This window comes from Pseudomonas sp. GM49, assembly GCF_000282355.1.
Lineage (GTDB): Bacteria > Pseudomonadota > Gammaproteobacteria > Pseudomonadales > Pseudomonadaceae > Aquipseudomonas.
This window is the reverse complement of sequence record NZ_AKJL01000156.1, coordinates 1-57671: the sequence shown is the minus strand read 5'-3', so window position 1 is coordinate 57671 and position 57671 is coordinate 1. Positions and strand designations below refer to the sequence as shown.

49 protein-coding genes, 1 other RNA gene, 3 pseudogenes and 1 riboswitch (1 of these 54 running past the window's edge) are annotated in these 57671 nt (G+C 59.8%); of the genes and pseudogenes, 16 read left to right on the top strand and 37 right to left on the bottom strand.

Annotated elements, in window-relative coordinates; genetic code table 11:
* The 17 genes from ftsZ to rsmI form a co-directional block, all read right to left on the bottom strand.
* On the bottom strand, positions 1-1163 hold the 5' portion of the coding sequence (gene ftsZ / locus PMI29_RS14515) for a cell division protein FtsZ (RefSeq protein ID WP_007989903.1). 31 nt of this gene lie to the left of the window's left edge; the window shows 1163 of its 1194 coding nt (coding positions 1-1163); its start codon is at positions 1161-1163; its stop codon lies off the left edge, out of view.
* A gap of 73 nt (positions 1164-1236) precedes the next feature.
* Positions 1237-2496, bottom strand: a complete 1260-nt coding sequence (gene ftsA, locus PMI29_RS14520; protein ID WP_007989901.1) for a cell division protein FtsA — start codon at positions 2494-2496, stop codon at positions 1237-1239.
* Positions 2497-2511: 15 nt separating this feature from the next.
* Positions 2512-3378 carry a cell division protein FtsQ/DivIB gene (locus tag PMI29_RS14525; RefSeq protein WP_007998276.1) on the bottom strand — a complete coding sequence of 289 codons (867 nt, stop codon included), beginning with the start codon at positions 3376-3378 and terminating at the stop codon, positions 2512-2514.
* Positions 3379-3382: 4 nt separating this feature from the next.
* Positions 3383-4366, bottom strand: a complete 984-nt coding sequence (locus PMI29_RS14530; protein ID WP_007998274.1) for a D-alanine--D-alanine ligase — start codon at positions 4364-4366, stop codon at positions 3383-3385.
* Positions 4363-5823, bottom strand: coding sequence for a UDP-N-acetylmuramate--L-alanine ligase (murC, locus tag PMI29_RS14535; protein ID WP_007998272.1), 1461 nt, complete (start codon positions 5821-5823; stop codon positions 4363-4365). Before murC ends, PMI29_RS14530 begins: the two co-directional genes overlap by 4 nt.
* A complete protein-coding gene (murG, locus tag PMI29_RS14540) occupies positions 5816-6886 on the bottom strand; it encodes an undecaprenyldiphospho-muramoylpentapeptide beta-N-acetylglucosaminyltransferase (protein ID WP_007998270.1) in 1071 nt (356 codons plus the stop codon). The genes murC and murG overlap by 8 nt, the downstream gene beginning before the upstream one ends.
* Positions 6876-8093: a putative lipid II flippase FtsW gene (ftsW, locus tag PMI29_RS14545; RefSeq protein ID WP_007998267.1), complete on the bottom strand. Its 1218-nt coding sequence runs from the start codon at positions 8091-8093 to the stop codon at positions 6876-6878. The genes murG and ftsW overlap by 11 nt, the downstream gene beginning before the upstream one ends.
* Positions 8090-9436 carry a UDP-N-acetylmuramoyl-L-alanine--D-glutamate ligase gene (murD, locus tag PMI29_RS14550; protein WP_007998265.1) on the bottom strand — a complete coding sequence of 449 codons (1347 nt, stop codon included), beginning with the start codon at positions 9434-9436 and terminating at the stop codon, positions 8090-8092. Before murD ends, ftsW begins: the two co-directional genes overlap by 4 nt.
* Positions 9437-9442: 6 nt before the next feature.
* Positions 9443-10525, bottom strand: coding sequence for a phospho-N-acetylmuramoyl-pentapeptide-transferase (gene mraY, locus PMI29_RS14555; protein WP_007998264.1), 1083 nt, complete (start codon positions 10523-10525; stop codon positions 9443-9445).
* On the bottom strand, positions 10525-11892 hold the full coding sequence (locus tag PMI29_RS14560) for a UDP-N-acetylmuramoyl-tripeptide--D-alanyl-D-alanine ligase (RefSeq protein ID WP_007998262.1): 1368 nt from the start codon (positions 11890-11892) through the stop codon (positions 10525-10527). Before PMI29_RS14560 ends, mraY begins: the two co-directional genes overlap by 1 nt.
* Complete coding sequence (locus PMI29_RS14565) at positions 11885-13348, bottom strand: UDP-N-acetylmuramoyl-L-alanyl-D-glutamate--2,6-diaminopimelate ligase (RefSeq protein WP_007998259.1); 1464 nt, start codon at positions 13346-13348, stop codon at positions 11885-11887. The genes PMI29_RS14560 and PMI29_RS14565 overlap by 8 nt, the downstream gene beginning before the upstream one ends.
* Positions 13348-15087 carry a peptidoglycan D,D-transpeptidase FtsI family protein gene (locus PMI29_RS14570; RefSeq protein WP_177318981.1) on the bottom strand — a complete coding sequence of 580 codons (1740 nt, stop codon included), beginning with the start codon at positions 15085-15087 and terminating at the stop codon, positions 13348-13350. The genes PMI29_RS14565 and PMI29_RS14570 overlap by 1 nt, the downstream gene beginning before the upstream one ends.
* Entirely contained in the window at positions 15087-15380 is a 294-nt protein-coding gene (gene ftsL / locus PMI29_RS14575) for a cell division protein FtsL (protein ID WP_007998257.1), read from the bottom strand. The genes PMI29_RS14570 and ftsL overlap by 1 nt, the downstream gene beginning before the upstream one ends.
* Positions 15377-16324 (bottom strand): 16S rRNA (cytosine(1402)-N(4))-methyltransferase RsmH, encoded by a 948-nt coding sequence (gene rsmH, locus PMI29_RS14580; RefSeq protein WP_007989877.1) that lies wholly within the window; start codon positions 16322-16324, stop codon positions 15377-15379. Before rsmH ends, ftsL begins: the two co-directional genes overlap by 4 nt.
* The gene (gene mraZ / locus PMI29_RS14585; protein WP_007989875.1) at positions 16321-16776 is read right to left on the bottom strand and encodes a division/cell wall cluster transcriptional repressor MraZ; all 456 of its coding nucleotides are present in this window, start codon (positions 16774-16776) and stop codon (positions 16321-16323) included. Before mraZ ends, rsmH begins: the two co-directional genes overlap by 4 nt.
* Positions 16777-17131: 355 nt before the next feature.
* Positions 17132-17485: RNase P RNA component class A (rnpB, locus tag PMI29_RS30605), an RNA gene on the bottom strand.
* 75 nt (positions 17486-17560) lie between these two features.
* Complete coding sequence (rsmI, locus tag PMI29_RS14590) at positions 17561-18466, bottom strand: 16S rRNA (cytidine(1402)-2'-O)-methyltransferase (protein ID WP_162130677.1); 906 nt, start codon at positions 18464-18466, stop codon at positions 17561-17563.
* Positions 18467-18643: 177 nt separating this feature from the next.
* Between rsmI and PMI29_RS14595 the strand changes: the two genes are divergently transcribed.
* From PMI29_RS14595 to PMI29_RS14610, 4 genes are all read left to right on the top strand, one after another.
* Positions 18644-20455 (top strand): penicillin-binding protein activator, encoded by a 1812-nt coding sequence (locus PMI29_RS14595; protein ID WP_007998252.1) that lies wholly within the window; start codon positions 18644-18646, stop codon positions 20453-20455.
* Entirely contained in the window at positions 20455-20817 is a 363-nt protein-coding gene (locus PMI29_RS14600; RefSeq protein ID WP_007998249.1) for a YraN family protein, read from the top strand. The genes PMI29_RS14595 and PMI29_RS14600 overlap by 1 nt, the downstream gene beginning before the upstream one ends.
* A gap of 104 nt (positions 20818-20921) precedes the next feature.
* Complete coding sequence (locus PMI29_RS14605) at positions 20922-21515, top strand: phosphoheptose isomerase (RefSeq protein WP_007972584.1); 594 nt, start codon at positions 20922-20924, stop codon at positions 21513-21515.
* The gene (locus tag PMI29_RS14610) at positions 21512-22090 is read left to right on the top strand and encodes a BON domain-containing protein (RefSeq protein WP_007989868.1); all 579 of its coding nucleotides are present in this window, start codon (positions 21512-21514) and stop codon (positions 22088-22090) included. The genes PMI29_RS14605 and PMI29_RS14610 overlap by 4 nt, the downstream gene beginning before the upstream one ends.
* 149 nt (positions 22091-22239) lie before the next feature.
* Here PMI29_RS14610 and PMI29_RS14615 read toward each other — a convergent pair whose 3' ends face one another.
* The 7 genes from PMI29_RS14615 to rplM all read right to left on the bottom strand — a co-directional run bounded on the left by PMI29_RS14615 (position 22240) and on the right by rplM (position 27128).
* Entirely contained in the window at positions 22240-22653 is a 414-nt protein-coding gene (locus tag PMI29_RS14615; RefSeq protein ID WP_007998247.1) for a ClpXP protease specificity-enhancing factor, read from the bottom strand.
* Between the two features lie 16 nt (positions 22654-22669).
* Positions 22670-23287, bottom strand: a complete 618-nt coding sequence (locus tag PMI29_RS14620) for a glutathione S-transferase N-terminal domain-containing protein (RefSeq protein ID WP_007972581.1) — start codon at positions 23285-23287, stop codon at positions 22670-22672.
* Between the two features lie 150 nt (positions 23288-23437).
* On the bottom strand, positions 23438-24220 hold the full coding sequence (locus PMI29_RS14625) for a cytochrome c1 (RefSeq protein WP_007989862.1): 783 nt from the start codon (positions 24218-24220) through the stop codon (positions 23438-23440).
* Positions 24220-25431 (bottom strand): cytochrome b, encoded by a 1212-nt coding sequence (locus PMI29_RS14630; RefSeq protein ID WP_007998244.1) that lies wholly within the window; start codon positions 25429-25431, stop codon positions 24220-24222. Before PMI29_RS14630 ends, PMI29_RS14625 begins: the two co-directional genes overlap by 1 nt.
* Positions 25431-26024 (bottom strand): ubiquinol-cytochrome c reductase iron-sulfur subunit, encoded by a 594-nt coding sequence (petA, locus tag PMI29_RS14635; protein ID WP_007998242.1) that lies wholly within the window; start codon positions 26022-26024, stop codon positions 25431-25433. Before petA ends, PMI29_RS14630 begins: the two co-directional genes overlap by 1 nt.
* Positions 26025-26292: 268 nt before the next feature.
* Positions 26293-26685, bottom strand: coding sequence for a 30S ribosomal protein S9 (gene rpsI, locus PMI29_RS14640; protein WP_003228056.1), 393 nt, complete (start codon positions 26683-26685; stop codon positions 26293-26295).
* A gap of 14 nt (positions 26686-26699) precedes the next feature.
* A complete protein-coding gene (gene rplM / locus PMI29_RS14645) occupies positions 26700-27128 on the bottom strand; it encodes a 50S ribosomal protein L13 (protein ID WP_003228062.1) in 429 nt (142 codons plus the stop codon).
* 245 nt (positions 27129-27373) lie between these two features.
* Here rplM and PMI29_RS14650 point away from each other — a divergent pair, with 245 nt between their 5' ends.
* The gene (locus PMI29_RS14650; RefSeq protein WP_007998240.1) at positions 27374-28414 is read left to right on the top strand and encodes an NADP(H)-dependent aldo-keto reductase; all 1041 of its coding nucleotides are present in this window, start codon (positions 27374-27376) and stop codon (positions 28412-28414) included.
* A 104-nt stretch (positions 28415-28518) separates the two neighbouring features.
* Here PMI29_RS14650 and PMI29_RS14655 read toward each other — a convergent pair whose 3' ends face one another.
* Positions 28519-29655, bottom strand: a complete 1137-nt coding sequence (locus tag PMI29_RS14655; RefSeq protein WP_007998237.1) for an acyl-CoA dehydrogenase family protein — start codon at positions 29653-29655, stop codon at positions 28519-28521.
* Between the two features lie 146 nt (positions 29656-29801).
* Here PMI29_RS14655 and PMI29_RS14660 point away from each other — a divergent pair, with 146 nt between their 5' ends.
* From PMI29_RS14660 to PMI29_RS0130130, 5 genes and pseudogenes are all read left to right on the top strand, one after another.
* Positions 29802-30797, top strand: coding sequence for a GlxA family transcriptional regulator (locus PMI29_RS14660; RefSeq protein ID WP_007989851.1), 996 nt, complete (start codon positions 29802-29804; stop codon positions 30795-30797).
* A 205-nt stretch (positions 30798-31002) separates the two neighbouring features.
* Positions 31003-32949, top strand: a complete 1947-nt coding sequence (locus PMI29_RS14665) for a flavin monoamine oxidase family protein (protein ID WP_007998235.1) — start codon at positions 31003-31005, stop codon at positions 32947-32949.
* 207 nt (positions 32950-33156) lie between these two features.
* The gene (locus PMI29_RS14670; RefSeq protein ID WP_007998233.1) at positions 33157-34044 is read left to right on the top strand and encodes a nitrilase family protein; all 888 of its coding nucleotides are present in this window, start codon (positions 33157-33159) and stop codon (positions 34042-34044) included.
* Between the two features lie 16 nt (positions 34045-34060).
* Positions 34061-35254, top strand: a complete 1194-nt coding sequence (locus tag PMI29_RS14675) for a hypothetical protein (RefSeq protein WP_007998231.1) — start codon at positions 34061-34063, stop codon at positions 35252-35254.
* 77 nt (positions 35255-35331) lie between these two features.
* A pseudogene (locus PMI29_RS0130130) lies at positions 35332-36315 on the top strand (asparaginase).
* Between the two features lie 90 nt (positions 36316-36405).
* Here the strand turns inward: PMI29_RS0130130 and zapE are convergent.
* From zapE to PMI29_RS14690, 3 genes are all read right to left on the bottom strand, one after another.
* Positions 36406-37500: a cell division protein ZapE gene (zapE, locus tag PMI29_RS14680; RefSeq protein WP_007998226.1), complete on the bottom strand. Its 1095-nt coding sequence runs from the start codon at positions 37498-37500 to the stop codon at positions 36406-36408.
* 91 nt (positions 37501-37591) lie between these two features.
* Positions 37592-38947, bottom strand: a complete 1356-nt coding sequence (locus PMI29_RS14685) for a tryptophan--tRNA ligase (RefSeq protein ID WP_007998224.1) — start codon at positions 38945-38947, stop codon at positions 37592-37594.
* A 24-nt stretch (positions 38948-38971) separates the two neighbouring features.
* Complete coding sequence (locus PMI29_RS14690) at positions 38972-39616, bottom strand: alpha/beta hydrolase (protein WP_033052395.1); 645 nt, start codon at positions 39614-39616, stop codon at positions 38972-38974.
* A 144-nt stretch (positions 39617-39760) separates the two neighbouring features.
* On the opposite strand from PMI29_RS14690, the gene PMI29_RS14695 reads away from it, so the two are divergent.
* The gene (locus tag PMI29_RS14695) at positions 39761-40195 is read left to right on the top strand and encodes a YhcB family protein (RefSeq protein ID WP_007998221.1); all 435 of its coding nucleotides are present in this window, start codon (positions 39761-39763) and stop codon (positions 40193-40195) included.
* A gap of 251 nt (positions 40196-40446) precedes the next feature.
* On the opposite strand, the gene PMI29_RS14700 is transcribed toward PMI29_RS14695, so the two are convergent.
* The 7 genes from PMI29_RS14700 to PMI29_RS14730 all read right to left on the bottom strand — a co-directional run bounded on the left by PMI29_RS14700 (position 40447) and on the right by PMI29_RS14730 (position 51145).
* A complete protein-coding gene (locus tag PMI29_RS14700; protein ID WP_007998219.1) occupies positions 40447-41187 on the bottom strand; it encodes an OmpA family lipoprotein in 741 nt (246 codons plus the stop codon).
* Between the two features lie 104 nt (positions 41188-41291).
* Positions 41292-41933: an MBL fold metallo-hydrolase gene (locus PMI29_RS14705; protein ID WP_007998217.1), complete on the bottom strand. Its 642-nt coding sequence runs from the start codon at positions 41931-41933 to the stop codon at positions 41292-41294.
* Positions 41934-42019: 86 nt separating this feature from the next.
* Positions 42020-44758, bottom strand: a complete 2739-nt coding sequence (locus PMI29_RS14710; protein WP_007998216.1) for a LuxR C-terminal-related transcriptional regulator — start codon at positions 44756-44758, stop codon at positions 42020-42022.
* 176 nt (positions 44759-44934) lie between these two features.
* Positions 44935-46299 carry a DUF1329 domain-containing protein gene (locus tag PMI29_RS14715; protein ID WP_007998213.1) on the bottom strand — a complete coding sequence of 455 codons (1365 nt, stop codon included), beginning with the start codon at positions 46297-46299 and terminating at the stop codon, positions 44935-44937.
* A 28-nt stretch (positions 46300-46327) separates the two neighbouring features.
* Positions 46328-48220, bottom strand: a complete 1893-nt coding sequence (locus PMI29_RS14720; protein WP_007998211.1) for a DUF1302 domain-containing protein — start codon at positions 48218-48220, stop codon at positions 46328-46330.
* A 338-nt stretch (positions 48221-48558) separates the two neighbouring features.
* Positions 48559-50241, bottom strand: coding sequence for a fatty acid--CoA ligase (locus PMI29_RS14725; protein WP_007998209.1), 1683 nt, complete (start codon positions 50239-50241; stop codon positions 48559-48561).
* Positions 50242-50515: 274 nt separating this feature from the next.
* Entirely contained in the window at positions 50516-51145 is a 630-nt protein-coding gene (locus PMI29_RS14730) for a LysE family translocator (RefSeq protein WP_007998207.1), read from the bottom strand.
* Between the two features lie 91 nt (positions 51146-51236).
* On the opposite strand from PMI29_RS14730, the gene PMI29_RS14735 reads away from it, so the two are divergent.
* The 3 genes from PMI29_RS14735 (at position 51237) to PMI29_RS14745 (ending at position 54083) form a co-directional block, all read left to right on the top strand.
* Positions 51237-52202 (top strand): 2-hydroxyacid dehydrogenase, encoded by a 966-nt coding sequence (locus PMI29_RS14735; RefSeq protein ID WP_007998206.1) that lies wholly within the window; start codon positions 51237-51239, stop codon positions 52200-52202.
* Positions 52203-52235: 33 nt separating this feature from the next.
* Positions 52236-53234, top strand: a complete 999-nt coding sequence (locus tag PMI29_RS14740) for a class I SAM-dependent methyltransferase (protein WP_007998203.1) — start codon at positions 52236-52238, stop codon at positions 53232-53234.
* Between the two features lie 50 nt (positions 53235-53284).
* Positions 53285-53409, top strand: a riboswitch (yybP-ykoY riboswitch).
* Positions 53410-53498: 89 nt separating this feature from the next.
* Complete coding sequence (locus PMI29_RS14745; RefSeq protein WP_007998200.1) at positions 53499-54083, top strand: TMEM165/GDT1 family protein; 585 nt, start codon at positions 53499-53501, stop codon at positions 54081-54083.
* A gap of 132 nt (positions 54084-54215) precedes the next feature.
* Here PMI29_RS14745 and PMI29_RS14750 read toward each other — a convergent pair whose 3' ends face one another.
* Positions 54216-55034, bottom strand: coding sequence for a M48 family metallopeptidase (locus PMI29_RS14750; RefSeq protein ID WP_033052398.1), 819 nt, complete (start codon positions 55032-55034; stop codon positions 54216-54218).
* A gap of 272 nt (positions 55035-55306) precedes the next feature.
* On the opposite strand from PMI29_RS14750, the pseudogene PMI29_RS33125 reads away from it, so the two are divergent.
* Together PMI29_RS33125 and PMI29_RS33120 are read left to right on the top strand one after the other, a co-directional pair.
* Positions 55307-56593, top strand: a pseudogene (locus tag PMI29_RS33125) (HAMP domain-containing protein); the annotation flags it as partial.
* A gap of 12 nt (positions 56594-56605) precedes the next feature.
* The gene (locus PMI29_RS33120) at positions 56606-57448 is read left to right on the top strand and encodes a methyl-accepting chemotaxis protein (RefSeq protein WP_405046320.1); all 843 of its coding nucleotides are present in this window, start codon (positions 56606-56608) and stop codon (positions 57446-57448) included.
* A 36-nt stretch (positions 57449-57484) separates the two neighbouring features.
* Here PMI29_RS33120 and PMI29_RS14760 read toward each other — a convergent pair.
* Positions 57485-57671 (bottom strand): annotated as a pseudogene (locus PMI29_RS14760) (SOS response-associated peptidase); the annotation flags it as partial.

Here is a 57671-nt window from a genome sequence, read left to right as displayed (position 1 = left end):
ATGTCCAGGTAGTCCAGGTCATCTTGCGGATTCATCTTCGCGGCAGTCGCAGCACCGGCCTGGGCCTGGTTGCGCATGACGGTCGGACGATCCAGGTCACGGTAGTTCACCGCTGGAGCTTCCTGACGAACAGGGGCCTGTTGTTGTGGCTGCGAAGCCATAGAAGTGTGGACGGTGTTGTCGATGACCTTCACAGGCTTCTCGATTTTTGCGCCCAGACCGGTAGCGACGACAGTCACGTGCAGCTCGTCGCGCATGTCCGGATCGATAACGGTACCGACCTTGACCATCGCGTGCTCGGAAGCGAATGCCTCGATGATGCTACCCACGTCGGAGTATTCACCCAGGGACAGATCCGGACCGGCGGTAATGTTCACCAGGATGCCGCGAGCGCCTTGCAGGTTCACGTCTTCCAGCAACGGGTTGCGAATGGCCGCTTCGGTGGCTTCGCGTGCACGGTTCGGACCGCTGGCGCAGCCAGTGCCCATCATCGCCATGCCCATTTCGCTCATCACGGTACGCACGTCGGCGAAGTCGACGTTGATCATGCCCGGACGCTTGATGATGTCGGAGATACCGCGAACGGCACCGGCCAGTACATCGTCAGCCTTGGCGAAAGCCGACAGCAGGCTTGCGTCTTTACCGAGGATGGTCAGCAACTTCTCGTTGGGAATGGTGATCAGCGAGTCGACGCTTTCGGAGAGCATGCGGATGCCTTCGTCGGCGATCTGCATACGCTTGCGGCCTTCGAACGGGAACGGACGGGTCACCACCGCAACGGTGAGGATGCCCATTTCCTTGGCCACTTCGGCGATGATCGGCGCAGCACCGGTACCGGTACCACCGCCCATGCCAGTGGTGATGAACACCATGTTGGTGCCGGCCAGCACTTCGGCAATGCGCTCACGGTCTTCCAGAGCGGCTTGACGGCCGACTTCAGGGTTAGCGCCAGCGCCCAGGCCCTTGGTCACGCCGGTGCCCAGTTGCAGGATGGTGCGCGCGCCGATGTTTTTCAGCGCTTGAGCATCGGTGTTGGCGCAGATGAATTCGACGCCTTCGATGTTGCTCTTGACCATGTGGTTGACAGCGTTGCCGCCGCCACCGCCGACACCGATAACTTTGATTACCGGGCTTGCGGGGATGTTGTCTACGAGTTCGAACATTTTCCCTCTCCTTTACATTCTCTAGTTTTTTCGCCTACTGCGTGCTTCGGTGTAACGGTGTTGCGGTAAATCTTCAGAAATTGCCCTGGACCCACTTCTTCAGTCGGTCCAGCAGCGGAGCCTGTGGCTCTTCGTTGCTGTAGCTGTCGCGGCTGCCGATGCCCGAGAACGAGATGCCGTCGGACTGCTTCTGCAGGCCGTACATCAACAGGCCGACGCCGGTGGAATAGATCGGGTTGCGTACCACGTCATCCAGACCTTTCACGCCATGCGGCACGCCCAGGCGCACCGGCATGTGGAAGATTTCCTCGGCCAGTTCTGTCGCGCCTTCCATCTTCGACGTACCGCCGGTCAGCACGATGCCGGCCGGGATCAGGTCTTCGTAGCCGCTGCGGCGCAGTTCGGCCTGGATCAGCGTGAACAGCTCGTCGTAACGCGGCTCGACCACTTCGGCCAGGGCCTGGCGGGACAGCTCGCGCGGTGGACGGTCGCCAACGCTTGGCACCTTGATGGTTTCACCGGCACCGGCCAGTTTGGCCAGGGCGCAGGCGTAGCGAATCTTGATTTCTTCGGCGTACTGGGTCGGGGTGCGCAACGCCATGGCGATGTCGTTGGTCACCTGGTCGCCGGCAATCGGGATGACGGCGGTGTGACGGATCGCGCCTTCGGTGAAGATCGCGATGTCGGTGGTACCGCCACCGATGTCCACCAGGCACACGCCCAGCTCTTTCTCGTCATCGGTCAGTACCGAATAAGCGGAAGCCAGCTGTTCGAGAATGATGTCGTCGATTTCCAGGCCGCAGCGACGCACGCATTTTTCAATGTTCTGTGCGGCGTTGACGGCGCAGGTGACCACGTGGACCTTGGCTTCCAGACGCACGCCGGACATGCCCAGCGGCTCGCGGACGCCTTCCTGGTTATCGATCACGTAATCCTGTGGCAGGGTGTGCAGCACGCGCTGGTCAGCTGGGATTGCCACGGCCTGGGCGGCGTCGAGCACACGCTCAAGGTCGGCCGAGCTGACTTCGCGATCACGAATCGCCACGATGCCGTGGGAGTTCAGGCTGCGGATGTGATTGCCGGCCACACCGACGAACGCCGAGTGAATGCGGCAACCGGCCATCAACTGCGCTTCTTCGATGGCGCGCTGGATCGACTGCACGGTGGATTCGATATTCACCACCACGCCTTTTTTCAGGCCACGGGACGGATGGGTACCGATCCCGACGATTTCCAGCGTGCCGTCGTCCGCGACCTCGCCTACCAGCGCCACCACCTTGGAGGTGCCGATATCGAGACCGACGATCATTTTGCCGCTTTGCACGTTTGCCATGGGTCCTGCCTCTTCTTAATTCTTCGCGACAGCGGGTTGGGCTGCCGTGGGCGCTACAGGTTCCCGCCAGCCAACAGCGAGGCCGTTGGCGTAGCGCAGATCGATGCGCGCAATGTTCGTAATCTGTTCTTTGAGCGTCTTGTCATAGATGGCGATGAAACGGCGCATCTTTTCCACCTGGTTGCCGCGTCCCAGCAGCAGTTCGATCCCGGGACCCGCACTGCCGGGGCCGGTGGTCAGGAACCAGCTGCCGCGATCACGCAGTTCGAGGCGTGCAATCGAGAAGCCCAGAGGCCGGAGCATCTGACTCAACACCTGGTACTGCTGCATCACCTGCTGCTGGGCCCGCTGCGGGCCGAACAGCTGAGGCAGGTGTTCGTAGTTCGCCAGCTCACGCGGAGTGAAGGCCTGGCCCTGGTTGTTCAACAGCGACTCGTCGCCCCAACGGGCTACCGGCAGTTGTTCTTCCAGACGGATCACCACTTGATCCGGCCACACCCTGCGCACTTCGGCGTGGGCAATCCATGGCATCGTTTCCAGCTCGGTGCGCATGCTCGCCAGGTCGATGGTGAAGAAGCTCGACGCCACGTACGGGGCGATCCGCTGCTGCACCGCTTGCTGGCTGATGTAACTCAGGTCGCCCTGCACGTTGATTTTGGTGATCGGCCTGTCGGCATACGGCAACAACCGTGTCGCGCCCTCGTAAGTACCGAACCCCAAAGCCACCAGCAGCACCGGCCAGAACAATGCTTTGAGAAAACCGAAGTTGGCTTTCGGCAGGCGCACGGACATCGGCTCTTTGGCCACCATTCGGCTGGCACCCCGTGGCACCGGCTTGCGGCCGGGTGCGGGAGGCTGATGTCTGAGCTGAGCGCCTTGCATGGCCTTAACCTCTCGTCGACTCTTGGTTACCGGCAGTGTTGCCGGCAACGCTCTCGGCCAGAATGGCCAGAACCAGTTGCTGGAAATCCAGACCGGCGGCACGGGCCGCCATCGGCACCAGGCTGTGATCGGTCATGCCCGGTGCTGTGTTGACTTCCAGGAACCAGAACTGCCCTTCGGCGTCCTGCATCACGTCTGCCCTGCCCCAACCGGCGATACCCAGCGCTTCACAGGCTTTCGCCGTGAGGTCCATGAGTTCCTTTTCCTTGGCGCTGTCCAGACCGCACGGAATGCGGTACTGGGTATCGTTGGCAATGTACTTGGCGTCGTAGTCGTAGAAGCTGTGCGTCGTGCCCAGGGCAATCGGAGGCAACACCTGGTCACGCAGGGTGGCGATGGTGAACTCCGGACCTTGAATCCATTGCTCGACCAACACTTGCGAATCGTAGGTACTGGCCGCTTTCCAGGCGTCGATCAATTCAGACGCGGAACTCACTTTGGCCATCCCGATACTTGAACCTTCATGGGCCGGTTTGACGATCAAAGGGAAGCCCAGTTCCGTCGATGCCGAAATACAATCGGCCTCGCTGCTCAGTACCGCGTGACGTGGCGTTGGAATACCCAGGCTGTGCCAGACCTGCTTGGTGCGCAGTTTGTCCATGGCCAGTGCCGAAGCCAGGATGCCGCTGCCGGTGTACGGAATGCCCAGGCATTCGAGCAGGCCCTGCATGCTGCCGTCTTCACCGCCACGACCGTGGAGAATGATGAAGGCACGGTCGATCTTTTCATTGAGCAGACGCTGCAGAAGGTCATCGCCCACGTCGAGACCGAACGCATCCACACCGGCGCTTTGCAGCGCATCGAGAACGGCGTTGCCTGACTTTAGCGACACTTCGCGCTCGGCACTCTTGCCGCCGAACAGCACGGCGACGCGGCCGAAGTCTTTCGGCGCGATCGTGGAGACCAGGTTGGCGTAGGCAGCAGTCATTTCAACGTCCTCTTCTCCGGCGCGGCAACGGCACCGGCGAACAACTCACTTTTCAACAGTTTTGGTGCGAGACCGCCGATATCACCGGCGCCCTGGCACAGCAGGATGTCGCCAGCGCGCAGCAGCGGCTTGACCACCGGCGCGAGGTCGACACCACGTTCGATGTAGATCGGGTCGAGCTGGCCACGCTGACGGATGCTGTTGCACAGCTTGCGGCTGTCGGCGCCCGGAATCGGCTCTTCGCCAGCCGGATAGACTTCCATCAGCAGCAGTACGTTGGCGTCGGCCAGCACATTGACGAAATCGTCGTACAGGTCGCGGGTGCGACTGTAGCGGTGCGGCTGGTAGACCATCACCAGACGGCGCTCCGGCCAGCCACCGCGTACGGCCTTGATCACCGCCGCGACTTCAGTCGGGTGGTGACCGTAGTCATCGACCAGCATCACGTTACCGCCGTCCACCGGCAGTTCGCCGTAGACCTGGAAGCGTCGACCGACACCCTGGAACCCGGACAGGCCCTGGACGATCGCCTCATCGCTGACGCCTTCGTCGGTGGCGATGCAGATGGTCGCCAGCGCGTTCAATACGTTGTGGTTGCCCGGCATGTTCACCGAAACATCCAGCGGCTCGCGGTCAGGACGCAGCACGGTGAAGAAGGTCTGCATGCCTTGCTGGCGCACGTTGATGGCGCGCACGTCGCAGTCTTCGCCGAAGCCATAGGTGACCGTCGGGCGCTTGACCTGCGGGAGGATTTCACGCACCACCGGATCGTCCAGGCACACCACCGCCAGACCGTAGAACGGCAGGTTGTGCAGGAACTCGACGAAGGTTTTCTTCAGTTTGTTGAAGTCGCCGTCATAGGTCGCCATGTGATCGGCGTCGATGTTGGTGACCACGGCCACCAGCGGCTGCAGGTGCAGGAAGCTGGCATCGCTTTCGTCGGCTTCGGCGATCAGGTAGCGGCTGGTGCCGAGCTGGGCATTGGTGCCCGCGGCATTCAGGCGGCCACCGATCACGAACGTCGGGTCCAGGCCACCGGCGGCGAACACCGAAGCGATCAGGCTGGTGGTGGTGGTTTTGCCGTGGGTACCGGCAACGGCGATGCCGTGGCGATAGCGCATCAGCTCAGCCAGCATTTCGGCACGCGGCACCACCGGGATACGGCGTTCCAGCGCGGTAGCGACTTCCGGGTTGGACGTGTTCACCGCGCTCGACACCACCAGCACGTCGGCGGCAGCGGCGTTCTCGGCGCGGTGGCCGATAAAGATCTGCGCCCCGAAGGATTCCAGGCGCTCGGTGACCGGGGACGCTTTCAGGTCGGAGCCGGACACGGCATAACCCAGGTTCAGCAGCACTTCGGCAATCCCGCACATGCCCACACCGCCGATACCGACGAAGTGGATGCGACGGATGCGGCGCATTTCCGGTTGTGGCATGGCTTTCTGACTCTCAACCATGGGCCACCTCCAGGCAGCTATCGACAACGTTACGGGTGGCATCGGGTTTGGCCAGGCGGCGTGCCGCGGTAGCCATTTCGTTGAGTCGTTGTGGTTGCATCAGGACCTCTGTCAGGCGAGCGGCAAGATCCGCTGCGCCAGTCGTTCTTTGCGGCATCAGGAAGGCTGCGCCTTCACGGGCCAAATATTCGGCGTTGCGGGTCTGGTGATCGTCGATGGCGTGAGGCAAAGGCACCAGCATCGAGGGCAGTCCGGCAGCGGCCAGTTCACTGATGGTCAGCGCGCCTGCGCGACATACCACCAGGTCGGCCCAGCTGTAGGCTTGGGCCATGTCTTTGATGAAGGGCTGCACCTGCGCCTCGACGCCAGCCGCGCGATAGCGCTCTGCAGTCACTTCATCGTGGTTTTTGCCGGCCTGATGGAACACTTCCGGACGCAAGTCGGCAGCGACTTGCGACAGGGCTTCAGGCAGCAACTTGTTCAACGGTTCTGCGCCCAGGCTTCCGCCCAGGATCAGCAAACGTGCCTTGCGACCGGCCAGGGCAGGTCGCGATGTCTCGAGGAACAGCTCGGTGCGCACCGGATTACCGGTGGTCCGGCGGCTGTCCGACAGGGTAAAGGTGTCGGGGAACGCTTCACAGACTCGGGCGGCCAACGGCACCAGCAACCGATTGGCGGTACCGGCCACGGCGTTCTGCTCGTGAACGATCACCGGCACGCCGGCCAGTTTGGCCGCGACACCTCCAGGACCGGTCACAAAACCACCAAATCCCACGACGCAGACCGGTCGCAGACGGCGAATGATCGCCCGCGCCTGCCAGACCGACTTGAACAACATGAACGGTGCCTTGAGCAGGGACAATTTGCCCTTGCCGCGCAGACCGCTGGCGTTGATCCGATGCAGCTCGATACCGGCCGCCGGCACCAGATCGTTTTCGATGCCACGCGGGGTACCGAGCCAGTGCACGGTATAGCCGCGCGCCTGGAATTCGCGAGCACAGGCCAGCGCCGGGAACACGTGGCCACCGGTGCCGCCAGCCATGATCATGACGTTAGCGCCCATTGTGCGGCTCCTCGGCGAAGTCGCTCTCATGGAACTCAATCTCTTCACTGCCCAGGTGGGTTCGACTTTCCCACTCGATACGCAGCAACAAACCGAGACAGGCACAGCAGATCACCAACGAACTACCGCCATAACTGAGGAACGGCAGGGGCAGCCCCTTGGTTGGCAGCAGACCGACGTTTACACCAATGTTGATCAGGAACTGGCCGATCCACAGGAACGACAGCCCGTATGCCACGTAAGCTGCAAAAAACTGCTTGGCTTTTTCTGCCCACAAACCGATGTACATGCCACGGATACACACAAAGACGAACAGTGCCACGGTGCACAACGAACCCACCGCACCCAGCTCTTCGGCCAGGACCGAGAACACGAAGTCAGTGTGGGCTTCCGGCAGGTAGAACTGTTTCTGCACGCTGTTGCCCAGGCCAACGCCCAGCCATTCGCCGCGACCGAAAGCGATCAATGCCTGGGACAATTGATAACCGGCACCAAACTGGTCGGCCCACGGGTCGGCAAAGTTGGTCAGACGCGCCATTCGATAGGGCTGCATTTGAATCAACAGCACCACCGCGCCGACAGCCAGGACCACCATCAGGGAAAAACGGAACAGCCCGACGCCGCCAAGGAACAGCATCGCCGCCGCCGCCCCCATCATCACGACGGTGGCACCGAAGTCCGGCTCCATCAGCAGCAGGCCCGCCATCGGCAGCAGCACGATGAACGGCTTGAAAAAGCCCATCCAGCTTTCGCGCACTTCTTTCTGGCGACGCACCAGATAACCGGCGAGGTAGATCACCACGAACACCTTGGCGATCTCGGAAGGCTGGACGTTGAAGAAACTGAAGCCGATCCAGCGCATCGAGCCGTTAACCTCACGGCCGATCCCCGGAATGATCACCATCACCAGCAAGCCGAATGCACCCAGCAGCATCAGCCAGCCCAGGCGTTGCCAGGTGGCGATAGGGATCATCATGGTGACGATGCAGGCCCCCAGGCCCAGCACCACATAAATAAGGTGGCGAATCATGTAGTACAGGGCGCTGCCCGACTGCACGGCCGCCACTTCGGTCGATGCCGAGGCAATCATGATCAGCCCCAGGCCGAGCAGCGTCAGGCAACCGGCGAGCATCGGGAAATCAAGGTCGATACCGCGCCCGGTGATGAGCGGCGATGGATACGGCTTGATGATGCCTCTCAGGCTCATGCCAGATCCTCCACGGCTTGGACGAACTGGTGACCACGGTCTTCGTAGTTCTTGAACATGTCGAAACTGGCGCAGGCAGGCGACAGCAGCACCACGTCGCCCGGCTGGGCTGCTGCGCGGCATTGCTCGACAGCTTCGACCAGGGAGCCGGCGCGGATCAGCGGTACGGCATCGCCGATGGCCTCGCCGATCTTGTCGGAGTCGCGGCCCATCAGGATCACGGCGCGGCAGTTGGCCGCCACCGGGTCACGCAGGTCCTTGAACTCGGCACCTTTGCCGTCGCCGCCGGCGATCAGCACGACCTTGCCGTCGATGTCCGCGCCCAGGCCTTCGATGGCCGCCAGTGCAGCACCGACGTTGGTGGCCTTGGAGTCGTTGTAGTAGCCCACGCCGTCGAGGTCACGGACCCATTGGCAGCGATGCTCGAGACCGGCGAAGGTGCGCAGGCTCGACAGCATGGCATCGAACGGCAGGCCGACCGCATGGCCCAGGGCCAGGGCCGCCAGGGCGTTGGACTGGTTATGGGCACCGCGAATCTTCAATTCGCGCACCGGCATCAGGTTCTGGAATTCGAAGGCCAGGTACTTCTCGCCATTCTCTTCGCGCAGACCGAATGCCTTGAAATCAGGCTTGTTCAGACCGAAGGTCCAGCACGGCTGGCCCTCGCCCATCAACGGGCGGCTCAGGGCATCCTGACGATTGACCACGAACTGTTTGGCACCACGGAAAATCCGGTGCTTGGCCAGGTGATAGGCCGGCAGACCGCTGTAACGGTCCATGTGGTCTTCGCTGACGTTGAGCACGGTCGCCACTTCGGCGTTGAGTTGATCGGTGGTTTCCAGCTGGAAACTCGACAACTCCATCACGTACAACTCGACGTCGTCGCGCAGCAGATCCAGCGCCGGGGTACCGAGGTTGCCGCCGACGGCAACACGCTTGCCAGCCGCCGCCGCCATTTCGCCGACCAGCGTGGTCACGGTGCTTTTCGCGTTGGAACCGCTGATGGCCACGATCGGCGCCTTCGCGTTACGCGCGAACAGCTCGATGTCGCCGGACAGTTTCACGCCACGGGCAGCGGCAGCCTGCAGGGCCGGGGTCGCCAGCGCGAGGCCGGGGCTGACGTAGAGTTCGTCGGCACGGCACAGGAACTCGACGTCCAGCTCGCCACAACGCACTTCCACGTGCGGATAGTCACGCTTGAGCGTGGCCAGTTCCGGTGGATTTTCCCGCGTATCGGCCACGGCAAACGCCACGCCCCGGTTCGCCAGGAAGCGAACCAGGGACATGCCGCTCTTGCCGAGGCCGACAACGATGCGGAAGTGGTCAGAAGCGATCAGAGACACGAGTTTCTACCTCAGCTTCAGGGTGGCAAGGCCAATCAGCACGAGAATCACGGTGATGATCCAGAAACGGACGATCACACGTGGCTCGGGCCAGCCCTTGAGTTCAAAGTGGTGGTGAATGGGCGCCATGCGGAACACGCGGCGACCGGTCAGTTTAAAAGAGGCGACCTGAATGACGACTGACAGGGTTTCCATCACGAACACGCCGCCCATGATGAACAGGACGATTTCCTGGCGGACGATCACCGCGATGGTGCCCAGGGCTGCGCCCAGCGCCAGTGCGCCGACGTCACCCATGAAGACTTGTGCCGGATAGGTGTTGAACCAGAGGAAACCCAGTCCGGCTCCGATCAGTGCGCCACAGAACACGATCAGTTCACCAGCGCCCGGCACATAAGGAATCAGCAGGTATTCGGCGAACTTCACGTTACCCGACAGGTAGCAGAAGATGCCCAGGCCGCCGCCAACCATCACCGTCGGCATGATCGCCAGGCCGTCGAGGCCGTCGGTCAGGTTGACCGCGTTGCTCGAGCCGACAATCACGAAATAGGTCAGGACAATGAAGCCTGCGCCCAGCGGAATGCTGTAGTCCTTGAGCATCGGCAGGATCAGCGTGGTCTCCACCGGAGTGGCGGCTGTCACATACAGAAAGATCGCCGCGCCCAGGCCAAATACCGACTGCCAGAAATACTTCCAGCGGCTTGGCAGGCCACGGGAGTTCTTCTCGATCACCTTGCGGTAGTCGTCGACCCAGCCGATGGCGCCGAACAGCAAGGTCACCAGCAGTACGACCCAGACGTAACGGTTGCTCAGGTCAGCCCAAAGCAGGGTGCTGACACCGATGGACGACAGAATCAGCGCGCCGCCCATGGTGGGCGTACCCGACTTTGACAGGTGCGACTGCGGGCCGTCATTGCGAACGGATTGACCGATCTGACGGTTCTGCAACGTGCGGATCATCCATGGGCCATAGCACAGCGACAAAACCAGCGCGGTCAGTACACCGAGAATCCCGCGCAGGGTCAGGTACTGGAAGACCGCGAAGCCTTTGTAGAACTGTTGCAGATACTCCGCTAGCAGCAGCAGCATTAATGTTTCTCCAAACTGGACCCGCACAAAGCGGCGACGACGTTTTCCATCGCAGCGCTGCGCGACCCCTTGATCAAAATGGTGGTGTTTGTGTCTTGCTCGGCGCCCAGGGCCTTGATCAGCTCAGCCTGCGTGCTGAAATGAAAAGCCTGTGGACCGAACGCGTTCACGGCATGAGCCATCATTGGCCCGACGGCGTACAGCGCAGAAACCTTGCCACGGGCGTACTCGCCCACGTCGCGGTGCCCCTGCTCCGCCCACTCGCCCAACTCGCCGATATCCCCGAGCACCAGGACGGTGCGGCCGGAAAAGCCGGCCAGTATATCAACGGCGGCGCACATGGAGGTGGGGTTCGCGTTGTAAGTGTCATCGATCACGCGCATGCCATTGCTGGCCAGTTGCGCGACGGTGCGCCCCTTGACCGGTTGCACCGCGCCAAGGCCGGTGGCGATACCAAACAGCGACACACCCAGGGCATGGGCGGCAGCGGCGGCGGCCATGGCATTGGCGACGTTATGGGTGCCGAGCAGGTTCAGTTGAACGCGCTCCACACCTTCAGGGCTGTGCAGGTTGAACGCCGGGCAGCCGCGGGCATCAGTGGCCAGGTCACTGGCGTAGAAGTCGGCGCTGGTGTTGCTCAACGCAAACGTCAGCACTTTGCGATCACCGGCACGAGCCTTCCAGATGCCGAATGCCTTGTCGTCGAGATTGAGAACGGCGACACCATCGGCATCCAGCCCTTCGATAATCTCGCCCTTGGCCTCGACGATCTTTTCCGGGCCGCCGAACTCGCCGACGTGGGCTGTCCCGGCGTTATTGAGAATGGCCACGTGCGGCTTGGTCAGGCCGACGGTGTAGGCAATTTCGCCCAGGCGCGAGGCGCCCAGTTCGATCACGGCCGCAGTGTGTTCCGGCGCCAGCTCGATCAATGTCAGCGGTGCGCCGAGGTCGTTGTTCAGGTTGCCACGGGTCGCCAGCACTGCGCCGCGCGTGCGCAGGATGCTCGCCAGCATTTCCTTGACCGTAGTCTTGCCGCTGGAACCGGTGATGGCTGCAACGGGTTGGATGAACGCGGCACGATTCAACGCACCCAGTTGTCCCAGTGCCTGACGGGTGTCCTTGACCAGCAGTTGCGGCAGCGTACTGTCGGCGACTTCACGTTCGACCAGCGCTGCGACGGCGCCTTTGGCCGCCACGTCATTCAGATAATCATGACCATCGAAACGTGGCCCGGTCAGGGCAATAAACAGCTGACCCGGCTTGATCGCACGACTGTCGATGCTGACACCGTCGAAACTGGCATCGACGGATACCAGGCGAGCATTCAGCGCGCCGGTCAGTTCGCTCAGCTTCAAGGCCTTAAGCATGGGCCACCTCCCACGCGGTCAAGGCATGATCTGCCTCGACCAGATCGGAGAAGGCATGACGCTCGCCGTTGATTTCCTGATAGTCCTCGTGACCTTTGCCGGCCAGGACAATCACGTCGTCCACCGAAGCGCTGGCGATCAAACGGGCAATCGCCTGACCACGACCGGCAACGAACTCCACTTTATCCACAGCCGCGAAACCGGCACGGATGTCATCGAAAATCACTGACGGATCTTCCGTACGCGGGTTGTCATCGGTCACCAGCACGCCATCGGCCAGGCGCTCGACCACTTCGGCCATCAACGGACGCTTGCCGCGATCGCGGTCACCGCCACAGCCAAACAGGCACAGCAACCGGCCCTTGGCGTGTGGACGCAGGGCCAGCAGTACTTTCTCCAGCGCATCCGGGGTATGGGCGTAATCGACCACCACCAATGGTTGCGAGCCACCGCCCAGACGCTGCATGCGCCCGGCAGGGCCTTCGAGCTTCGGCAGCACCTTGAGGATTTCATCCAAGGCGTAATCCAGACCGAGCAACGCGCCGACCGCCGCCAGGACATTGCTCAGGTTGAAGCGACCGAGCAAGGTGCTGCGCAAGTGATGCTCACCCTGTGGCGTGACCAGCGTGGCGCGCACGCCTTCGTCGTCGAATTGCGCCTGGCGGCAATACAGGTAGGCGCTGGAGTCTTCCAGGCTATAGGTGATCAGCCGCGACTCGCACTTGTCGGCGGCCAGTTGCCGACCGAACTCGTCGTCGAGGTTGACCACGCGGCATTTCAAATCATTCCAGGCAAACAGCCGGGCCTTGGCTTCGCCGTAAGCCTGCATGGTGCCGTGGTAATCCAGGTGATCGCGGGACAGGTTAGTCATCACCGCCACATCGAAGGCCAAGGCGGTCACGCGGCCCTGGTCCAGGCCATGGGAAGAAACCTCCATCGCCACGGCTTTGGCCCCGGCCTTTTTCAGGTCCGCCAGGGTCGCTTGCACGGCAATCGGGTTCGGCGTGGTGTGCAGGCCGCTTTCCAGCGCGCCGTAAAAACCGGAACCGAGGGTGCCGACCAGGCCGCAGTGCTGGCCGAGCAGGTCCAGTGCCTGGGCGACCAATTGCGTCACGCTGGTCTTGCCGTTGGTGCCGGTCACGCCCACCAGGTTCAGGTGATGACTCGGCTCGCCATAAAAACGCCCGGCGATGTCCGACAGCTGCGCGGCCAGACCTTTGACCGGAATCAACGGCACTTCAGTGATCGGCAGGACCGTGGCGCCTTCTACTTCATAGGCCACCGCAGCAGCGCCGCGTTGCAAGGCGTCGGCAATATGCGCGCGCCCATCGAATTTCCCGCCCGGCACGGCGAGGAACAGATCGCCCGCGCGCACATTGCGGCTGTCCAGGGCGAGTTCGCGAATCAGCAGATCGTGACCGGCGTGAGGGAATATTTTGTTCAGGCTCAGAGACATCAGCCGCGCCCTCCATTAGCTTTCAGCGGAACGACCGGTGTTGCGTTCGCTTGTTGAGTGGGTGGCAGGTTGTCCGGCGTAATGTTCATCAGGCGCAGGGTGCCCGACATCACTCGGCTGAACACCGGCGCGGAAACCAGGCCGCCGAAGTAACCGGCCTTGGTCGGCTCATCGATTACGACCACTATGGCGTAGCGCGGATCACTCATCGGGCCGAAACCGGCGAACAACGAGCGGTACGAGTTCTCGGCGTAACCCTTGGTGCCGACCGACGTTTTACGTGCAGTACCCGACTTGCCGCCCACGTGATACGCCGGCACTTGCGCACGGAACACACCGCGCGGGGCCTCGATCACTTGTTGCAGCATGCCTTGCATGGTTTTCGCGACCGCCTCCGGCAACACCTGGGTGGTTTGCGGCGCCTTGTCGGTCTTGATCAGGGTCAGCGGCGCGAGGCGGCCGTTGTTGGCCAGGGCCGAGAATGCGTGGACCAACTGGATCGCAGTCACGGAAATACCGTAGCCGTAGGACAGCGTGGCGGTTTCTGCCTTGCGCCATTCGCGGTAGTTCGGCAGGTTGCCGACGCGCTCGCCCGGGAAGCCCAGGCCAGTGTCCTGACCGAGGCCGACCTTCTGTGCCAGACGGAAAATGGTTTCACCGCCGATGTCGAATGCGACCTTACTCATCCCGACGTTACTGGAGTTGATCAGAATGCCGGTCAGGTCGAGCACCGGGCCTTCGGTCTTGGATACGTCCTTGATGGTGTATTTACCAATCTGCAAGCTGCCCGGGTACACCTCGACGGTATCGCTCGGCTTCCAGCGCCCGGTTTCAATCGCGGCGCTCATGGAAATCGCTTTCATGGTCGAACCCGGTTCGAACACGTCGATCATCGCGCGGTTACGCATCATCGCCGGTTGCAGATTGCGACGGTTGTTCGGGTTGTAGGTCGGCTGGTTGACCATTGCGAGAATCTCGCCGGTCTTCACGTCCATGATCACCAGGCTGCCTGCCTTGGCGCCGTTCTCGATGATCGCGTTGCGCAATTCGCGGTTGGCCAGGTATTGCAGGCGCAGGTCAATGGACAACGCCAAGGGCTTGCCGGCCTTGGCGTTTTTGGTGACCTGGACATCCTTGATCAACCGGCCGCGCCGGTCCTTGATCACCTGACGCTTGCCGGGGACCCCGGCCAGCCATTCGTCGTAGGCCAGTTCGACGCCTTCACGACCGTGATCGTCGATGTCGGTAAACCCGACCATATGGGCGGTGACTTCGCCGGCAGGATAAAAGCGCCGGAACTCTTCGATGCCGTAGACACCCGGTACTTTCAGGTCGAGCACGGCCTGACCCTGCTCCGGGGTCAGCCCGCGCACCAGGTAAATGAATTCTTTGTTGGCCTGGGCTTCAAGACGCTCGGTCAGGGCTTTGGGATCTTGCCCCAGCGCGGCGGCCAGTGCTGGCCACTTGTCTTTTTCCAGCTGCATTTCCTTGGCGTTGGCCCACAGCGTAGTCACCGGGGTACTGACGGCCAAAGGCTCGCCGTTACGGTCGGTAATCAGACCACGGTGAGCCGGAATCGGAATATGACGGACGCTGCGCGCATCGCCCTGACCTTTGAGGAAGTCACGATCAACCACCTGCAGGTCGATGATGCGCCAGGCAATCGCGGCGACCATGATGCCGAGCAACCCCAGCACCACGCGGAACCGCCAAGGAAAGAGTGCGCCTTCGAGTTTCATCATGGCGCCACCATCTTCACGTCAGCGGCACCGGGAATGTGCATTTTCAATTGTTCGGTAGCCAGCACTTCGATACGGCTATGGGCCGTCCAGGTGCTCTGCTCCAGAATCAACCGGCCCCACTCGGCCTGGGCCTTGTCGCGCACGCTCAACTCGTTGTACAGCGAGTTCAGCAACTGGCGATTCCAGTGCGCGCTGTAAGACACGCCGATAGCCGACACGAGCACGCCAACAAACAGCAGCAGCATGAAGAAGCTTCCGCCGGGCAGTGGCTTGGCGAAAAGCTTACTCACCGCAACTTCTCCGCCACACGCATGACAGCGCTACGGGAACGTGGGTTGGCTTTGAGTTCGGCGTCAGAGGCCGTCTGCGCTTTGCCATGGACTTTGATTTTCGGTTCGAAGGCGACATGCCGAACCGGCAGGTTGCGCGGCAGGTTATCGGCTTCGCCTTTCACCAGCTTGCGCATGAACAGTTTGACGATACGGTCTTCCAGCGAGTGGAAGCTGATCACCACCAGGCGACCGCCCACTTCCAGGCAATCCAGCGCGGCTTCGAGGCCGGTTTCCAGATCACCCAGTTCGTTGTTGACGTGAATACGCAATCCCTGGAATGCACGGGTTGCTGGGTTCTTGCCCTTTTCCCATGCCGGGTTGGCGACTTTCAGGACTTCGGCCAGGTCACCGGTGCGCTCGAATGGCTTGATGTCGCGGCGCTCGACCACGGCACGGGCCATGCGACCGGAAAAACGCTCTTCGCCGTATTCCTTGAACACCCGGGCGATTTCTTCCACGGGAGCGGTGTTGACGAATTCGGCAGCGCTGATTCCGCGGGACGGATCCATGCGCATGTCCAGCGGACCATCGTTGAGGAAACTGAAGCCGCGCTCAGGATCGTCAAGTTGCGGCGAAGACACGCCCAGATCGAGCAACACACCGCTGACCTTGCCGTTCATGCCACGCTCGGCCACTTCGGCACCGAGTTCGGCAAAGCTGCGCTGCACAACGACAAAGCGGCCGTCTTCGGCCGCTAGCGTCTGCCCGGTGGCAATCGCTTGTGGATCTTTATCGAATCCGAGCAACCGGCCATCGGGACCGAGCTGACTGAGGATCAACCGGCTGTGCCCGCCGCGCCCGAACGTGCCGTCCAGATAGCAGCCATCAGGACGTACGGCGAGAGCCTCGACGGCTTCGTCAAGCAGTACGGTGATGTGGTTAAAGCCGCTATCAATAGTCACAGGATTAAATCACGCAGTTCATCAGGCATCGCGCCCGGTTGTTGAATGGCAGCCAGGTCAGCGGCAGAAACCGCGTTCCAGGCATCCTCGTCCCACAATTGGAACTTGTTCAGTTGGCCTACCAACATCGCGTGCTTATCCAACTTGGCATATTCACGAAGACGCGGCGGAACCAGAAAACGACCACTGCCATCGAGCTCGAGGTCGACGGCATTACCAATCAGTAAACGTTGCAGGCGGCGGTTCTCTTCACGAAGCGAAGGCAGTGCGCGCAGTTTGGTTTCAATAATTTCCCACTCATCGAGCGGGTAAACACACAAACATGGATCAACGGCATCAATCGTGACGATCAACTGACCGGAGCTACGCGAAACGAGCTCGTCACGGTACCGGCTCGGCATGGCGAGACGGCCCTTTGCATCGAGACTGATAGCGTTGGCTCCGCGAAACACGTCAGCGTTTCTCCAAATTCTAGCGTTTTGAGTTCAAAAAACCCACTTCATGCCACTTTTCGCCACTTGTGCACACTATAGGAATGCGCCCACCACACCGTCAAGGCGCGGGTTAAAGGAAAACCCTTACAGAACTGAGATTTAGGAGCATTGAAGGAGGAGCAACGAGAATCCGGCAGATGAAACTGTCCGATAACTTGAATCAGCACAGAAGGCTGCGTTCGGAAGTTAAAGTAATTTATTAAGAGTAAGATTTTTTTGGTATTACAAAAGAGGTTCTGCGGATGAATGTGCAAGGAGGGAAATTGCTATCACCATCCCCCCTTGCTCAATGAATTAAGCAGAGGGAAAAAAGGTGGAGAGTCGATCTGTAAGCCGGGTTCTGTCTTGAACAGTCATTCGTCTACGATGGCCATCACTGGACATCTTTAGCAACCTACCCGGTCCCAGCGCGGGCCACGCCTTGGGACCCTATTTGGTCTTGCTCCAAGTGGGGTTTACCTAGCCACGAACTGTTGCCAGACGTGCGGTGCGCTCTTACCGCACCTTTTCACCCTTACCGGCGCCGAAGCGCTTAGGCGGTTATTTTCTGTGGCACTTTCCGTAGGCTCACGCCTCCCAGGCATTACCTGGCACTTCGCCCTATGGAGCCCGGACTTTCCTCCCCCCCCTAATTTTCATAGAGGGCAGCGACTGTCCGATCGACTCTCCGCTGCGAAGGTTACCGGCAGAGCGCCCGAAGAACAAGCGCTAAGCGCCTTTGAGCACGTCTGTGCGTCGGGTTTTACTCGCCCTTCTGCTGATCCAGCGCGATCTGGTACAGCACATTCTTTCTCTCGCCGGTGATTTGCGCCGCCAACGCCGCCGCACGCTTGAGCGGCATTTCTTCGAGCAACAGGTTGAGGATGCGCATTGCCTCACTGCTGACGGCACCTCCCTCCTCGGGAGCGGACCAGCCCGCCACCAACACCACGCACTCGCCGCGCTGCTGATTGCTGTCCGACTCGACAAACTCGCGCAACTCCGCCAGCGGCAGCCCCTTGAGGGTTTCAAACGTCTTGGTCAGCTCACGGGCAAGTAGTGCCGGGCGCTCGGGGCCGAACACCAGCTCCATGTCTTGCAGGCATTCAAGGATGCGATGCGGAGCCTCATAGAAGATCAATGTGCGAGGTTCTTCCTTTACCTGCTCGAGACGCGCTCGCCGGCCCACAGCCTTGGCCGGCAGAAAACCTTCGAAAATGAAACGGTCGGAAGGCAGCCCCGCCGCCGATAACGCCGCAATCAACGCGCAGGCACCCGGAACCGGCACCACATTGATCCCCGCAGCCCGGGCCTGCCGCACCAGGTGATACCCCGGATCGGAAATCAGCGGCGTCCCGGCATCGGAGATCAACGCCACGCTGTCACCGGCAAGCAGACGAGTGATAAAGCGACTGCCTTCATCCCGCTCGTTGTGTTCATGGCAGGCCGCCAATGGCGTCGCAATGCCGAAGTGTTGCATCAAGCGCTGGGAATGGCGGGTGTCTTCCGCGGCGATCAAGGCCACTTCCCGCAGAATCTTCAGCGCCCGCGCACTGATGTCATCCAGGTTGCCGATGGGCGTCGCCACCACATAAAGCGAGCCAGCAGCGGAATTCAAAGCACCTGGAGCAGTCAAAGCGCACACCTCATGATCGGTAAAAGTCGCCATTGTAGCGCGTAGCGAGGCTCGCGATACGCGCAAGCAAACGCGGCATCGGCGACCGATTGTGCGCTGGCGCAACATTTACACCAGCTAAATTGACCGATTCACGCCAGTAACATCGCGCCCCGGCCAGTGCTTGGGTACAATTCCACGCTAATTTGATCGAGTATCAGGAACGCTTACATGATCGCTTGCCTGCGGCTGTTATCTGCCCTCTGCCTCGCTGCCTTGCTGGCGGCTTGCGCCAGCTCGCCCTCCTCCAGCCTTGGCGAACTTCCACGGACACCGGACGCCAGTATCGAGCAGTTGCTTGAGAAGGCTGCCCAAAGCAAGTCACCGGAAGATGCGGCCCTGCTGCGCTTGAGCGCCGCCGACCTGGCCTATCACCAGGGCAATGCCGGCCAGTCCGCGCAAATCCTGCAACAGGTCCCCATCGAGCAACTCAAGCCGGGCCAACAGATTTTCGCCAGCACCCTGGCGGCTGAATTGGCCATGACCCGCAACCAGCCCAAGGCCGCGCTGACCGCCTTGAGCCATCCGAGCATGCAACGCTTGAGCGAACTGCCCGCCGAACAACAGGTCCGCACCGGCACCGTTCACGCCCGGGCTCTCGAGGCCGATGGCCAGACCCTTGCCGCTGCTCGGGAGCGCATTTTCATCGCCCCGATGCTGAAAGGTGAAGCTGCGAGCAAAAACCACGAAGCCATCTGGACCCTGATCGCTTCGCTGCCGACCGAGCAGTTGCAGCCAAACACCACCGACGATCTCGGCGGCTGGATGGCCTTGGCGCTGGCAGTGAAATCCGCCGGCACCCTGGAGCAGCAACAAGCCGCCATCGACAACTGGCGCGCGAAGAATCCGAAACACCCGGCAGCCATTCAATTGCCGCAGCCACTGACCCAGCTCAAGGAACTGGCCAGCCAGCCCCTGAACAAGATCGCCCTGCTGCTGCCTCAGGACGGCCAGTTGGCCTCGGTCGGCAAAGCGCTGCGCGACGGCTTCATGGCCGCTCACTATCAGGCACAGCAGGCCGGGCAGAAACCACCTGCCATCGAGTTTTATGACAGCTCGCGCCTGACCTCCATGGACGAGTTCTACCGCAAGGCCCAGGCCGATGGTGTGCAACTGGTCGTCGGCCCGCTGGAGAAGCCACTGGTGAAACAGCTGAGCTCTCGCCCGCAATTGCCGATCACCACCCTGGCGCTGAACTACAGCGAGGGCGATCAAGGCCCGGCGCAGCTGTTCCAGTTCGGTCTTGCCGCTGAAGACGAAGCCCGCGAAGTCTCGCGCCGCGCTCGCGCCGACGGCCTGCATCGCGCAGCCATCATGGTGCCGAAAGGTGAATGGGGCGACCGCGTGCTCAAGGCGTTCAGCCAGGATTGGCAAGCCAATGGCGGCACCATCGTCGCCACCGAACGCGTCGATCAACCGGTCCAGTTGGCCCAGCAGATTGCCGACATGTTCCAGCTGCGTCAGAGCGAAGGTCGCGCCAAGAGCCTGCAAAGCACGGTTGGTTCTCAAGTAGCCGCCCAGCCATCGCGCCGCCAGGACATCGAGTTCATTTTCCTCGCTGCAACGCCGCAACAGGCCCAGCAGATCAAACCGACCCTGAACTTCCAGTACGCAGGCGATGTACCGGTCTACGCCACCTCTCACGTGTTCAGCGCCAGCGGTGACGTCAACCAGTACAACGACATGAATGGCATTCGCTTCTGCGAGACGCCATGGTTGCTGGACGCCAATGATCCACTGCGCCGCCAGGTCACCGCCCAATGGCCTCAAGCCGCCGGCAGCCTGGGGCGCCTGTATGCCATGGGCGTGGACGCCTATCGACTGGCGCCGCGCCTGGGCCAGCTCAAGTCTCTGCCAGACAGCCGCATCGACGGTGAATCGGGCAGCCTTGGCATGTCTCAGAGCCAGCGGGTCGTGCGCCAGTTGCCATGGGCCGAGTTCGCCAATGGCCAGGTTCAGCGCCTGCCAGACACCGCTCGCTGATGCCTGACAGGTCACGCCAGCAAAGCGGCAAGGATGCCGAGCGCCATGCGCTCGAGCATCTTCAACAACAGGGTCTGCGCCTGCTGGCGCAGAACTGGTTGTGTAAACGCGGCGAGCTTGATCTGGTCATGCTAGATGGCGATACAGTAGTATTCGTTGAAGTCCGCTACAGAAAAAACACTCAATGGGGTGGCGCGCTCGACAGCATCGATGTGCGCAAACGGCAAAAACTGATTTTCGCCGCGCAGTATTTTCTTCAGTGCGAGTCGCGCTGGGCCAATTCCCCTTGCCGCTTCGACGTGATTGCCATCGACAGCAACCTCGATCAGTTGAACTGGCTACAGAATGCCTTCGACGGCTGATCGCCGGCATTGCGAGCCGGACACTATCACCCAACACTTTTGCTCTTTGCTTTGCGGGCTGCACATTCATGTGCCGAACAGCCGCGCTAATTAAGGTCACACAGATGGACATGCAATCCCGAATTCGCCAGCTTTTTCAGGCCAGTATCGACACCAAGCAACAGGCGATGGAAGTACTTGCACCGCACATCGAGCAAGCCAGCCAGGTCATGGTCAACGCCCTGCTCAACGAGGGCAAAATGCTTTCCTGTGGCAACGGCGGCTCTGCCGGTGATGCCCAGCACTTCTCGTCCGAGCTGCTCAATCGCTTTGAGCGCGAGCGCCCGAGCCTGCCGGCCATCGCCCTGACGACCGACAGCTCGACGATCACCTCGATCGCCAACGACTACAGCTACAACGAAATCTTCTCCAAACAGATCCGCGCACTCGGCCAACCGGGCGATGTGTTGCTGGCAATCTCCACCAGCGGCAACTCGGCCAACATAATTCAAGCGATCCAGGCCGCACATGATCGCGAAATGATTGTCGTAGCATTGACGGGGCGCGATGGCGGCGGCATGGCGTCGCTGCTGTTACCCGAGGACGTCGAGATTCGCGTTCCGGCCAACGTCACCGCTCGTATTCAAGAAGTCCACCTGCTGGCGATCCATTGCCTTTGCGACTTGATCGACAGCCAATTGTTCGGGAGTGAAGAATGACCCCTAATCGCCTTGGCCTACTGGCCTTGACCCTGTGCCTCGGCATCAGCGGCTGCACCTCGGTAGTGACTGCCAGCCGTGAGGCACCGATTGAAGATGACCGCGGTACTCGCACGCTGGGCAGCAAGATCGACGACTCCCTGATCGACACCAAGGTTGGCGTGAACGTCGCCAAGGCCGACCCGGCCCTGGATAAAGACTCACACATCGTTGTCACCAGCTTCAACGGCGTCGTGCTGCTCGCCGGGCAAACGCCACGCGCAGACCTCAAGGCCAAGGCCGAACAGGCCGCCGCCGCTGTTCAGCGCGTGAAGCAGGTGCACAACGAACTGCAAATCCTGCCACCCTCCTCGTTGCTGGCACGCCAAAACGACACTTGGCTGACCACCAAAATCAAGACCCAGATGCTTGCCGATGCGAACATCCCCGGCTCGCGCATCAAGGTCGTCACTGAAAACGGCATCGTCTACATGCTGGGCCTGCTGACCAAACAGGAAGCTGCGCAGGCGACCAACCTGGTGCAAGGCGTTTCCGGCGTGCAGAAGATCGTGAAGTTGTTCGAGTACATCGACTGATCCACATCTTGTAGGAGTGAGCTTGCTCGCGATGGACGTGAACGATGACGCGGCAATCCTGACAACCCGCAGGGCTTTCAGGTTTTTCGCGAGCAGGCTCGCTCCTACACAGTAATAAAAAAGGCGATCCTTGCGGATCGCCTTTTTTATTACTTGACCACTTTCAGACTGGGTCGACCGCTCGGACGCGGTGGCTCACTGTCGGGTGGTGGAAGATCGTCATCCGGTTCGATCTCGTCGTCCTCGCCCATCGGCGATTCCAGATCAAACACCATGCCCTGGCCATTCTCCCGGGCGTAGATGCCCAGGATCGATGCAATAGGCACGTACAAGGTGTGCGGCACGCCACCAAAGCGCCCCTCGAAACTGACCGCCTCGTTGTCCATGTGCAAGTGGCGCACGGCCTGTGGCGATACGTTCAGGACGATCTGTCCGTCACTGGCAAAACCCTGAGGCACCTGCACCGACGGATACTCGGAATTGACCAGCATGTGCGGGGTGCAATCGTTGTCCACAATCCACTCATAGAGCGCGCGGACCAGATAAGGTCGACTGGAGTTCATAGCGGCTCCTTAAGCCTTAGCGCATGTCGCGTTCGACACCAGACAGACTCGCCTGGAAAGCCTCACGCGCAAACTGGCGCTCCATATAATCAAGCAGCGGCTTGGCCGGCCGCGGCAGTTCTATACCCAGGATCGGCAATCTCCAGAGTATTGGTAGTAGGCAGCAGTCCACCAGACTTTGTTCCTCACTGAGGAAAAACGGCTTGTCGGCAAACAGTGGCGACACACCCGTCAGGCTTTCGCGCAACTCTTTGCGAGCCACCGCACGGGCCGCTTCCTTGGTCCGCGAATCCAGAATCAGGTCCACCAGACCACACCAGTCTCGCTGAATGCGGTGTATCAGCAGGCGACTATTGGCACGCGCCACGGGATAAACCGGCAGTAGCGGCGGGTGCGGGTAACGCTCATCCAGATATTCCATCACCACAGTCGACTCCCACAACGCCAGGTCGCGATCGACCAGGGTGGGCAAGCTGCCGTAAGGGTTCACTTCAATCAGTTTAGGTGGCTGGCGACCAGCCTCCACGTAAATGATCTCGGCGCTGACACCCTTCTCTGCCAGTACGATGCGCACTCGGTGGGAATAGTGGTCGGCGGGGTCGGAGTAACAGGCCAACCGATTGGTCACGCCCATGGCGATCCTCCTCGCTTGTAGAAATTATCGAAAGCTCAAAAACGAGCGCGCCCAGAGGGCGCCTCCCGTAACGACTGGTTCACCAGGTTCGCTACATCTTCAGAGGCGCCCTTGGGCGCGCGCGATTAACAGCAATAGCTTGTAGCTTTATCAGTGCACGTCTTTCCAGTATTCGCGCTTGAGCAGGTAAGCGAAGACGAAGAAGAACGCCAGGTACAACAATACGTACGTACCAATGCGCTGATGTTGCAGCTTAACCGGGTTAGCCGAGTAAGCCAGGAAGGTTACCAGATTCTTGACCTTCTCATCGAACTGCTCTTCAGTCAGGGCACCGCTTTTCGGCACGATGGTCAGTTGATCACACGCTTCATGAGTCAGCTTCGCACCGGTCAACGGATCGTATTGCTTCTTGCCGTCTTCGACGATCTGAACCTGTTTGCAACCGACGACCTGGCGACCTTGCAGGCCGGCCAGGACGTTAGGCATGCCCACGTTCGGGAAGACCTTGTTGTTCACACCCCATGGGCGCGAAGGATCTTCGTAGAACGATCTCAGGTAGCCATAGAGCCAGTCGGTGCCGCGAACACGGGCAACCAGGGTCAGATCCGGTGGCGCCGCACCGAACCAGGCCTTGGCGTCCGCCGGCTGCATGCCGATGCTCATGTGGTCGCCAATCTTGGCACCCGTGAACACCAGCTTTTCCAGCATCAACTCATGGGGAATACCCAGGTCGTCGGCAACACGCTCATAGCGCTGGAACTTGGCACTGTGGCAACCCATGCAGTAGTTGGCGAACGTACGCGCGCCGTCCTGCATGGCTGCTTTATCGGAAACGTCGATGTCGACTTTTTCCAGCTCAGGACCACCGTGTTCAGCTGCGAAAGCGAACACTGGCAGCGCAGCAAGCATCAATACAGCAAATAGTTTTTTCATCAGCCAGTCACCCTTTCCGGAACCGGTTTGGTCTTCTCGAGCCGGGTGTAGAACGGCATCAGAATGAAGTAGGCGAAGTACAGGAAGGTACATACCTGCGACAGCAACGTACGCTCAGGGGTTGGGGCCAATACACCCAGCACACCCAGGATCACGAACGCGATGCAGAACACCCAGAGCCAGATCTTGCTCAGCCAGCCTTTGTAGCGCATCGACTTGACCGGACTGCGATCCAGCCATGGCAGGACGAACAGCACAGCAATGGCCGCGCCCATGGCGATCACACCGAAGAGCTTGTCCGGAACCGCGCGCAAGATGGCGTAGAACGGGGTGAAGTACCAGACCGGAGCGATGTGCTCTGGAGTCTTGAAGGCGTTCGCCACTTCAAAGTTCGGCTTTTCGAGGAAGTAACCGCCCATTTCCGGGAAGAAGAACACGATCGAGCAGAAGATGAACAGGAACACCACCACGCCGACGATATCTTTCACGGTGTAGTACGGGTGGAAGGCAATGCCGTCCAGCGGTATGCCGTTTTCGTCCTTGTGTTTCTTGATGTCCACGCCGTCCGGGTTGTTCGAACCAACTTCGTGCAACGCCAGGATGTGTAGCACCACCAGACCCAGGATAACGATCGGCAGGGCAACCACGTGCAAGGCGAAGAAGCGGTTCAGGGTAATACCGGAAATCAGGTAGTCACCACGAATCCACTGGGTCAGGTCGTTGCCGATGACCGGAATCGCACCAAACAGCGAAATGATTACCTGGGCACCCCAGTAGGACATCTGACCCCACGGCAGCAGGTAACCCATGAAGGCTTCGGCCATCAGCGCCAGATAGATCAGCATGCCGAAGACCCACACCAGTTCACGCGGCTTCTGGTACGAACCGTAGAGCAGGCCACGGAACATGTGCAGATAGACCACGATGAAGAACGCCGAAGCGCCGGTGGAGTGCAGCAGACGCAGGATCGAGCCGTACTCGACGTCGCGCATGATGTATTCGACGGAGGCAAACGCCTCTTCCGCCGACGGGTTATAGCTCATGGTCAGCCAGACACCAGTAACGATCTGGTTGACCAGGACGAGCAGCGCCAGGGAGCCAAAGAAATAGAAGAAGTTGAAGTTCTTCGGAGCGTAATACTTGCTGAGATGGTCTTCCCACATCTTGGTTGCGGGAAAGCGCGCGTCAACCCAATCCATGAACTTGCTCATCACGCTTTCTCCGTATCGACGCCAATGACAATGATGTCGTCGGTCTCATAGGAATGCGGGGGAACTGGCAGGTTCAAAGGCGCAGGTTGCGACTTGTAGACGCGGCCAGCCAGATCGTAGTGGGAACCGTGGCAAGGGCAGAAATAACCGCCTACCCAGTCTTTACCCAGATCCGCAGGTGCCACTTCGGGACGGAAGGTCGGCGAGCAACCCAAGTGCGTGCAGATACCAATCAGCAGCAGAACCTCAGGCTTGATCGAACGGGTTTCCGGATCAACGTAAGTCGGTTGTGTCGAGTTCTTGGAGGTCGGGTCAACGAGCTGGCCCTCGATCTTCTTCAGATTCCCCAGGATTTCCGGTGTACGGCGGACGATGAACACCGGCTGACCGCGCCACTCAGCAATCATCTGCTGGCCTGGCTCGATTTTGCTGACATTCACTTTCACCGGTGCACCTGCGGCTTTCGCCTTGGCACTGGGAAACCATGACCCCACGAACGGGACCGCAGCCCCCACCGCTCCTGCAGCACCCACCACGGATGTGGCTGCTACCAAGAAGCGACGCCGGCCTGCATTCACGCCGTCATTGCTCATTCAGTCCTCTCCCATCAGCTTTGTGGCCTGTTAAATCAGGCATCTACTAAGTAAATCTGTGTACTTATAAAAATTTTGCCGAATGGTAATGAAAAGCCCCAATTCTGACAAGGTAATTACCGGAACCCATCACCCCCAAGCCTTGTAGTATAGGGCGTCTACGGATGTGGCAAGTTGTCACAGCGCAATTCTTTGATAAATCGCAGGCACAAAAAAACGCCCAGCTCCGTGAGGAAACTGGGCGTTCTTTTTTGAACGTGAAAGCGAATTAACGCTTCGAGTACTGCGGACGCTTACGCGCTTTACGCAGACCGACTTTCTTACGTTCAACTTCACGAGCATCGCGGGTTACGAAGCCGGCTTTACGCAGGGCGCTGCGCAGAGTCTCGTCGTAGTCCATCAGAGCGCGAGTGATGCCGTGGCGGATTGCGCCAGCCTGACCACTTACACCACCGCCGATCACGGTGACGTAGATGTCGAACTTCTCGACAGTCTCAGTCAATTCCAGCGGCTGACGAACTACCATGCGGGCAGTTTCGCGGCCGAAGAAATTATCCAGCGAACGGTTGTTGATGGAGATGTTACCAGTACCCGGACGCAGGAAAACGCGTGCGGTTGCGGTCTTGCGACGGCCAGTGCCGTAATTTTGAGTCGCCGACATAATGAACTATTCCGTTAAATCTTCAGTTCTTGGGGCTGCTGAGCAGTATGAGGGTGTGCAGCGCCCGCATAGACTTTCAGCTTACGGTACATGTCGCGACCCAGCGGGTTCTTAGGCAGCATGCCTTTGACCGCGGTCTCGATCACGCGCTCAGGGGCCTTGGCGATCAGCTTTTCAAAGTTGATCGACTTGATGCCGCCCGGGAAACCGGAGTGGGAGTAGTACATTTTGTCAGTGGTTTTAGCACCGGTAACACGGATCTGCTCAGCGTTGATTACGACGATGTAGTCGCCGGTGTCAACGTGAGGAGTGTACTCAGGCTTGTGCTTGCCACGCAGACGGCTCGCGATTTCGGTGGCCAGACGACCCAGGGTCTGACCAGCAGCGTCGACGACAAACCAGTCGCGCTTTACTGTTTCCGGTTTAGCAGTAAAAGTTTTCATTCTTTATAGCCTCAGGGGCCGCCCTGTAAATTAGACGGCGGATCTTACTGAATAGTGCGTACTTTGACAAGTCAAAGGCAGCCGGATACAGACGCTTTCGGGGGCTCGGGTCGGCGCGTCCGTTCAACGGCAAGATTCTTCGGCGGCGGCGCATCACTTCCACTGCAGAAAGAGGTGCGCAATTATGCAGATTGCGAAAAATAATTCAACCTGCTTTTATGATTGTTTTGCCCAAGGAGCACCCGATGGACTATCGCCAGCTAGGCCGAACCAATCTGAACGTGAGTGCCCTCTGCCTCGGAACCATGACCTGGGGCGAGCAAAACAGCGAGGCAGACGCCTTCGCCCAGATTGAGCGGGCCAAGAGCGCCGGGATCAACTTCATCGACACCGCCGAGATGTACCCGGTGCCGCCCAAGGCCGAAACCTACGCCACCACCGAACGCTACATCGGCAATTACTTCAAAAGCCGCGGCGACCGCGCCGACTGGATCCTGGCCAGCAAGATCGCCGGCCCCGGCAACACCATCGACTACATCCGCGACAAGAACCTTCGGCACAATCGACAGCACATCACCGAAGCCGTGGACGCCAGCCTCAAGCGCCTGCAGACCGATTACATCGACCTGTACCAGTTGCACTGGCCGGAACGCAGCACCAACTTCTTTGGGCAACTGGGTTACAAGCACAAGATCGAAGCCAACCTGACCCCGCTGGAAGACACCCTCGAAGCGCTCGACGAACAGGTGAAGGCCGGCAAGATCCGCCACATCGGCCTGTCCAACGAGACGCCGTGGGGCACCATGCGCTTCCTGGCCCTGGCCGAAGCCCGAGGCTGGCCGCGCGCCGTGTCGATCCAGAATCCGTACAACCTGCTCAACCGCAGTTTTGAAGTCGGTCTGGCGGAAATCGCTATCCGCGAGCAATGCGGCCTGCTCGCCTACTCGCCGCTGGCGTTCGGTTTCCTGTCCGGCAAGTACGAAGGTGGCGCCCGCCCGCCAAAAGCTCGCCTGAGCCTCTACAGCCGCTTCAGTCGCTACTTCAACCCACAGTCTGAAGCTGCCTGCAGCCGTTACGTGGCTCTGGCTCGCGAGCACGGTCTGGACCCGGCGCAAATGGCCCTGGCGTTCGTGACGCAGCAGCCGTTCGTGACCAGCAACATCATTGGCGCGACCACAATGGAGCAACTGGAAAGCAACATCGCCAGTTTCGACTTGAAGTTGTCGGAGGAAGTGCTGGAGGGGATCGAGGCGATTCACAAGGATCACCCGAATCCGGCACCTTGATTGATCTCTAAACCCATTCGCGGGCAAGCCCGCTCCCACAAGGACTACGCTGTACCTGTGGGAGCGGGCTTGCCCGCGATGGCGTCTGGCCTGCCCAACTCAGATCAAAGCGACCGCGCAATGATCTCCTTCATGATCTCGTTCGTCCCGGCATAGATCCGCTGCACCCGCGCATCCGCCCACGCCCGGGCAATCGGGTACTCCCACATGAATCCGTAGCCACCGTGCAACTGCACGCATTCATCGAGCACCTTGCATTGCAGGTCAGTGCCCCAGTACTTGGCCATGGCCGCCGTCGGCACGTCGAGCTTTCCTTTCAGGTGCAGTTCCAGGCAGCGGTCGACGAAGACCCGGCCGATCTGGATTTCCGTGGCCATCTCCGCCAGCTTGAACCGGGTATTCTGAAAATCCGCGATCGACTTGCCGAACGCCTTGCGCTCGCGGGTGTAGTCCAGCGTCCATTGCAGCGCCGCTTCGGCTGAAGCCAGCCCGCCAACGGCCACGGTAAGGCGTTCCTGGGGCAACTCCTGCATCAGGTAGGCAAACCCCATCCCGGCCTGGCCCAGCAGGTTTTCCTTGGGCACACGCACGTCCTGGAAGAACAGCTCCGAGGTATCCTGGGCTTTCATCCCGACCTTCTCCAGGCGCTTGCCCTTGTCGAAACCTGGCGTATTGGCTTCCACCAGAAACAAACTGGTGCCCTTCGCACCGGCCTTCGGATCGGTCTTGGCGACGACGATCACCAGATCGGCCAGGTAGCCGTTGGTGATAAAGGTCTTGGAGCCGTTGATCACGTATTCATCGCCATCGAGCACGGCCGTGGTTTTCACCCCTTGCAGATCGGAACCGGCGCCCGGTTCAGTCATGGCGATTGCGGTAACCATCTCGCCGGACACCAGTTTCGGCAGGTACTTCCTCTTCAGCGCTTCACTGCCGTAATGCAGGATGTACGGCGCCACGATGTCCGAATGCAGGGAAAAACCAATGCCGGTCAGGCCAAGTCGCCCCACTTCCTCGATCACCACCGCACTGTAGAGAAAGTCCGCCCCCAGACCGCCGTACTCTTCCGGCAAGTGCGAGCAGAGCATCCCCGCCTCCCCTGCCTTGTTCCACAGTTTGCGGTCGATATAGCCTTGTTTTTCCCATTGACCATGGAACGGCACCGCCTCCTTTTCGAGGAACGTTCGCACGCTGTCGCGGAAAAGCTCGTGCTCGGAACTGAACAGGGTTCTGGGGATCATGCGGCACCTTTTCTTTGTTTTTAGAAGGAGTTGACCTTCAGAGACTATGCCTCGCTTCCGATACAGGACACTGGACACATCCGACAAAAAATAAGACGATCCAGCCGTCTGGTGACCACTTCCCCCTATAAAAATAAAGTTGAATTATGTCTAACCAAGCCTCCACGCCCCTGCGGCGCGTCAGCATCCTGGCCATTGACCGGGTTTTCGCTTCCACTCTCCTGCAAGCCAAGGATTTCTTCCATCTCGCCAGCCTGCGCTACGGCAAACAGCTGGGCCAGGGCCTGACACCGGCGTTCGAAACCCGCCTGGTCAGCCCCGATGGCAAACCGGTCAGCACCTTCAGCGACGTGTTGATTCCGGTGGATGGCGGACTGGAAAACGCCGACATCATCGTTCTTCCTGCGTTCTGGGACGATTTCGACAGCCTTTGCAAACGTTACCCGCAAGTCCTGCCCTGGCTGCGCCAGCAACATGCGCGCGGCGCCGTACTGTGCGGCGAGGCGACCGGGGTTTTCTGGCTGGCCGAAGCCGGGCTGCTCAATGGCAAGGAGGCGACCACTTACTGGCGCTTCTTCAATGCCTTCGCCGAACGCTTCCCCCAGGTTCAACTCAATCAGGACAAGCACCTGACTGATGCCGACAACCTGTACTGCGCCGGCGGCACCACTTCGGCATGCGACCTGTACATTTACCTGATCGAGCGCTTCTGCGGCGCCAATGTGTCCCAAGCCGTAGCGCGGGACATTCTGTATGAGGTACAGCGCAGTTACTCGCCAGGACGTATCGGTTTTGGCGGGCAGAAGCTGCACCAGGATGTGATCATCCTGCAGATCCAGCACTGGCTCGAAGAACACTTTGCCGACAAGTTCCGTTTCGAAGACGTCGCCCGCGAACACGGCATGAGCATCCGCAACTTCATGCGCCGCTTCCAGACCGCCACCGGTGACAAACCGCTGCATTACCTGCAACGCCTGCGCATCGAAACCGCCAAGGGCTTGCTGTCCGGCAGTCGCAAGAGCATCAAGACCATCAGCTACGAAGTCGGTTACGACGATGCGAGCTTCTTCGCCCGGTTGTTCCGCCAGCACACGGAGTTGTCGCCGAACCAGTACCGGCAGCAGTTTCAGCAAGCTGCGTAGATCCAGGCCCAACACAAACCCAATGTGGGAGCGGGCCTACTCGCTTCCACATTGAATCTTGCTCCGGCCACGCAGTTCTTTCGCGGTGCATTTCCTACGCAAAAAGCAGAATACAGAGCGCCGGAGAACCCAACCCTGCCCACAGACGCAGCCCCTTAAAAAACTTCAACATCTTCCCTGCAAACACCATCAGGGAAGATCAACCATGACTATCGGATCAAGCTACAACTACCCTTCATACATCGCCAAGGAGGCCGCCCGAACAAAGCGCTCGGCTAAAAACAAATGGGCGGCTCGCTTTCCCAATCCGCCGGATTTGTGCTTTGACTATCGCGCGTTGGTAGAACAGGAAAACGGCATCGCCAGGGCAACTGACCCGCAACATAAAATCTGCATTATCGGCGCCGGCGTCACCGGCCTGACCGCCGCCAGAGAACTCTATCGCTGCGGTTTTACCCATATCACTCTCATCGAACAATCCAGACGCATCGGCGGCAGGCATCTGACCGTTCCCGGTAGCCGAAACGCGGCAGCAAGCCATACGCCGTTTGAAATGGGCGCAATGCGCATGCCCTTCTTCAACCGGGCGGATGAGCCACCGACAGGAGGTCGGTCGCTGATGGCTTACTACGCCAATCAATTTGAATTGGCGTTTTCAGACTTCGCCAACCCCGGTAGCCAATGGGTTAACTCGACAGGCATCTATCTCCGGGAGGGCAGCATGGGCGGCGGATCGGCGCCGCAAATGTTGATATGGAAAAACGAAGACGGCGTCACACCACCTCCCGGTGATGAATTGCAAAAGGTTTATTCCAAGTGGAAAGCCTTTGCCGATCGTATGACCCGCCACGTTGCTGAGCTCTATGCGAGCCAGGAATGGGAAGCCATATGGGCTTCTATCGTTGAAAAATACGAGAGTGTCTCGTTCCGCGATCTGGTCAGCATGCCAGCACTGAAAGCTTGGGATGCCCGCTCACCCGGGGATTTCGGCGGAATGGGAATGTCTGCGCAAGAGTCCGCAATTTTTTACGCGATAGGTATAGGTGACGGTAGCTGGGGAGCTTTTTACGACATCTGCTGCCTCTACCCTCTGCGTACCGCGATTTTCGGTTTCAGCAGCCAATTGCAACTGATCCATGGTCGAGTGGACTCAAACGGCGATCCACTGGATTCGCCCTACCTGAATAGCGAAGCCGTTTTTGACTCAATGGGGCAGAGTTTCGACAGGCCCCGCTACATCGGCCTCGCCGCTTTGGACGAATGCCTGCTGTTTATGAAAACCGACGAAACCGGAAAGTCCATCTACGAACATTGCCTCGAAAGAAGCAATGGGCTTCTCACCGACTCATCCGTCACAAAACTGGAAAAGCTGACCAATCAAAAAATACGCGTCTATTACAACTGGAAACACAGTCAACCCGAGCAAATCCAGGAGCAATTTGATGACTTTGACTCGGTCATCATGACACTACCCTCCTGGCTGATTGAAACTCGTATCAAGCTCGAAAGTTTCACCCGGGAGATGCTTCCTTTCGAGACGATTAACGCCTACAAAACCGCACACTGGGAAACTAGCTGCAAAGTGTTTGCACCACTGAAAAAATCATTTCTCTCGAAAAACAAAAACATCCCGCAAGCCATCGTAACCGACAGTTTTATCCACGATGTCTATACCTACCGCTACAACGACAATTACAGCTATGACTGCATCCTGCTGAGTTATACCTGGGAAGATGACGCAACCAAGCTCGCCGCATTCAGCGATACGGAGTTGGTATCAAAATGCGCCGAAGAGCTGGATCGCATACTCATGAACTCTGCCAACATCCAGGAAAAAATCTCTCCCTACATCAGCATTGATCAAGCGGTGGTTCAGCGTTGGATCACTGATGAAAATGCGCTGGGCTGTGCCAAGCTTTACCGACCGGGCTCCTACTACGATGCCGTCAGCCTGATGAAGTACAACCGGGACCTTGCTCATGTATCAGGCTTGTATTTGTCCGGCGAGTCATTTTCCGTCGATGCCGGTTGGACGGAGCCATGTTTTCGCGGTGCTGTCGATGCGGTGATTCATATCTGCAACAAAACCGCCGCGACCTTCAATGGCGGATTTTCCTTGAGCGACTACCCGCACTACCAACTCAAAATCTGATCACACCCCCGTTCCAGAGCCATGCACGCAATACATGGCTCTACCCCTCGCACCGGCTGCCCACTGCCATCAAATATCACTCTGATCCATTTTAGGACAAGGACTACGACCTAAACGGAAGTAGCTGACTTACACCCCATTCCTGATTCCCCTCTTATACACACGCCATTTAACAGCTTGAAAAACAATAAAAAGAGGAACGACGGAATGACTGAGCCAACAAGCCCTGTTCGTGTAGCAGTCGTGCAATTCGATCCACAAGTCGGCATCGAGAAATGTGTAGGTAATCTGCGTCGCAGCCTGGAATTGGCGCTTGAAGCGGTAAACGGCGGTGCGAATCTCATCGTTCTGCCCGAGCTTTCCAATACCGGCTATTTCTTCAGCAATCGACAGGATGCCTTCGCCCATGCCGAAGCGGTTCCCGACGGGCCAAGCGTGCAGTGCTGGATCGACTTCGCCCGAGAACACAACGTTTACCTCGTGGCCGGTCTGGCCGAACGCGACGGCATGCGACTCTTCAACACCGGCGTTCTGGTGGGACCAGACGGTTTTATCGGCAAGTACCGCAAAGCCCATTTGTGGAATCTGGAGAAGCTCTGGTTCACCCCAGGCGACCTGGGTTTCCCGGTTTTCGACACACCGATCGGCCGCATCGGGCTGTTGATCTGCTGGGACATCTGGTTCCCGGAGGTGCCACGGATCCTCGCCCAGCAAGGCGCAGACATCATTTGCAGCCTGAACAACTGGGTCTGGACACCGCCGCCGCTGTTCGACGATGCCGGTAAGTGCATGGCGTCGTATCTGACGATGACCGCCGCTCACGTCAACAACGTGTTTATCGCTGCCGCCAGCCGGATCGGCGAGGAGCGCGGCGCGCGCTACCTGGGTTGCTCGTTGATTGCCGGAACCAACGGCTGGCCGATTGACGCCGTGGCTTCGGCAGACAGGCAGGAAATCCTGTTTGCCGATGTTGACCTGAGCAGCTCCCGCAGTGCGCCCATCTGGAACAACCTGAACGATCTGCATCGCGATCGCCGAGCCGATCTTTACGATCAGATGCTCGGCTACACCAAACACCCTTGCCTCCCACGTTGATCAGGAGGCCTATCGCATGGAAGTTACAACCGATAAAAACCAACCATCGCGCAAATCACCGATTGATACAGCCGTCGTACTGCTAATGATCGGCACGACACTGCTGATTGTCTGGCTTTCTTTCAGCAACCGGACTTTCTGGGGAGCGAATTGGCCCGGGTACGGCGACATGGTATCGCTGCTACCCGAACCGAGTGCTTGGTTGCGTTGGGTGTTAGGTGACATCAGCGAGGTGGCTTTCTACAAGCACGAGTTCGCTTCGATCGGCCTGCTGGCGGGCGCTTATCTGGCTTACTGGGCGAATCGAACGGGGAAATCCTGGCAAGGGTTTGCCATCTCCTATGGAACAGGACTTTGGCCCTGGCTGGTCACCAGTTCGTTGCTCGGGCTGCTGCTGAGCAATCTGCTGTGGGGCTGGACGGTGACAGCCACAACCTGGCAGCCCACATTCGTAGCATTCGTCTCGCTGCCAGCGGCGATGGTGCTAATGTTTGGCGGAGGCTGGAGGGTCACGATCAACGGCGCACTCATGGGCGCCGTACTCGTCACACCGATGTGCCTGCTGATCGTCAACTACGTGTGCCAACCGCTGGCCTTGCCTGCTGTGATTGGCAATGTACTGGGCATGGCGGTTGCCAGCGTCCTGGCGTTTCTGTTCTGCCGCTATTGGCCGAACCTGGTGAAATCCAGGTCGTCGGAAGCGCCACCCGCTTCGATCGCCCCCGCCAAGGCGCCCGACTATGGCGTTACCTGGATCCTGCGCCGGATTCTGGCGGACTTTTCCGAAGCACCGTTCTTCGGCAATGAGCTGGCCAGCCTTGGCCTGATACTGGGTGCATTGCTGGCGTACAGCTTGAACCCTTCAAGCCCCGCGTACGGATCGGGCCTGTTGCTGCACATCATCGGCGCGCAGGCATTGGCCTCGGCCATCGGCGTGCTGATCTGGCGTCAACAATGGATGTTGCGCGGCTGGTATCCCACTTACATCCCGCTGGTTTCAGTGGTGCCCGCGGCGATACTGGCGTATGGCGGCAGCTGGCAGATTATCGTCTCAAGTGCACTGCTGGGGGCATTGCTCGCACCACCGCTGGCCTGTGTGATTGCCAGGAAATTACCGGTCGACATGCACGCCTACATCGCCAATGTACTGTCGATGGCCATCAGCACACTGCTGATCGTGCCGCTGATCGGTTTTCTGATCGCTGATTAATGCTCCAGCCATTCGGCTGTATAGCGGCCTCAAAAGCGGATACAGCCACTTTTCATTACAAACAAGCGAGGTATCCCATGGACCTGCCCAAACTGTCCATTGCGGCACTTGGCGGCACAGTAAGCATGCAAGCGAGCAATGCCGGTGAAGGTGTCATCCCTACCGTCAGCGGCGAAGCCCTGCTGACTTCCATACCGGAACTGACGACACTGGCCGGAGTCACCGTCGAGACCCTCGGCCTGCTGCCCAGTGCGTCCCTGGATTTCGAGTTTTTGCTGAACGTATTGTCCTAGGCTGAGTTTCAGGTCAAACAGGGCGCTGTCGGTGTCGTAATTACCCAGGGTACCGACACCCTCGAAGAAGTCGCGGTGTTTTTGGATTACCTGTGGCCCTACGACACCCCCTTGGTGCTGACCGGTGCCATGCGTTCCGCAGCGCAGCCAGGTGCCGATGGGCCGGCCAATCTGCTGGATGCATGTCGCGTTGCCTTGGCGCAGAACAGTCGGCAGCGCGGTGTCCAGGTCGTGATGAACGGACAGATTCATCAAGCGTGCAGCGTACGTAAAACCGATTCGCTGGCATTGCAGGCGTTTTCCTCTCCGGTCGTGGGGCCCGCGGGCCTACTGTTGGAAGACCGTGTTCACTACCTGCGCCCGCCGGGGCCGCGCACGGTGTTACCGTTGCCGCAACAGACCACACAGAAGGTTGCGCTGCTTGAGGCCTCACTTTCGGCCGACACCCTGCTACTGGAAAATATTCTCGCACTCGATTACGACGGGCTGGTGATCGGCGGTTTCGGCGCCGGCCACATCTCGCAGCGCTGGGCGACAATGATTGAACATGTTGCCGAACGAATCCCCGTGATCATTGCGACCCGAACCGGCTCCGGCACCACCGCACGTGCCTCTTACGGTTTTGGCGGTGGTGAAATGGACTTGATGCGCAAGGGGGCATCGATGGCGGGCTTTCTATGTCCGCGAAAAGCCAGAATTCTGCTTTGGCTGCTGCTTGGTTGCCAACGGCAGCACGAGCTTGCGCAGTATCTCAACGAAGACATTTGACTTCAAAACAATGTAAAAATCTGTGGGCAGAGGATTTGCTCTGACAAAAAAGGCCTGCAATCGCAGGCCTTTTTTATTTTCCGATTTGTCTTACGGCTTGTGCGCCCGGGACAGGAATTCGTGGGATTGCATTTCCAGCAGTCGGCTGAGGGTTCGCTGGAACTCGAAATTCAAGCGACCGCCGGTGTACAGATCCTTCAATTCGACTTCGGCAGAAATGATCAGCTTCACGTTACGGTCGTAGAACTCGTCGACCATGTTGATGAAGCGTCGGGCGATGTCGTCGGTGGTGACGCTCATCTGCTCAACATCGCTGAGCAGCACGGCGTGGAAGATCTTGCCCAGTTCGATGTAGTCATTCTGGCTGCGCGGGCCGTCGCACAGTTCACGGAAGTTGAACCAGGCCACGTCATCGCAGGTGCGCAGGGCGCGTATTTCACGGTTCTCGATCATCAGCACGTCATTTTCGACCGCCGCCGTGCATTCCGGTGTCAACGCACGGAAGCTCTTGCGCAGGCTTTCGTTGGCGGCTTCGTCGAGTGGATAGTGGAACAGCTCGGCTTGTTCGAGGTGACGCAGACGATAGTCGACGCCGCTGTCGACGTTGACGATCTCGGTGTTCTGCTTGATCAGCGCAATGGCCGGCAGGAAGCGCGCCCGTTGCAGGCCGTCCTTGTACAGGCCGTCCGGCACGATGTTCGACGTCGCGACCAGGGTCACGCCGTTCTTGAACAGTTCTTCCATCAGGGTGCCAAGGATCATGGCGTCGGTGATGTCGGAAACGAAGAATTCATCGAAGCAGATTACCCGGGCTTCGGTGGCGAAACGCTTGGCGATGATGGTCAGCGGGTTTTTCTCGCCGCCCAGGGTTTTCATCTCTTCGTGCACGCGCTTCATGAAGCGGTGGAAGTGCGTACGGGACTTTTCCTTGAAGGGCAGCGCTTCGAAGAAGGTGTCCACCAGGTAAGTCTTGCCGCGGCCTACGCCGCCCCAGAAATACAGGCCCTTGACCGGGGTCTGATCCTTCTTGCCAAACAACTTGCCCAGCAGGCCCGGCTTGTTTTGCTCAGCCGCGACCAGGTCGTCGTACAGGCGCTGCAAATGACGCACGGCGGTTTCCTGCGCGGCGTCATGGAAGAATTCCGGGCGTTTCAGATCAGCTTGATATCGTTCTAGGGGCGTCATAATTCGTTAGCAAGGCAACAAAAACGGGCCGACACTGTAGCGACGGCCCGGAGGAATGGCAATCGGCCCTTGGTCGGGCCAAGCCGCTGATTTATTCCTGAACCGGCGTCAGGGCAACTCGCAGGGTCTCGATGGCAGCATCGCGGGCGGCGCTGTCAGCAAAGGCCGGGCTGTCGGCAACGCACTCGCCTTCCAGCCAGACGCTGAAGCTCAAGTCTTCGTTACGCACGTCCAATGGCTGACCCGATTGCAGTTGCTTGGTCACCTGGCCTGCGGTTTTACCGTCGGCGAAGTTGCGCGACAGCAGCAGTTGCTCGCCGTCGGCCGCCAGCAGACGGAAGCGGAAACTGCCGTCGTCTTCACGGAAGCTGACAAAACGCGCAGCTTTCGCGGCTTTTTTCTTGATGGTCGTCGCCACCTGGGTCTGGGCAACGAAGGAGCGCAGGCCCACCGCTTCACGCAGTTCGTTGAGGAACGGCGTCGCCACCGCACGGGCCTTTTTCGCGCCGTGTTGCAGGATGTCTTCCAGATCCGCCGGGCGCTCGATCAGCTGGTTGTAGCGCTCACGGGACTCGCCCAGTTCACTGTCCAGCAGCTGGAACAGACGATTCTTCGCCTCGCCCCAACCCAGGCCCTGCAACAGTTCGCTGCGGAACTCGTCGGCCTGCGCCGGGGTGGCGAACGCCTGGAACAAGGTGAACAGGTGCGAGTTATCCGGATCTTTCGCTTCGCCCGGCGCGCGGGAGTCAGTGACGATCCGCGAAATCGCGTCCTTCAACTCTTTGGCGCTGCTGAACAGCGGAATGGTGTTGTCGTAGCTCTTCGACATTTTGCGGCCATCCAGGCCCGGCAACGTAGCGACACTCTCTTCGATCAACGCCTCGGGCATGGTGAAGAACTCTTTGCCCTGGCCAAACAGATGGTTGAAGCGCTGGCCGATATCCCGCGCCATTTCCACGTGCTGGATCTGGTCACGACCGACCGGCACCTTGTGCGCGTTGAACATCAGGATGTCCGCAGCCATCAGCACCGGATAGCTGTACAGGCCCATGGTGATACCGGCATCCGGGTCCTCACCGGTCTCGACGTTCTTGTCCACCGAAGCCTTGTAGGCGTGGGCGCGATTGAGCAGGCCCTTGGCGGCGACGCAGGTCAGCAGCCATGTCAGCTCGGGAATTTCCGGGATATCGGACTGGCGGTAGAAGGTCACGCGGTCGACATCCAGGCCACCGGCCAGCCAGGTCGCAGCGATTTCCAGACGCGAGCGCTGGATGCGCAGCGGGTCATCGCACTTGATCAGGGCGTGGTAGTCGGCCAGGAAGTAGAACGAATCGGCATTGCTGTCACGGCTGGCGACGATCGCCGGGCGGATGGCGCCAGCGTAGTTGCCCAGGTGCGGCGTGCCGGTGGTGGTGATGCCGGTGAGGATACGGGTACGAGTCGTCATGGGTAATCGCTTGTCAGACTGCAATCAATTCGAGAGACGCGGCAGGATCAGATCCTTGAGATCGGTCAGCTTGCCATGAAAAAAGTGTCCGCATTCTGCCACTTTCAGCAGCTCATGGGGACGTTCGAGCTCGTCGGACCATTGGTAAACGACTTGTGGATCGATCACTTCGTCGGTTTCCGGCTGAATCAGGGTCAGTTCGCCCTGTTGCGGCAGTTGGTCCTGATCACCGAGGCGCATGACCGCCGGCGCGACCATGAACAGGTGCTTGATTTGCTCGCCCTTGGCCTCAAGGCGTCCGCCGAGACTTGCTGCAACAAAACCGCCGAAGGAAAAACCGAACAGGGTCAGCGGCAACTCCGGGTGTCTTGCGCGAAACCATTCGGCGACAGCCTGGGCATCATCGACTTCACCGGTACCCATGTCGTGGGTGCCTTCGCTGGCGCCGACACCACGGTAGTTGAAACGCAGGGTGATCAAACCGGCGTCACGCGCAGTGCGCTGCAGGGTCGAAACCACTTTGTTGAGCATGGTGCCGCCCTGCACCGGGTTCGGATGGCAGATCAGCGCCAGGCCGCGCGGCTGTTCGTTGTCCAGGCTGTTGTTTTCCAGAAGCAGTGCTTCCAGTTGGCCGACCGGGCCATCAATCACTACAGGGGTTTCGCGCATAAGCAAGGAAGGAACTCCGTGACCTCGAATCGGGTCGACTCGTCTAGCAAATTGTCTGTGGCTGTCTATTGCGAGTGAATCGCGGTATACAGCGCAGGTTCGAGCCGTTAACGTAAAGCAAAGCCGTTTATAGAGGAAGGACTCGTGGAACACTCGCTCTTAGTTTGGTTGTTACCGACTCTTGCCCTGGTTGTGGGTGTCGCCATTGGGTTCCTGATCGCTCGCGTTGCACCGAACGCCGCGCCCAGCCGTACACAGCGTCAGCTGGACGATATTCAGGAACGTTTCGACAGTTATCAGAACGAGGTGGTGACCCACTTCAACAGCACCGCGACACTGGTCAAGAAACTGACTCAGAGCTATCAGGAAGTGCAGGACCATCTCGCCGAGGGCGCCAACCGCCTGGCCCTGGACGAACAGACTCGCCAACGCCTGCTGGCCTCCCTGCACGCCGATGCGGCGCAGGCACCCCGTGAACGCCTGACACCACCGCGCGATCAGGAGCCGCCTCGCGACTACGCACCGAAAGCCCCGAATGCGCCGGGCATGCTCGATGAGCATTATGGCCTGAAGAAGTAATCAGGTTTCGCGCATAGCAAAAAGCCCCTGGACAATCACATGTCCGGGGGCTTTTTTGTTTCTGATCCTGTATCTCCGGTGCGCACACTGCCCCCTTCGCGGGCAAGCCCGCTCCCACAATATCCGTGGTCGACCCAGCACCCTGTGGGAGTGAGCTTGCTCGCGATGGGGCCGGAACTGACGACAAAAAAACCCGCCCGATCCGTAGAAGATCGAGCGGGCTTTTCTACGCCTGGGGTTCAATCAGACGATCAAGGGTACTGCTGGACCGTACCTTGCTGCTGGGCACCGTACTGCTGGCCCGGAATCGCCTTGAGGTTGACCTCTACACGGCGGTTCTGCGCCCGGCCATTGACGTCGGCGTTGCTGGCAACCGGGCCATCCGGGCCGGCACCGCGAGCGCTCAGGTTGGCACCGCTGACACCTTGCGAGGTCAGGTAGGTTGCCACGCTCTGGGCACGACGCTGGGACAGGTCCATGTTGTGTTGGCGGCTGCCGGTGCTGTCGGTATAGCCGACGATCTCGATCTGGTTCTGGTTGAACTCTTTCAGCGAGCCCGCCAGGTTGTTCAATGGCTGATAGAAACCTGGAGCAATGTTCGCCGAATCGGTAGCGAACGTGATGTTGCCCGGCATGATCAGCTTGATCTGGTCGCCCTGGCGCTGCACTTCAACACCGGTGTTGGCCATGCTGGCGCGCAGCTTTTTCTCTTGCTGATCGGCGTAGTAGCCGTAGCCTGCAGCGGAAGCACCGACCACTGCCGCACCGATCAGCGCGCCCTTGCCACGGTTATCGTGGTTGATGGCAGCACCGGCCAGCGCACCGGCCAGAGCGCCGAGGCCACCGTATTTCGCGGTCTTGCTCATGCCTTCAGAGCCGCTATCCGCCTGGCCCTGAGCCTGGCCCTGACCGCCGTAAGGGTTAGGCGATGCACAACCGGACAAAACGGCCACAGCCGTAGCGACAATAATCAAACGACGCGTGGTGAACATGTAAAGCTCCTACTTTTTTTGCATTCTGTGGTGCAACGGACCAAGGCATCAGCCTTTGCGGACGTTGGATCATGTTAATGAGTAAAAATTCCGACAGTTACAAATCAGCCCCGAACAAACGGATTCTCGCGCATCTCGTCGCCAAGACGGGTGTCCGGACCATGCCCGGCCACCACGGTCGCGTCTTCGTCGAGGGTGTACAGCCGCTGTTTGATCGAGCGCACGATGGTCGCCTGATCGCCGCCCCACAAATCCGTGCGCCCGACGCCGCGACGAAACAGCGTATCCCCGGCAATCAGCAGCTTAGCCTCTGAAAACCAAAAGCTCATTGAGCCCGGTGTATGGCCCGGCGTGTGCAGCGCCACACCACAGCCGCAGGCCAGTTCTTCATCATCGGCCAGCCAGCGGTCCGGGGATGGCACCGGGGTATAAGGGACGCCGAACATCTGGCACTGCATTTCCAGGTTGTCCCACAGAAACTGGTCTTCCTTGTGCAAATGCAGAGTCGCGCCGGTTTTCTCCTTGAGTTGACCGGAGGCCAGGAAATGATCGAGGTGGGCGTGGGTGTGAATGATACTGACCACTTTCAGCCCCAAGGCGTCGAGCCGCGCCAGGATCAGCTCATGATTGCCACCCGGATCGACGACGATGGCCTTTTTCGACACCGGATCACCGATGATCGTGCAGTTGCACTGCAACGGGCCGACGGGGAAGGTTTCGCGGATAAGGGTGGGTTGCTGGGACATCGGGGCCTGCTCGATAAACGGGGACGAGCGATTTTCGCACAATTGAGCATCCAGCCAATGGCCGTGATGTGCAACGTGAAAAATACTTAACCTAATACCCCCAACTCCTTGGCCCGCGCCACGGCCTGCGTGCGTCGCTCGACCCCGAGCTTGCTGTTGATGTGGCTGGCGTGGGTCTTCACCGTGTGCAATGAGATAAACAGCTGATCGCTGATTTCCTGGTTCGAACACCCCTGGGCGATCAATCGCAGGACCGCCATTTCCCGCGTGCTGAGCTGCTCCGCGGCCGCGCAGGACTCCAGCCCGGGACGGCCAGCCAATGCCGGCAGTTTTTCACTGAGGCTCAGGGAAACCGGGGTTGACGGACAGAGTTGAAGTTGCCCACGAAGCCAGTCCGGGTGCTCGGCCAGCAAGCACTCGAAGGGTTGCAGCACTCCTCCGCCAGCGGCATCCAACGCTTGAGCCAGCGCCTTGCGTGCTTCCGGTTCCCGGCCACTGCTCAGCAATAACGCCACTTTCTGGGTCAGCGCCATGGCACTGAGCATCTGTCGACCGCTTTGCTGGCCATGTTCAAGCAGCGCATTCAAACGTCCTTCGGCCAGCATCGGTTGGCCCTGGATGACTTCCAGCAAGGCTTGTTGCAATTCGATGTGCAGCGGCAGTTGCGGGTGGAATTCCGGTGGTGCGGCCCCGTTTTCGCCGTTATAGGTCTGCCCCAGACGTGCCAGCCAGGCTTCGGCCAGATCGGTACGCCCCTGAGCCAGCCAGAGTTCACATTTGACCAGGGTAATCATGGCCAGGTAGTAGATCGGTGGCACGTCCCAGATGTGCATGAGCCGTTCGGCTTCGGCCAGTTCGGCAAAGGCCTTGGCGAACTCGCCGCTGCTGCCTTCCAGCCTGGCAATCACGCAGTGGCCGATGAGCACGCTGATGTCACGACAGGCGCGCGCCTCGCTCAAACCGGCCTGCAATCGCACCCGCGCGGCTTGCGGCTGCATGCGCAGGGCCAGCAAAAAGCCTTCGTACAAGGTCAGCCGGGCGCGAACCGCATACAGCCGTTGCGCAGACAAGCTCTGCAGGCGCTGCAATCCCTGACGGACCTCTTCCAGCGCCCGACAGATTTCCCCGCGCGCTTGCAGAACCCGGGCGCGGTCGTAGTGCGCCAGCGCTTCGAACAACGGGTTGCCGACCCGTTGCGCCAGCTCCAGCGATTCGCGGTTGAGACCCCGCGCCCGCCACAAATCACCGTCGGCAATGGCCAGGTTGGACAGGGTCGAGAGACACATCAGGCGCTGGCCGTAACGCTTGGACGGAAGACTGTCCAACGCTTCGCGGCAATACCGCTGCGTCAGTTCGCGGTTGCCGCGCCCACGGGCAATAATGCCACTCAACGCCAGCCATTGAGCCAGCATGGATTTCTGTGCGGTGGCCGACGGCGCGGGCAGGAAACGACTCAGATGGCTGGCCAGTTCCTCGGCCGCATCCAGTTGACAAGCCATCCCCAACGCCCAGCTATAGAGCACGATCAGCCGCGGAGTGCTGATCAGCAAGCTGTCAGGCAAGTCCATTTTCCAGCGCAGCAACATGCCGACGTTCTGCTCGGCCAGCAGTTGCTCTTCGGAGAGGTTCTGCACCAGGTTCGCCGCGACGTCCAGGTGACCGGCGCGCAAGGCCTGCTCCACGGCCTCATCGAGCAATCCCTGGGCATTGAACCAGCGGCAGGCACGCAGGTGCAGGCTGGCGGCCGGCACCATCGACTGGGTAGTCGGCCGCGTGCGCAACAGATCGGAAAACAGGTGGTGGTAACGATACCAATGGCCATGCTCGTCCAGCGGCACCAGGAACACCTGGTGAGCCAACAGGAAGCGCAGGATCTCCCCGCTGTCATGGGCGTCGCGAACGGCATCGCACAGTTCGCTGCAAAAACGTTCCTGGGGCGCCGTGTCATAGAGGAACGACTGAACCTCGGTGGGCAGGCAATCGATGACCTCTTCGAGCAGATAATCGCGGATCAGCCCTTCCCCGCCGTGCAACGATTGCGGCAACGCGCCATCGGTACCCGCCTCCGAGGCGGCCAGTAGCCAGAAACGCAACCCCGCGACCCAACCTTCGCTGCGCTGGATCAGGTTTTCCAGTGCCTCACCGCGCAAGGAACTGCTGTGCCGATCGAGCAGGCTCAAGGCCTCGTCGTGGGTCAGGCGTAAATCCTGCTCATGTAACTCAAGCAGTTGCCGCGACAGCCGCAGCCGCGCCAGGTGCCAGTCGGGACGTTGGCGACTGGTGACCATCACCAGCAAGCCATCGGGAAGATGATTGAGGAAAAATTGCAGGCAACGGTCCAGCACCGGCCCCTGGGCCAGATGGTAATCATCCAGCACCAGCAGCAATGGTGACGCCGTGGACAGGTGCTCGGCCAATTCGTCGAGCAGGCCGTCCAGCCATTCTTCGAATGCGAACGGCTGATGGCGCTGGCGCATTTTCAACAGCCCGAGGGACTGCCTGCCCAGGTGCGGAAAATAGTCCTGCAGGCCTTCCAGCAGGCGCTCGAGAAAACGCCCAGGGTCACTGTCTCGCGGGCTCAACCCCAGCCAGAGACTTTGCCAGTGCGCCGGCAACCCCTGACAAAACTCCACCGCCAACGAACTCTTGCCGAACCCTGCCGGTGCGCTGACCAGCAATAACCTGCCACCGAGCCCGGCACTCAGGCGCTCGCACAAACGTGGGCGCAGCACATGGCCGTCGGGCAACGGCGGGCGGAAGAAGCGCCCGTCGAGTGTCGCGACAGCAACGTTTGCAGAACCTGGGGGTGTAGACAAATCAGTCATAGCCGGCTCTTGTTTGAATTGCGGGTGGCGGCGTTGCAGATGTCCGCAGACTAGCCGTAAACGGATAGGGAATGAAGGTAATTGCTACAAATGGCTACAAAAAGTCTACAAGCAAAAAAAAACGCCCCGAACCAGTCGGGGCGTTTTCAGAGGGTGCGGCCTCTATTCAGTTCACGTCAGCGAACACCATCCTGACGCAAGGCTGCCGGGGTGAAGTCGCTGGTGGTGGCCGTGAAGCCGAAGTCATAGGCCGACTTCTCTTCGTTCTTCATGCCCAGTGCCAGGTAACGACCCGATTGCAGGTCATACAGGGCTTCGAGGGCATACCACGGCACTTGCTTGTCGTAGTAGTTCTCGGCATGCGCCTCGGCGACGCGCCACAGTTGACCGCGACCGTCGTAGTGATCGATCACCGCAGCTTGCCAGGTGTCTTCGTCAATGTAGAAGTCACGCTTGGCGTAGATGTGACGCTGACCTTCCTTCAGGGTTGCAACCACATGCCACACACGACGCAACTCGTAACGAGCCAGGTCCTGGTTGATGTGACCGGCCTTGATGATATCGGCGTACTTGAGCTTCGGATCGTCGAGCTTGTAGGCATCGGAGGCGATGTACATCTCTTTCTTGCCTTCAAGCTTCCAGTCGTAACGATCCGGTGCACCGTTGTACATGTCCAGGTTGTCGGAAGTACGCAGGCCGTCGGCGGCAGTACCCGGGCCGTCATAGGACACTTGCGGTGCACGGCGCACACGACGCTGACCGGCGTTGTAAACCCACGCCGAGCGCGGTTCCTTGACCTGGTCGAGGGTTTCGTGAACCAGCAGTACACCACCGGCCAGACGTGCCGGCGCGGTCACTTTCTGCTTGAAGTAGAACAGGATATTGCCCGGATTTTTCGAGTCGTAATCCTTCATTTTATCGCGGAACACGAACTGGTCCTCGAAGTACACCAGGCTGAACGAACCGTTCGGCTGTGGTGTGGCCTGGGTCACCAGACGGGTCACGCTGCCCCCGCGATAGCGGGTGATGTGGTTCCAGATAACTTCCACGCCGCTTTTTGGAATCGGGAACGGCACGGCCGTTTCGAAGTTCTCCAGACCGTTGCCGCCGGACACCAGGTTGGTGTTGGTGGCGTTGCGCTTGATGGCGGCGAACACGTCATCCGGTACGGTGGCACCGCGGTGGGACGGGTACACCGGCATCTTGAAGGTTTCCGGGTAGCGCTTGAACATCGCGTACTGGCCCGGGGCAAGCTTGTCCTTGTACTGGTCGACGTTCTGCGCCGTGATGGTGAACAGCGGCTTCTCGCTGGCGTACGGATCGGACAGGAAGCCTTTGCTGTCGACCGAACCGGCGTTCTTCGCCATCGGCTTCCAGGCCGGAATCGAACCGTCGGCGTTACCCGCCATTTCGGCGCCCATCGGGGTCAGGCTCTTGCCCAGCTTGTCGGCCTCGGCTTGGGGAACCGCCGCGATGACGCTGGTCGCCAGCAGCGAAAGGCCCAGAACACCGGCGTGGAACAGACTCTTTGTTATTTTCATATGTGCGTTCGTCCAGAAAATGCAGTGCTTAGAAGTTCACGCCGAGGCTGAGCGCAACGAAGTCGCGGTCATCCACGGTGGTGTACTTGCCGTCGAAGAAGTTGGTGTAAGCCAGGCTCGCGGTGTAGGTGTTCTGGTACTCGGCGTCGACACCCAGGCTCACCGCCTTGCGGCCCTCCTCGAAGTTGCCGCCAGGGCCAGGGGAATAACCGCTCACATCATGGGACCAGGCAACGTTCGGCTTGAGGTTCACACCGGCAAACACGTCGTTGTATTCCCAGATGGCGCGACCGCGGTAGCCCCACGAAGTCGGGGTGGTGAAGCCTTCGTTGGTGCAATTGCGGCTGAGGTTGTTGGTCGGAGTACCCGGGCCGGCCCCGGCGATGGTGGCGCTGTTGAGCACCACGCAGGTATCCTGGCCGCCGGTAGGTGGCAATTCACCTGGACCGTATACCGGGTCACGGCCATAACGGACATCGGAGGAGCTTTCCAACCCGCCGACATGGGTCACGCCCACTTCGCCCACCAGGGTCAGACGGCTGGCGCCCATGACCTGATCAAAGAAGTGTGTCAGGGTGGTCTGGAACTGGGTGATTTCCTTGCGACGATAGCCGTGCAGGTCAGTACCCGGTGCAGCGGACAGCAGCGACGCGTTGCCTAGTCCGGTCAAAGGACGTACACCGGCGAACAGAATGTCAGTGGAGTTGAGCTGCACCGGAGCGTTCGGACGGTAGCTGATCTCACCGCTCCATGCCGTACCGGTAGGCAATGTGGTGGAGAAGCTCAGGCCGTAGAGGCGGATGTCTTCCGGGTATTCGATGAAGTATTGCGAGTTACCCGCCACCAGCAATGGCGCCAGCCGGGCAATCTGGCCACCCAGTTGCTGGAGTCCCGCTGCCGTGTTGTAGACCGACTGCGGCGCACCGGTGGCGCTGAAGATTGGCGCACGGCTGTGGTAGTTCATGAAGTAGGCGCCGAACTCGGTGTCCAGCGGATCGAACATGTACTTGAAGGACGCGCCCCACTGGCCGCTGTCTCGGGCATCGCGATCCGGGCCGCGACGAACCAGAACACCTTCCTCGTTCACGTCGACACCCGCGCTGGCCAAAGGCCCCAGGGCAGCGGCCGGAATTTGCGAGCGTTTGGCCAGTACGCGCAGGTTGTTGTCGCAGCCGTCGGCAACGATGTCTGGCTGGGAGAAGAACGTGCCGCAGTTGTCGACGACGGTCTGGTCCCATTCAATTTGGTAGAACGCTTCAGCCGAGAGGTTTTCGGTCAGGCTCTGGGACACATAGAACATGTTGACCGGGATCAGGCCTTCCTTGATCTCGGCACCCGGACGGCGGAATGCGGACACGTCGATCGGGTTGATCGAGTTGATGCCGCCACCGATGAAGGTACTTTCACCCCAGCTTACGACCTGCTTGCCCAGGCGCACGGAGCCTGGCTGATCGGCGATGGAGTAGTTGTGGTAGACGAAGGCGTCGAGGAGTTGAGTGCCAGCGGACTTGGCGCCTTCCTTGCGGCCGTCGTCACTGATGTCCTTGAACGGACGGCTTTCGTCTTTCAGTTCAAAGTCGTACCAGTATTTGCCACGGACGAAAACACCGGTATCGCCGTATTTCAATTCAAGGTCATGGATGCCCTTGAAGATCTTCGAGAAGGTTTCCCCACTCTTGAAGTTCAGGTGACCGTCATCAGAGGTCTGCGACAGACCCTTGCCGCCGTTGTTGACACCAATCAGGTTCTTGTTCGGCTGCTGAGTAGACCAACTGGCACCAATCGACAGGGATGAGTCGAACTGACCTTCGATTTCACCAACGTTGAAACTGACGCCGAATGCTGGCCCGGCGAGCGTAGAGGCAAGACTGACAGCCAGGGGCAGTTTCGCCCGGCGCCAGAACTGGTTTACTGATGTCATCGACCCTACTCCATGTGCATTTTATTTTTATGGCATGAGCACTTCTAAAAACGTTGTGGATAACCGGGAGCCATGGCATCCCAAAGTCATTCCAAAGTTGCATCGCCCCGGTTCGTGCGGTTGCCCCGTTCTTAAAAATCCTTGAGCGGACTATAGCCAGCAGGTAGTTTTGCTTGATCCCTCTAAAGTGTGATTTGCAGCTGCCAGCCACTCTGGAACAGTCCTTTCGCCAGTCCGACGCCCGTCGGCACGCCAAGAATGGCTGAAAATTTCGATTTGACAAGCCAAGCGCTTGCTTGGTGGGGCTGGCGTGCCCTTTCGGGCACGCCGAGAGGCGCTTAAAGCGTCGAGAGGAAGGTGCTGTTGGTGGCTTGCCATTCGCTGATGTCGACACGAATGCGCTTCTTGTCGAGTTTGCCAACACTGGTCTTGGGAATTTCAGTAACAAGGGCGATCTGGCTCGGAATCGCCCACTTGCTCAAGTGTCCCAGCTCCACAAACGGCTTGAGGTGCTCCTTGAGTTCCCGTGCCCCGATCGCATGTCCCTCACGGAGCACCAGCAGGGCAAACGGCCGTTCGCCCCACTGCGGATCGGGGATCCCCACCACTGCTACTTCGCGTACCGCCACATGACGGCTGATCAGGTCTTCCAGGTCCAGGGAGGAGATCCACTCGCCACCGGTCTTGATCACGTCCTTGATCCGGTCACGAATGTCGATCACCCCCATGCTGTCCAGGGTCGCCACGTCACCGGTGTGAAGCCAGCCTCCGGCCCAGAGCTCGGCGCCCTTCTGCGGCTCGTTGAAATACCCCTCGGTCAGCCATGGTGCGCGTAATACCAATTCGCCCTGGGTCTCGCCGTCGGCGGGCAGGAAGTTGCCCTCGGTGTCGACGATCGCCGCCTCCACCAGCGGCCCCGGCACGCCGGCCTTGATCCGGTAGGTGGTGCGTTCGTCTTCGGTACCGGCCATCAATTCATCGTTGAGGTGCGCGCACGACACCAGCGGCCCGGTTTCCGACATGCCGTACGCCGCGGTCAACTGAATGCCTTTGGCCTTGGCCGCCTCGTACAGCGTGCGGTTCAGGGCACTGCCGCCGATGACGATTTTCCAGCCGCCGAAGTCGACGTTCTGCGCGGCCTTGGCATTGAGGACCATCTGCAAAATGGTCGGTACGCAATGAGAGAACGTGACCTTCTCCTTGCGCCACAACTCCAGCAGGTATTCCGGGTCATAGCGGCCGGGATACACCTGCTTGAGCCCGAGCATGGTCGCCACATACGGCAAGCCCCAGGCGTGCACGTGGAACATCGGGGTGATCGGCATGTACACGTCGTTGGTGCCCAGCAGGCGCACGCTATCGATCGCGCCCATGATGGTCGACACGCCCATGGTGTGCAGCACCAGTTGCCGATGGGTGAAGTACACGCCCTTGGGGTTGCCGGTGGTGCCGGTGGTATAGAACGTGGTCGCGACCGAGTTTTCGTCGAAATCCTCGAAGTCGTACTGCGGGCTCGCCGCGGCCAGCAGTTGTTCGTATTCGCCGACGAGGTTCGGCAGGTCCGCGGTTTTTTCCGGCAGGTCAGTCAGCAGCAGGGTTTTCTCGACCGTGGTCAGTTGCCCCTCGATTGCCTTGTAGAGGCCGACGAACTCGCTGTTGACCAGCACAAAGCGGTCCTCGGCGTGGTTCATGGTGTAGAGGATCTGTTCCGGCGACAGCCGCACGTTGATGGTGTGGATCACCGCGCCGATCATCGGGATGGCGAACATGCATTCCAGGTAACGATGGCTGTCCCAGTCCATCACACCCACGGCATCCCCGGGCTTGACCCCGGCCGCTATCAGCACATTGGCCAGGCGGGCCACCCGTTCGATCAGGGTCGGGTAGCTGTAGCGCAACTTGTCGCGGTAGATGATCTCGCGGGTTTTCTCATAACGGGCACCGGACATCAGCAGCCGTTTGATCAACAGCGGGTACTGGTAAGCGCCTTCGGCCGGGGGGATAACGCGAGTCTGCAACATAATAATCCCTTTAATCTGACTGCACGGTCGTGACTGAAAGTACGCACTGTAGTGCCCTTGAACGCCAGCCAAATCAGCCAAAGGAATGATTTGCAGAACCCCGAAGATGCTAGCGTTGAGCCATCATTCGTGAGGTTTGATCATCTGCAGGAGCAGCCGGTCGACGCTCGATTGCTCGCGATGAACCCGGGATTACCGCGGGGGGGTCAGATATCAAGTGTTATCGTTGACGAGCATCGCGAGCAAGCTCGCTCCTACAGCAATAAGTATCTGATCAGTGCATCTCGGTAAAAGCCAGCTTCACGCCAATCGCAATCAACACCGCGCCCATGGTCCGGTCGAACCAGTGACCCACGCGGGCGAAGCCGGCGCGTACGCGCTGCTGGCTGAACAACAACGCTACCAGGCAGAACCAGACCGCTGTCGCCGCCGCCAGGTAAACCCCGTAACCGGCCTGCACGGCCAGTGGCGTGTGCGGGTTGATGACCACGGTGAACAGTGAGAGGAAGAACAGCGTGGCTTTCGGGTTGAGGCCGTTGGTGACGAAACCTGAGGTGAAGGCACCACGGGCCGTGCGCTCGCCGGCCTCCTTGTGCAGATCGTCCGCCACAGGCTTGGCCGGTTGCGCACGCAGTGCCTTGTAACCGATGTACAGCAGGTAAGCGGCAGCGGCCCACTTCAAGGCATTGAACAGCACGATCGACTGGGACACGATCAGGCCGATCCCCAGCAGGGAATAGCCCACGTGCAGGAAAATCGCCGTACCCACACCCAGCGCGGTCCAGGTGCCTGCGCGGCGACCGTGGGTAACACTCTCACGCACCACGACGGCAAAGTCCGGGCCGGGGCTGGCCACGGCCAGCAGGTGAATCAGGGCAACGGTCAAGAACTCTGTCCAGTACATGGGGGCTCCTTAAGGCCAAGCGTATCTATTTATTTCATCTGGTAGGCTCCGCAGATTACGCCTTCAGTTCAATGCACAAAAGGTACAGTTGATGACGAACACTCGCCGCGCCGTTTTCCTCGACCACCCGTCCCTGGACCTCGGCGACCTTGACCTCAACCCGCTGCGCAGTTGTTTCAGCGATTTGCAGCTGTTCGCCCAGACCTTGCCCGATCAAGTCATCGAACACCTCAAGGGCGCCACCGTTGCCATCAGTAACAAGATCCTGATCGATGCCGCCGCCATGGCTGCCAGCCCTGATCTCAAGCTGATCCTGATCACCGCCACCGGCACCAACAACGTCGACCTCGCCGCCGCCCGCGCCCACGGAATTACCGTGTGCAACTGCCAGGGCTATGGCACGCCATCGGTGGCGCAGCACACGATCATGCTGCTGCTCAACCTGGCCACGCGTCTGGCCGATTATCAAAAAGCCGTCGGCGAAGGCCGATGGCAGCGGGCCAAACAGTTCTGTTTGCTGGATTACCCGATTGTCGAACTCGAAGGCAAAACCCTTGGCCTGCTGGGTCATGGCGAATTGGGCGGTGCGGTCGCACGGCTGGCCGAAGCCTTCGGCATGCGCGTTGTGCTGGGGCAAATTCCCGGACGCCCTGCCCGGCCGGACCGCCTGCCACTGAATGAACTGCTACCGCAAGTCGATGCCCTGACCCTGCACTGCCCGCTCAACGAACACACCCGCCACTTCATCGGTGCCCGTGAACTGGCCTCAATGAAGCCCGGCGCGTTCGTGGTCAACACCGCCCGCGGCGGCCTGATCGACGAACAGGCGCTGGCCGACGCCTTGCGCAACGGGCATTTGGGCGGCGCCGCCACTGATGTGCTGAGCGTCGAACCTCCCATCAACGGCAATCCGCTGCTGGCCCAGGATATTCCGCGCCTGATCGTCACCCCGCACAATGCCTGGGGCAGCCGTGAAGCGCGCCAGCGAATCGTCGGTCAAGTGACCGAAAACGCACTGGGATACTTCAGCGGTAAGGCGCTGCGAGTCGTCAGTTGATAAACTGCGGCACTTTTTTCCACGGGAGCAGTTATGGATCCGCGCAGTGAAGTACTGCTTCGTCAGGCCGAGTTATTCCAGGGTTCGGTGCTGTTGGCCGGTTTGCCCGCCGACGACTTGCTGGGCCGTCTGCCCGAGGCTCATGGCTGGTGCTGGCACGCCGGCGATCAGGCCGCGCTGGACGCCCGCTTCGCCGAGCGCAGTCATTTTGGTGTGAATGCGCCGGAGCGCGGGTTCGATACCGCCGTGGTCTTTCTGCCCAAGGCCAAGGACCTGACCGATTACATTCTCAACGCCCTCGCCTCGCGGCTGGCCGGTCGCGAGCTGTACCTGGTCGGCGAGAAAAAAAGCGGCATCGAAGGTGCCGCCAAACAACTCAACCCGTTCGGCAAGCCACGCAAACTCGACAGCGCGCGACACTGCCAGCTCTGGCTGGTCACCGTGGCCAACGCGCCTGAAGCCAGGCCGCTGGAAAGCCTGGCGCAGACCTACGAACTGCCGCTGGCCGAAGGCCCGCTGAAGGTCATCAGCCTGCCGGGGGTATTCAGCCATGGTCGCCTGGATCGCGGCAGCGCGCTGCTGCTGGAACACCTGGACAAACTGCCCAGCGGTCACTTGCTCGATTTCGGTTGCGGCGCTGGGGTCTTGGGCGCGGCAGTAAAACGTCGTTACCCGCACAATCAGGTCACGATGCTGGATGTGGATGCCTTTGCCGCTGCCAGCAGTCGCCTGACCCTGGCTGCCAATGGCCTGGAAGCCGAGGTGATTACCGGTGACGGAATCGATGCCGCCCCGATGGGTTTAAGTGCAATCCTGAGCAATCCGCCGTTCCATGTCGGCGTGCACACCGACTACTTCGCCACCGAAAACTTGCTTCGAAAAGCAGCAAAACATCTGAAAAACGGTGGCGAACTTCGCCTGGTAGCCAATAGCTTCCTGAAGTACCAACCGCTGATCGAAGAGCATCTTGGCGTGTGTGCAATCAAGGCCGAGGGACAGGGTTTCAGAATCTATCGGGCAAAACGCGGCTAAAACCTCTTTGAAAAAGAAGGCTTGCCGAATGAGTTTTGCAAAGGCAGAATCCGCTCCGTCCTAGGGGAGTAGTCTCCCACGAGCGCCACGCTCGTCCGGCATGCGTCAACATACTTGGTCAAAAGACCATGGCGCATGCGACCCAAGCATCCACATCAGATGGATCGCAGGGTTTGACAAGACCTATGACACGCACACCTTACCCGGGGCGGGAAGGCTGTACGTGTCATAGCCGTGTCGACCCGCCCCTTAGGAAAACCCCTGATGCTGGATTCACTACTCGTACCTACCGCAATCGTTGCCTTGGCCGAAATCGGCGACAAGACGCAACTGCTCGCGCTCATTCTCGCTGCCCGTTTCCGCAAGCCCTGGCCGATCATCGCCGGTATCGTCGCCGCGACCCTGGCCAACCACGCGGCCGCCGGTGCAATCGGTGCCTGGGTCGGCAGTTTCTTCTCCGATACGATGCTGCACTGGATCCTCGCCGCGAGCTTCGCCGCGACCGCACTGTGGACCCTGGTGCCGGACAAGATGGATGACGACGAAGCCAGCACCGCCCGCAAGTTCGGGCCGTTCCTGACCACGCTGATCGCGTTCTTCCTGGCGGAAATCGGCGACAAAACGCAAATCGCGACCGTGATGCTGGCCGCGCAATATCCGGAGTTGTGGCTGGTGATCATCGGCACCACGGCCGGCATGCTGATTGCCAACGTACCGGTGGTTCTGGCCGGTAACTTTGCCGCAGACAAATTGCCATTGACCCTGATCCGTCGACTGGCGGCGTCGGCGTTCTTCATCATGGCGATTGTGGCGGTGTATAAGGCGATGCAGAGCAGTGGGTGGGTTTGACGGTTTAGGTCGATAGACCGCGTTATCGTTCATCGCGAGCAAGCTCGCTCCCACATTGGTTTTGTGCTGGACGCCGAACCCTGTGGGAGCGAGCTTGCTCGCGATGGCAGTAGCGGCCTCACCGCATGGAAGTCAGGACTTCCTGGCCTGCTCGTACAAAGGCATGACCTTCGGAATCGCCGCCTGCAGCGCCGCAATACGACTCGCCGATGCCGGGTGAGTGCTCATGAACTCCGGTGGCGCACCTTCCGAGACCTTGCTCATCTTGTTCCACAGGGTGATTGCGGCATTCGGGTTGTAGCCAGCACGGGCCGCCAGTTCCAGGCCGATCAGGTCCGCTTCGTTTTCATTGGCGCGACTGTTGGGCAAGGTCATGCCGTAGTTGGCCACGGTATCGGCCAGGGCCATGGTGTCCTGCCCCAATCCCAACAAGGCACCGGCGCCCTGCTTGGCCATTTCGATGCCGTAAGCCTTGGACATCGCTTCACGACCGTGCTCGCGCAGCGCGTGGGCGATTTCATGGCCCATGATCGCGGCAATTTCATCGTCGGTCAGTTTCAGGGTGTCGATCAGCCCGGTGTAAAAGATGATCTTGCCGCCAGGGCCGCAGTTGGCGTTGAGTTCATCGCTCTTGATCAGGTTGACTTCCCACTTCCACTGAGCCGCGTCCGGACGAAACGTCGGCGCCTGGGCAATCAGCCGGTCGGCAATCACCTGAACCCGCCGGGCTTCATTGCTGGTCTTGTCCAGCACACCTTTGCTGGACGCTTCGCCCACTGTCTTCTGATAGGACTGGGCGTACATCTGGTCGACCTCTTGCGAGGACAACATACTGAACATGTACTGCTTGCGCTCAACGCCTACAGCGCCACCACTGGTGGTGTTGACCGACTGACAACCGGTGAGCAGCAGCGCTGCGCTCAGTGCACTGACAACCAAAATCTTGTTCATCAAAAAAACCCCTGAAAACATGCCGCGTATCCTAGGCGCGGAAATGTATCGGCGCCAGATACAACAAACATAAGACGCACAATTCGGACAAAGCTCTCATCGATGCAGGAAAAAATTCACAATCCGGGGCGAGCCGCAGTCCATCACGCCGCACATTGATTCATTTACGACATCCGGCCCGCAAAAACAGTCATTTCAGCTGCCCGTGCTCATGCCCGCCCGCCACCCTGCCGATACACCTGGGCAGATGTCCTTTCGCGTGCGGAGCCCCCATGAAATTCAAGTCGATCCAGTTTTCCGTGGCGGCCCTCGCCGGCGCCATCGTCCTCAGTGTCGTGGCAGCACTGGTGCTGTACGCGCTGTTTTCCGGCGCCCGGACCCAAGACATGGTCCAGGAACGGACCCAGGCACAGTTCGAACAAGTCATCGAACAACGCCTGACGTCCCTGGCGCAAACCCAGGTCAGCCAGATCCAGCGTGAACTCGAAGCACCGCTGCTGATAGCTGGCGGCCTGGTGCGGGTCAACGCCCTGATCGGCACACCCGGTGCCAATGGCCAGCCCGCCCTGAGCCTCAGCCGCGAGCAACTGATCGGCCTGATCAAGGAAAACGTGGTCAAGAACCCGAAAATCCTCGGCACCTACATCGGTTGGGAAAAAGACGCACTGGACCACAACGATGCGGCCTACGTAGGCACCCAGGTAGTCGGCATCGACGCCAGCAACGGGCGCTTCCTGCCCTGGTGGTTCCGTAACGACGATGGCACCCTGGGCCTGGACAAACTGGTGGACGTCGACGACCAGAAAACCCTGTCCACCGGCGTGCGCGCCAGCGAGTACTACCTGTGCTCGAAAGAAACCAGAAAATCCTGCGTGATCGATCCAGCGCCTTATAAGGTCGGCGACAAAATCGTCATGCTCGCCTCCTTTATTGAACCGATCATGCTCAACGGCGCCTTCCAGGGCATCGTCGGCGCCGACCTGTCAGTCAACTTCATCCAGGAAATGCTCCTGGGTGCCAACCAGAAGCTCTACAGCGGCGCAGGTGAAATGGCCCTGATCGGTGGCAATGGCCGGATCGTTGCCTATACCAAGGACCCGAGCAAATTCGGCGAGAAGGTCAGCGACATCCTCGACGGCAAGCAGATTGCCAACATGGCCAACCTCAAGCGCGGCGAAGTCACCTACACCGTCGACAAGGCCCAGGGCCGGATCGAGTTGTACCTGCCTTTCGGCATCGGCCAGACCGACGCCCGCTGGACCCTGATGCTGCAATTGCCGCTGAATGCAGTAATGGCCGACCTGCAAAAACTTCAGGCCGACCTGAACGCACAGCGAAAATCCGACACCTTCGGCATGGCGATGGTCGGCCTGGTGATTGCCGGTATCGGTTTGCTGGTGATCTGGCTGGTGGGCCACGGCATCGCCCGTCCGCTCAAGCAGATGGTGGCCATGCTCGACGATATTGCACAGGGTGAAGGTGACCTGACCCGGCGCCTGACCAGCGACCGTGCCGATGAACTGGGTTCGATCGCCAAAGGCTTCAACACCTTCCTGGCCAAGTTGCAGGCGATGATCACCCAGGTGGTGACTTCGGTGCAGAGCGTCAGCGATTCGTCGGAACACACCGCCGACATCGCCATCCGCACCAACACCGGTGTACACAAACAAATGGCCGAGATCGATCAAGTGGCCACCGCCGTGCAGGAAATGACCGCCACCGCCCAGGACGTGGCACGCAACGCGACTCAGGCCGCACAGGCCGCCAGCCATGCCGATCAGGCCGCCAGCCAGGGCATGCAGATCGTGCGTGATACGTCGAACTCGATTGGCGCCCTCGCCGTGGAAATCGGCCGGGCCGTCGGTGTGGTGCAAACCCTGGCCAAGGACAGCGAAAACATTAACGCGATCCTCACCGCCATCCGCGGAATCGCCGAGCAGACCAACCTGCTGGCCCTGAACGCGGCCATCGAAGCTGCCCGTGCCGGCGAGCAGGGCCGTGGTTTTGCCGTGGTGGCCGACGAGGTGCGTAACCTGGCGCAGAAAACGCAAAAGGCCACCGAAGAAATCCAGACCATGATCCAGCAATTGCAGCAAGGCACGCGGGATGTGGTGCGGGTCATGGAGGACAGCCAGAACCGCACGGATGAAAGCGTGCAGCACGCGGCCAAGGCTGCCGAAGCGCTGGAAACCATCACTCAGGCGGTGTCGGTGATCAACGATATGAACACCCAGATTGCCAGCGCGGCCGAGGAACAAAGTGCGGTGGCGGACGACATCAACCGCAACGTGATCAACATCGGTCAGGTGGCCAATGAAGTGGCAGGCGGCGCGGATGAGTCGAGTGCGGCCAGTGCGGATCTGACCAAGCTGGCCGAACAGCAGCGGCGGTTGATCAATCAGTTCAGGGTCTGATCCGAAGCCCCCATCGTCGGAGCGCCGCCCAATAACTCAACCCGGAGTCAGACACTCCGGCCCATTGAGCTTCGGATCATTCACCATGTTGGCCAGCACCCGTTCGCGCAACGCGGCAGGTTCACTGGCCAGCAATGCTTGCAAAGCATGCAATGGCGTCTCGGGGTCCAGCCACGCGGCCTGCCCCGCCTCATCAAGAATCAACGGCCGCCGCTGGCTTTTT

What these genes read in the sequence shown, in the direction of transcription:
- ftsA (WP_007989901.1), bottom strand. Translation starts at nt 2,496, where the DNA reads ATGGCAAACGTGCAAAGCGGCAAAATGATCGTCGGTCTCGATATCGGC.
- PMI29_RS14525 (WP_007998276.1), bottom strand. Translation starts at nt 3,378, where the DNA reads ATGCAAGGCGCTCAGCTCAGACATCAGCCTCCCGCACCCGGCCGCAAG.
- PMI29_RS14530 (WP_007998274.1), bottom strand. Translation starts at nt 4,366, where the DNA reads ATGACTGCTGCCTACGCCAACCTGGTCTCCACGATCGCGCCGAAAGAC.
- murC (WP_007998272.1), bottom strand. Translation starts at nt 5,823, where the DNA reads ATGGTTGAGAGTCAGAAAGCCATGCCACAACCGGAAATGCGCCGCATC.
- murG (WP_007998270.1), bottom strand. Translation starts at nt 6,886, where the DNA reads ATGGGCGCTAACGTCATGATCATGGCTGGCGGCACCGGTGGCCACGTG.
- ftsW (WP_007998267.1), bottom strand. Translation starts at nt 8,093, where the DNA reads ATGAGCCTGAGAGGCATCATCAAGCCGTATCCATCGCCGCTCATCACC.
- mraY (WP_007998264.1), bottom strand. Translation starts at nt 10,525, where the DNA reads ATGCTGCTGCTGCTAGCGGAGTATCTGCAACAGTTCTACAAAGGCTTC.
- PMI29_RS14560 (WP_007998262.1), bottom strand. Translation starts at nt 11,892, where the DNA reads ATGCTTAAGGCCTTGAAGCTGAGCGAACTGACCGGCGCGCTGAATGCT.
- PMI29_RS14565 (WP_007998259.1), bottom strand. Translation starts at nt 13,348, where the DNA reads ATGTCTCTGAGCCTGAACAAAATATTCCCTCACGCCGGTCACGATCTG.
- PMI29_RS14570 (WP_177318981.1), bottom strand. Translation starts at nt 15,087, where the DNA reads ATGAAACTCGAAGGCGCACTCTTTCCTTGGCGGTTCCGCGTGGTGCTG.
- rsmI (WP_162130677.1), bottom strand. Translation starts at nt 18,466, where the DNA reads ATGGCGACTTTTACCGATCATGAGGTGTGCGCTTTGACTGCTCCAGGT.
- PMI29_RS14595 (WP_007998252.1), top strand. Translation starts at nt 18,644, where the DNA reads ATGATCGCTTGCCTGCGGCTGTTATCTGCCCTCTGCCTCGCTGCCTTG.
- PMI29_RS14600 (WP_007998249.1), top strand. Translation starts at nt 20,455, where the DNA reads ATGCCTGACAGGTCACGCCAGCAAAGCGGCAAGGATGCCGAGCGCCAT.
- PMI29_RS14605 (WP_007972584.1), top strand. Translation starts at nt 20,922, where the DNA reads ATGGACATGCAATCCCGAATTCGCCAGCTTTTTCAGGCCAGTATCGAC.
- PMI29_RS14610 (WP_007989868.1), top strand. Translation starts at nt 21,512, where the DNA reads ATGACCCCTAATCGCCTTGGCCTACTGGCCTTGACCCTGTGCCTCGGC.
- PMI29_RS14615 (WP_007998247.1), bottom strand. Translation starts at nt 22,653, where the DNA reads ATGAACTCCAGTCGACCTTATCTGGTCCGCGCGCTCTATGAGTGGATT.
- PMI29_RS14620 (WP_007972581.1), bottom strand. Translation starts at nt 23,287, where the DNA reads ATGGGCGTGACCAATCGGTTGGCCTGTTACTCCGACCCCGCCGACCAC.
- PMI29_RS14625 (WP_007989862.1), bottom strand. Translation starts at nt 24,220, where the DNA reads ATGAAAAAACTATTTGCTGTATTGATGCTTGCTGCGCTGCCAGTGTTC.
- PMI29_RS14630 (WP_007998244.1), bottom strand. Translation starts at nt 25,431, where the DNA reads ATGAGCAAGTTCATGGATTGGGTTGACGCGCGCTTTCCCGCAACCAAG.
- petA (WP_007998242.1), bottom strand. Translation starts at nt 26,024, where the DNA reads ATGAGCAATGACGGCGTGAATGCAGGCCGGCGTCGCTTCTTGGTAGCA.
- rpsI (WP_003228056.1), bottom strand. Translation starts at nt 26,685, where the DNA reads ATGTCGGCGACTCAAAATTACGGCACTGGCCGTCGCAAGACCGCAACC.
- rplM (WP_003228062.1), bottom strand. Translation starts at nt 27,128, where the DNA reads ATGAAAACTTTTACTGCTAAACCGGAAACAGTAAAGCGCGACTGGTTT.
- PMI29_RS14650 (WP_007998240.1), top strand. Translation starts at nt 27,374, where the DNA reads ATGGACTATCGCCAGCTAGGCCGAACCAATCTGAACGTGAGTGCCCTC.
- PMI29_RS14655 (WP_007998237.1), bottom strand. Translation starts at nt 29,655, where the DNA reads ATGATCCCCAGAACCCTGTTCAGTTCCGAGCACGAGCTTTTCCGCGAC.
- PMI29_RS14660 (WP_007989851.1), top strand. Translation starts at nt 29,802, where the DNA reads ATGTCTAACCAAGCCTCCACGCCCCTGCGGCGCGTCAGCATCCTGGCC.
- PMI29_RS14665 (WP_007998235.1), top strand. Translation starts at nt 31,003, where the DNA reads ATGACTATCGGATCAAGCTACAACTACCCTTCATACATCGCCAAGGAG.
- PMI29_RS14670 (WP_007998233.1), top strand. Translation starts at nt 33,157, where the DNA reads ATGACTGAGCCAACAAGCCCTGTTCGTGTAGCAGTCGTGCAATTCGAT.
- PMI29_RS14675 (WP_007998231.1), top strand. Translation starts at nt 34,061, where the DNA reads ATGGAAGTTACAACCGATAAAAACCAACCATCGCGCAAATCACCGATT.
- zapE (WP_007998226.1), bottom strand. Translation starts at nt 37,500, where the DNA reads ATGACGCCCCTAGAACGATATCAAGCTGATCTGAAACGCCCGGAATTC.
- PMI29_RS14685 (WP_007998224.1), bottom strand. Translation starts at nt 38,947, where the DNA reads ATGACGACTCGTACCCGTATCCTCACCGGCATCACCACCACCGGCACG.
- PMI29_RS14690 (WP_033052395.1), bottom strand. Translation starts at nt 39,616, where the DNA reads ATGCGCGAAACCCCTGTAGTGATTGATGGCCCGGTCGGCCAACTGGAA.
- PMI29_RS14700 (WP_007998219.1), bottom strand. Translation starts at nt 41,187, where the DNA reads ATGTTCACCACGCGTCGTTTGATTATTGTCGCTACGGCTGTGGCCGTT.
- PMI29_RS14705 (WP_007998217.1), bottom strand. Translation starts at nt 41,933, where the DNA reads ATGTCCCAGCAACCCACCCTTATCCGCGAAACCTTCCCCGTCGGCCCG.
- PMI29_RS14710 (WP_007998216.1), bottom strand. Translation starts at nt 44,758, where the DNA reads ATGACTGATTTGTCTACACCCCCAGGTTCTGCAAACGTTGCTGTCGCG.
- PMI29_RS14715 (WP_007998213.1), bottom strand. Translation starts at nt 46,299, where the DNA reads ATGAAAATAACAAAGAGTCTGTTCCACGCCGGTGTTCTGGGCCTTTCG.
- PMI29_RS14720 (WP_007998211.1), bottom strand. Translation starts at nt 48,220, where the DNA reads ATGACATCAGTAAACCAGTTCTGGCGCCGGGCGAAACTGCCCCTGGCT.
- PMI29_RS14725 (WP_007998209.1), bottom strand. Translation starts at nt 50,241, where the DNA reads ATGTTGCAGACTCGCGTTATCCCCCCGGCCGAAGGCGCTTACCAGTAC.
- PMI29_RS14730 (WP_007998207.1), bottom strand. Translation starts at nt 51,145, where the DNA reads ATGTACTGGACAGAGTTCTTGACCGTTGCCCTGATTCACCTGCTGGCC.
- PMI29_RS14735 (WP_007998206.1), top strand. Translation starts at nt 51,237, where the DNA reads ATGACGAACACTCGCCGCGCCGTTTTCCTCGACCACCCGTCCCTGGAC.
- PMI29_RS14740 (WP_007998203.1), top strand. Translation starts at nt 52,236, where the DNA reads ATGGATCCGCGCAGTGAAGTACTGCTTCGTCAGGCCGAGTTATTCCAG.
- PMI29_RS14745 (WP_007998200.1), top strand. Translation starts at nt 53,499, where the DNA reads ATGCTGGATTCACTACTCGTACCTACCGCAATCGTTGCCTTGGCCGAA.
- PMI29_RS14750 (WP_033052398.1), bottom strand. Translation starts at nt 55,034, where the DNA reads ATGAACAAGATTTTGGTTGTCAGTGCACTGAGCGCAGCGCTGCTGCTC.
- PMI29_RS33120 (WP_405046320.1), top strand. Translation starts at nt 56,606, where the DNA reads ATGATCACCCAGGTGGTGACTTCGGTGCAGAGCGTCAGCGATTCGTCG.